Annotated in this window: 49 protein-coding genes (1 of these 49 only partly in view); 23 read left to right on the forward strand and 26 right to left on the reverse strand. The window is 72.9% G+C overall.

The annotated features are described in order from the left end of the window. Positions 1 to 238: 238 nt before the first annotated feature. Both IG78_RS0131220 and IG78_RS0131225 read right to left on the reverse strand, forming a co-directional pair. A complete protein-coding gene (locus tag IG78_RS0131220; protein WP_030569390.1) occupies positions 239 to 1,675 on the reverse strand; it encodes a zf-HC2 domain-containing protein in 1,437 nt (478 codons plus the stop codon). Beyond that, a complete protein-coding gene (locus IG78_RS0131225) occupies positions 1,672 to 2,268 on the reverse strand; it encodes a sigma-70 family RNA polymerase sigma factor (protein ID WP_030569393.1) in 597 nt (198 codons plus the stop codon). The genes IG78_RS0131220 and IG78_RS0131225 overlap by 4 nt, the downstream gene beginning before the upstream one ends. Positions 2,269 to 2,593: 325 nt before the next feature. On the opposite strand from IG78_RS0131225, the gene IG78_RS0131230 reads away from it, so the two are divergent. Together IG78_RS0131230 and IG78_RS0131235 are read left to right on the forward strand one after the other, a co-directional pair. Continuing rightward, on the forward strand, positions 2,594 to 2,968 hold the full coding sequence (locus tag IG78_RS0131230) for an STAS domain-containing protein (RefSeq protein WP_030569396.1): 375 nt from the start codon (positions 2,594 to 2,596) through the stop codon (positions 2,966 to 2,968). Between the two features lie 366 nt (positions 2,969 to 3,334). After that, positions 3,335 to 3,832 carry an EF-hand domain-containing protein gene (locus tag IG78_RS0131235; protein ID WP_030569399.1) on the forward strand — a complete coding sequence of 166 codons (498 nt, stop codon included), beginning with the start codon at positions 3,335 to 3,337 and terminating at the stop codon, positions 3,830 to 3,832. Positions 3,833 to 3,854: 22 nt separating this feature from the next. Here the strand turns inward: IG78_RS0131235 and IG78_RS0131240 are convergent, their stop codons facing one another. Beyond that, a complete protein-coding gene (locus IG78_RS0131240) occupies positions 3,855 to 5,408 on the reverse strand; it encodes a class I adenylate-forming enzyme family protein (RefSeq protein WP_030569402.1) in 1,554 nt (517 codons plus the stop codon). A gap of 182 nt (positions 5,409 to 5,590) precedes the next feature. On the opposite strand from IG78_RS0131240, the gene IG78_RS0131245 reads away from it, so the two are divergent. From IG78_RS0131245 to IG78_RS0131255, 3 genes are all read left to right on the forward strand, one after another. Next, a complete protein-coding gene (locus tag IG78_RS0131245; protein ID WP_030569405.1) occupies positions 5,591 to 6,733 on the forward strand; it encodes an acyl-CoA dehydrogenase family protein in 1,143 nt (380 codons plus the stop codon). Positions 6,734 to 6,740: 7 nt separating this feature from the next. Further along, the gene (locus IG78_RS0131250; RefSeq protein ID WP_030569408.1) at positions 6,741 to 7,664 is read left to right on the forward strand and encodes an acyl-CoA dehydrogenase family protein; all 924 of its coding nucleotides are present in this window, start codon (positions 6,741 to 6,743) and stop codon (positions 7,662 to 7,664) included. A gap of 385 nt (positions 7,665 to 8,049) precedes the next feature. Continuing rightward, positions 8,050 to 8,616 carry an ATP-binding protein gene (locus IG78_RS0131255; RefSeq protein ID WP_199813359.1) on the forward strand — a complete coding sequence of 189 codons (567 nt, stop codon included), beginning with the start codon at positions 8,050 to 8,052 and terminating at the stop codon, positions 8,614 to 8,616. Positions 8,617 to 9,035: 419 nt separating this feature from the next. Here IG78_RS0131255 and IG78_RS0131260 read toward each other — a convergent pair whose 3' ends face one another. After that, positions 9,036 to 9,956, reverse strand: a complete 921-nt coding sequence (locus tag IG78_RS0131260; RefSeq protein WP_030569414.1) for a cyclase family protein — start codon at positions 9,954 to 9,956, stop codon at positions 9,036 to 9,038. Between the two features lie 134 nt (positions 9,957 to 10,090). Here IG78_RS0131260 and IG78_RS0131265 point away from each other — a divergent pair, with 134 nt between their 5' ends. From IG78_RS0131265 to IG78_RS0131275, 3 genes are read left to right on the forward strand one after another with little or no spacing between them, the layout of a single operon-like run. Then, positions 10,091 to 11,113 carry an SDR family NAD(P)-dependent oxidoreductase gene (locus IG78_RS0131265; RefSeq protein ID WP_225882401.1) on the forward strand — a complete coding sequence of 341 codons (1,023 nt, stop codon included), beginning with the start codon at positions 10,091 to 10,093 and terminating at the stop codon, positions 11,111 to 11,113. Positions 11,114 to 11,121: 8 nt separating this feature from the next. Continuing rightward, a complete protein-coding gene (locus IG78_RS0131270; RefSeq protein WP_030569420.1) occupies positions 11,122 to 12,417 on the forward strand; it encodes an acyl-CoA dehydrogenase family protein in 1,296 nt (431 codons plus the stop codon). Beyond that, a complete protein-coding gene (locus tag IG78_RS0131275) occupies positions 12,414 to 13,463 on the forward strand; it encodes a Zn-dependent alcohol dehydrogenase (RefSeq protein WP_030569423.1) in 1,050 nt (349 codons plus the stop codon). The genes IG78_RS0131270 and IG78_RS0131275 overlap by 4 nt, the downstream gene beginning before the upstream one ends. Positions 13,464 to 13,745: 282 nt before the next feature. Here IG78_RS0131275 and IG78_RS0131280 read toward each other — a convergent pair whose 3' ends face one another. Further along, entirely contained in the window at positions 13,746 to 14,750 is a 1,005-nt protein-coding gene (locus tag IG78_RS0131280; protein ID WP_030569436.1) for a GlxA family transcriptional regulator, read from the reverse strand. Between the two features lie 60 nt (positions 14,751 to 14,810). On the opposite strand from IG78_RS0131280, the gene IG78_RS0131285 reads away from it, so the two are divergent. Continuing rightward, entirely contained in the window at positions 14,811 to 16,268 is a 1,458-nt protein-coding gene (locus IG78_RS0131285) for an MFS transporter (protein ID WP_030569439.1), read from the forward strand. 3 nt (positions 16,269 to 16,271) lie between these two features. Here IG78_RS0131285 and IG78_RS0131290 read toward each other — a convergent pair whose 3' ends face one another. The 4 genes from IG78_RS0131290 to IG78_RS0131305 form a co-directional block, all read right to left on the reverse strand. Beyond that, the gene (locus IG78_RS0131290) at positions 16,272 to 16,970 is read right to left on the reverse strand and encodes a flavin reductase family protein (protein WP_078965920.1); all 699 of its coding nucleotides are present in this window, start codon (positions 16,968 to 16,970) and stop codon (positions 16,272 to 16,274) included. 136 nt (positions 16,971 to 17,106) lie between these two features. Next, positions 17,107 to 17,913, reverse strand: a complete 807-nt coding sequence (locus IG78_RS0131295; RefSeq protein WP_030569445.1) for an enoyl-CoA hydratase/isomerase family protein — start codon at positions 17,911 to 17,913, stop codon at positions 17,107 to 17,109. A 257-nt stretch (positions 17,914 to 18,170) separates the two neighbouring features. Then, positions 18,171 to 20,396: an acetate--CoA ligase family protein gene (locus IG78_RS0131300; RefSeq protein ID WP_030569448.1), complete on the reverse strand. Its 2,226-nt coding sequence runs from the start codon at positions 20,394 to 20,396 to the stop codon at positions 18,171 to 18,173. A 435-nt stretch (positions 20,397 to 20,831) separates the two neighbouring features. Then, positions 20,832 to 22,046 (reverse strand): flavin-containing monooxygenase, encoded by a 1,215-nt coding sequence (locus tag IG78_RS0131305; protein WP_030569452.1) that lies wholly within the window; start codon positions 22,044 to 22,046, stop codon positions 20,832 to 20,834. A 584-nt stretch (positions 22,047 to 22,630) separates the two neighbouring features. Between IG78_RS0131305 and IG78_RS0131310 the strand changes: the two genes are divergently transcribed. After that, a complete protein-coding gene (locus IG78_RS0131310) occupies positions 22,631 to 23,152 on the forward strand; it encodes a Zn-ribbon domain-containing OB-fold protein (protein WP_051853082.1) in 522 nt (173 codons plus the stop codon). A gap of 25 nt (positions 23,153 to 23,177) precedes the next feature. Here the strand turns inward: IG78_RS0131310 and IG78_RS0131315 are convergent, their stop codons facing one another. Then, complete coding sequence (locus tag IG78_RS0131315; RefSeq protein WP_030569457.1) at positions 23,178 to 23,678, reverse strand: GNAT family N-acetyltransferase; 501 nt, start codon at positions 23,676 to 23,678, stop codon at positions 23,178 to 23,180. Continuing rightward, positions 23,675 to 24,382 (reverse strand): pyridoxal 5'-phosphate synthase, encoded by a 708-nt coding sequence (locus IG78_RS0131320; protein ID WP_030569459.1) that lies wholly within the window; start codon positions 24,380 to 24,382, stop codon positions 23,675 to 23,677. The genes IG78_RS0131315 and IG78_RS0131320 overlap by 4 nt, the downstream gene beginning before the upstream one ends. 210 nt (positions 24,383 to 24,592) lie before the next feature. On the opposite strand from IG78_RS0131320, the gene IG78_RS0131325 reads away from it, so the two are divergent. After that, entirely contained in the window at positions 24,593 to 25,456 is an 864-nt protein-coding gene (locus tag IG78_RS0131325; RefSeq protein ID WP_030569463.1) for a calcium-binding protein, read from the forward strand. Between the two features lie 46 nt (positions 25,457 to 25,502). On the opposite strand, the gene IG78_RS51760 is transcribed toward IG78_RS0131325, so the two are convergent. From IG78_RS51760 to IG78_RS0131350, 5 genes are all read right to left on the reverse strand, one after another. Then, positions 25,503 to 26,186: a hypothetical protein gene (locus IG78_RS51760; protein ID WP_225882364.1), complete on the reverse strand. Its 684-nt coding sequence runs from the start codon at positions 26,184 to 26,186 to the stop codon at positions 25,503 to 25,505. Positions 26,187 to 26,317: 131 nt separating this feature from the next. Continuing rightward, positions 26,318 to 27,166, reverse strand: coding sequence for a helix-turn-helix domain-containing protein (locus IG78_RS0131335; protein WP_030569469.1), 849 nt, complete (start codon positions 27,164 to 27,166; stop codon positions 26,318 to 26,320). A 12-nt stretch (positions 27,167 to 27,178) separates the two neighbouring features. After that, complete coding sequence (locus IG78_RS0131340; protein ID WP_347400160.1) at positions 27,179 to 27,697, reverse strand: DUF6879 family protein; 519 nt, start codon at positions 27,695 to 27,697, stop codon at positions 27,179 to 27,181. After that, a complete protein-coding gene (locus IG78_RS0131345; RefSeq protein WP_030569476.1) occupies positions 27,678 to 27,938 on the reverse strand; it encodes a hypothetical protein in 261 nt (86 codons plus the stop codon). Before IG78_RS0131345 ends, IG78_RS0131340 begins: the two co-directional genes overlap by 20 nt. 122 nt (positions 27,939 to 28,060) lie before the next feature. Then, complete coding sequence (locus IG78_RS0131350; protein ID WP_225882365.1) at positions 28,061 to 29,326, reverse strand: thiolase C-terminal domain-containing protein; 1,266 nt, start codon at positions 29,324 to 29,326, stop codon at positions 28,061 to 28,063. 149 nt (positions 29,327 to 29,475) lie between these two features. Between IG78_RS0131350 and IG78_RS0131355 the strand changes: the two genes are divergently transcribed. After that, on the forward strand, positions 29,476 to 30,786 hold the full coding sequence (locus IG78_RS0131355) for an acyl-CoA dehydrogenase family protein (RefSeq protein ID WP_030569483.1): 1,311 nt from the start codon (positions 29,476 to 29,478) through the stop codon (positions 30,784 to 30,786). 153 nt (positions 30,787 to 30,939) lie between these two features. On the opposite strand, the gene IG78_RS0131360 is transcribed toward IG78_RS0131355, so the two are convergent. Then, complete coding sequence (locus IG78_RS0131360; RefSeq protein WP_030569486.1) at positions 30,940 to 31,587, reverse strand: TetR family transcriptional regulator; 648 nt, start codon at positions 31,585 to 31,587, stop codon at positions 30,940 to 30,942. Between the two features lie 314 nt (positions 31,588 to 31,901). Between IG78_RS0131360 and IG78_RS0131365 the strand changes: the two genes are divergently transcribed. Continuing rightward, on the forward strand, positions 31,902 to 32,753 hold the full coding sequence (locus IG78_RS0131365; protein WP_030569489.1) for a VOC family protein: 852 nt from the start codon (positions 31,902 to 31,904) through the stop codon (positions 32,751 to 32,753). Between the two features lie 168 nt (positions 32,754 to 32,921). Further along, the gene (gene afsK, locus IG78_RS0131370) at positions 32,922 to 35,402 is read left to right on the forward strand and encodes a protein serine/threonine kinase AfsK (RefSeq protein WP_030569494.1); all 2,481 of its coding nucleotides are present in this window, start codon (positions 32,922 to 32,924) and stop codon (positions 35,400 to 35,402) included. A 397-nt stretch (positions 35,403 to 35,799) separates the two neighbouring features. Here the strand turns inward: afsK and IG78_RS0131375 are convergent, their stop codons facing one another. The 3 genes from IG78_RS0131375 to IG78_RS0131385 all read right to left on the reverse strand — a co-directional run bounded on the left by IG78_RS0131375 (position 35,800) and on the right by IG78_RS0131385 (position 38,328). Continuing rightward, positions 35,800 to 36,570 carry an enoyl-CoA hydratase/isomerase family protein gene (locus IG78_RS0131375; protein WP_030569497.1) on the reverse strand — a complete coding sequence of 257 codons (771 nt, stop codon included), beginning with the start codon at positions 36,568 to 36,570 and terminating at the stop codon, positions 35,800 to 35,802. Positions 36,571 to 36,605: 35 nt separating this feature from the next. Further along, positions 36,606 to 37,061, reverse strand: a complete 456-nt coding sequence (locus IG78_RS0131380; protein ID WP_030569499.1) for a Zn-ribbon domain-containing OB-fold protein — start codon at positions 37,059 to 37,061, stop codon at positions 36,606 to 36,608. Positions 37,062 to 37,176: 115 nt separating this feature from the next. Then, positions 37,177 to 38,328, reverse strand: a complete 1,152-nt coding sequence (locus IG78_RS0131385; protein WP_030569502.1) for a lipid-transfer protein — start codon at positions 38,326 to 38,328, stop codon at positions 37,177 to 37,179. Between the two features lie 123 nt (positions 38,329 to 38,451). Between IG78_RS0131385 and IG78_RS0131390 the strand changes: the two genes are divergently transcribed. Then, positions 38,452 to 40,068, forward strand: a complete 1,617-nt coding sequence (locus IG78_RS0131390; protein ID WP_030569505.1) for a FadD3 family acyl-CoA ligase — start codon at positions 38,452 to 38,454, stop codon at positions 40,066 to 40,068. A 10-nt stretch (positions 40,069 to 40,078) separates the two neighbouring features. Here IG78_RS0131390 and IG78_RS0131395 read toward each other — a convergent pair whose 3' ends face one another. From IG78_RS0131395 to afsR, 5 genes are all read right to left on the reverse strand, one after another. Continuing rightward, a complete protein-coding gene (locus IG78_RS0131395; protein ID WP_030569508.1) occupies positions 40,079 to 40,462 on the reverse strand; it encodes a VOC family protein in 384 nt (127 codons plus the stop codon). A gap of 88 nt (positions 40,463 to 40,550) precedes the next feature. Continuing rightward, positions 40,551 to 41,180, reverse strand: coding sequence for a hypothetical protein (locus IG78_RS0131400; protein ID WP_030569511.1), 630 nt, complete (start codon positions 41,178 to 41,180; stop codon positions 40,551 to 40,553). Positions 41,181 to 41,256: 76 nt separating this feature from the next. Beyond that, positions 41,257 to 41,445 carry a hypothetical protein gene (locus IG78_RS49545; protein ID WP_157855919.1) on the reverse strand — a complete coding sequence of 63 codons (189 nt, stop codon included), beginning with the start codon at positions 41,443 to 41,445 and terminating at the stop codon, positions 41,257 to 41,259. 183 nt (positions 41,446 to 41,628) lie between these two features. Next, positions 41,629 to 41,805, reverse strand: coding sequence for a hypothetical protein (locus tag IG78_RS49550; RefSeq protein ID WP_157855920.1), 177 nt, complete (start codon positions 41,803 to 41,805; stop codon positions 41,629 to 41,631). Between the two features lie 205 nt (positions 41,806 to 42,010). Next, positions 42,011 to 45,040 (reverse strand): SARP-family global regulator AfsR, encoded by a 3,030-nt coding sequence (afsR, locus tag IG78_RS0131410; RefSeq protein ID WP_030569514.1) that lies wholly within the window; start codon positions 45,038 to 45,040, stop codon positions 42,011 to 42,013. A gap of 248 nt (positions 45,041 to 45,288) precedes the next feature. On the opposite strand from afsR, the gene IG78_RS0131415 reads away from it, so the two are divergent. From IG78_RS0131415 to IG78_RS0131445, 7 genes are all read left to right on the forward strand, one after another. Then, complete coding sequence (locus tag IG78_RS0131415) at positions 45,289 to 46,551, forward strand: amidohydrolase family protein (RefSeq protein WP_030569517.1); 1,263 nt, start codon at positions 45,289 to 45,291, stop codon at positions 46,549 to 46,551. A gap of 92 nt (positions 46,552 to 46,643) precedes the next feature. Next, the gene (locus IG78_RS0131420; protein WP_051853083.1) at positions 46,644 to 47,228 is read left to right on the forward strand and encodes a pentapeptide repeat-containing protein; all 585 of its coding nucleotides are present in this window, start codon (positions 46,644 to 46,646) and stop codon (positions 47,226 to 47,228) included. Positions 47,229 to 47,542: 314 nt separating this feature from the next. Continuing rightward, the gene (locus tag IG78_RS0131425; protein WP_030569522.1) at positions 47,543 to 48,460 is read left to right on the forward strand and encodes an LLM class F420-dependent oxidoreductase; all 918 of its coding nucleotides are present in this window, start codon (positions 47,543 to 47,545) and stop codon (positions 48,458 to 48,460) included. A 76-nt stretch (positions 48,461 to 48,536) separates the two neighbouring features. Further along, positions 48,537 to 49,334 (forward strand): SDR family NAD(P)-dependent oxidoreductase, encoded by a 798-nt coding sequence (locus IG78_RS0131430; protein ID WP_030569525.1) that lies wholly within the window; start codon positions 48,537 to 48,539, stop codon positions 49,332 to 49,334. Positions 49,335 to 49,468: 134 nt separating this feature from the next. Further along, entirely contained in the window at positions 49,469 to 50,593 is a 1,125-nt protein-coding gene (locus IG78_RS0131435; protein WP_030569528.1) for an LLM class flavin-dependent oxidoreductase, read from the forward strand. Positions 50,594 to 50,626: 33 nt separating this feature from the next. Further along, the gene (locus IG78_RS0131440; RefSeq protein ID WP_030569531.1) at positions 50,627 to 52,360 is read left to right on the forward strand and encodes an N-acyl-D-amino-acid deacylase family protein; all 1,734 of its coding nucleotides are present in this window, start codon (positions 50,627 to 50,629) and stop codon (positions 52,358 to 52,360) included. Further along, complete coding sequence (locus IG78_RS0131445; RefSeq protein ID WP_037687334.1) at positions 52,357 to 53,859, forward strand: aldehyde dehydrogenase family protein; 1,503 nt, start codon at positions 52,357 to 52,359, stop codon at positions 53,857 to 53,859. Before IG78_RS0131440 ends, IG78_RS0131445 begins: the two co-directional genes overlap by 4 nt. 141 nt (positions 53,860 to 54,000) lie before the next feature. On the opposite strand, the gene IG78_RS0131450 is transcribed toward IG78_RS0131445, so the two are convergent. After that, entirely contained in the window at positions 54,001 to 55,518 is a 1,518-nt protein-coding gene (locus IG78_RS0131450) for a CehA/McbA family metallohydrolase (RefSeq protein WP_030569536.1), read from the reverse strand. Positions 55,519 to 55,862: 344 nt separating this feature from the next. On the opposite strand from IG78_RS0131450, the gene IG78_RS0131455 reads away from it, so the two are divergent. Next, a protein-coding gene (locus IG78_RS0131455) for a bifunctional FO biosynthesis protein CofGH (protein ID WP_030569539.1) crosses the window boundary here: on the forward strand, positions 55,863 to 56,922 show its start. 1,547 nt of this gene lie beyond the right edge of the window; only the first 1,060 of its 2,607 coding nucleotides appear in the window; the start codon lies at positions 55,863 to 55,865; the stop codon falls past the right edge of the window.

Below are 56,922 nucleotides of genomic sequence, written 5' to 3' on the forward strand. Positions count from 1 at the left end.
GTAGCCGCCTGCGGTGGGTGATCCCCGCGGGAGACGCCCACCGTGTGGCAGGCAGATGCGGGTGGGCGGGTGGGGAAGGTCCGGCCGCGGAGCGGGAGGGGCAGGGCGCGACCGGGGAACGGGTGGGCGCAGCCCCGGTGGGCGGGACCCTCCTGCGGCGGGAGGCGGCGGCGGGAGGCGGCGGCGGGAGGCGGTGGCGGGAGGCGAGGTACGGAACGGCGCCCCAACTGCGGGGCGCCTACAGGCGGCTCAGGGAAGCCGCCGCGAAGAGAACATCGCGGATGGCTTCGCGGTCGCCCACCTGGCCGGCGGCCGCCTCCTCGGGGGCGACATGCCCCGCGGCCAGGCGGCAGAACTCCACCCCGTCGAGCGCGATATGCGCGACCTCGCACTCGGCGGACCCACTGGCCCCGGGCGAGTCGAGCGGAATGAACCACTCCCCGCCACCGACCCCCTCCACCTCAAGGCGCAGGCTGCGCCCCGGCGCCCCCGCCACGACGAGCTCCCGCGACGGCGCCGCCCGCCCGGCCCGCCGCCGCTCGGCCAGCGTCGCGGGCAGCATTCGCGCGGCCAGGTCGATCATGTGGTGCAAGTGCCGGGGCGAGGGCGGCTCGTAGGGGTAGTCCACCGCCTCCGCGATGTCCTCCGCATGGATCCAGCACTCGAAGGCCCGCTCCACCATGGAGTCCCGCAGCGGCATCGCGAACGTCCGGCCGCCCTCGTCGTCCACCGCATCCGCACCGCCGGCGGTCGCCGTACCCGCCACGCCGTACTCCACGGCGAGACGACCCGAGCCGCCGCCCGCGAACGACACCGTCCTGATCAGTTCGTGCGTCTGGTCCCGCCAGGGTTCGCGCACCGCCCGCGTCGGCGGGAAGCGCGACGCGCTCCAGAACGTCTCCGTGCGCCGCGTGGGATGCGGCACCGGCGGCGCTTCGGGACCCAGCGGATCGGTGAGGCCGAGCGCGGCCCCCACCAGGCCGTCCACGGCGAGCAGATGGGCGATCACCCCGGCGACCGTCGTCTTCCGGCTCACCGGCACATCGCCCTCGAACCACCGGAGGCGGACCGGGGCGTGCCACTCGGCGTCCCCGATGTCCTGGAGCAGCGCGTCGAGCCGCGCCGTCTCGGCGTCGTACGGAGCGGCCCACTCCGGCAGCGGGATGCGCGGCGGGCGGCGGCCGAGGCAGCTCTCCAGGACGCGGGTGCGCAGCCGCGGGTCCAGGTCGAGGCTCTCCTCGGGGTGCAGCAGGCCGACCGCGTCCCGCAGCCGCAGCGCCTCCTCCGCGCACGGCCCGCACGTGCCCAGATGCTCCTCGACGGCGATCGCCTCCGGCGCCGAACAGGCGGACAGCGCCCAGGCGCCGAGCAAGGACTTCAGGACGTCGTGGTCGAGGCCGTGCCCGACCGGGGCCTCCGGCTCGACCAGGGCCTCCGGCACGACCGGGGCCTCCGGCTCGACCTTGGGCTCAGTCTCCACCGGGGGCTCCGGCTCGACCGGGGAGTGCGGGGAACCCGTGGCCGCGGGCACCTCCGGCAGCGGCAGTCCGCTGTCCTCCACCGACGACCGCGGTGCCGGTATCCGCGGTGTCCTGTGGCCGGGGTGCCGGTCGTCGTCGGAGCCTCGGCCATGGCCCTCGCCGTCGTACGGATCCGGCTGGTCGGGCCTGTTCACAGTGCTCTCCCGTAGCCATGGGCCCCCGTGTCGGTCGGTCCTTCGGTGTAGGCGGGGGTGTCGTGGGCGGTGGCGAGCAGTTGGAGGCCGAGGCGGAGCCTGCGGCGGGCCTCGTCCTCCGTGACGCCGAGGTCGGCGGCGGTCTGGCGATAGTCACGGCGCTGGAAGTAGGCCAGCTCCAGGGCGGCGCGCAGTGGGGCGGGCATGGCCGTGACGATGTAGTCGGCGCGGGCGGCCGCGGAGGCGCGGTGGACCTTGCGTTCCAGGTCCTCCGGGGTGCCGTCGCCGCCGCGGGCCAGGGCCGCGGACTCGGTGTGCCGCAGCCTGCGGACGGCCTGCTGGTGGGCGAGCGTGGCGATCCACGAACGCAGCGGGCCCTGCTTGGGGTCGTACGCCTCGGGGTTCTCCCAGATGTGTGTGAACACCTCGCGCGTGATGCGGTCGGCCGCCGCCACGTCGCCGAGCACCCGGTGCGCGAGGCCGTGCACCAGCGAGGCGAAGTGGTCGTACAGCTCGCCGAGCGCGGCTGCTTCGCCGTGCGCCAGGCGCTGCTGCATGCGGCGGTCCCAGCGGCGTGGCGCGTCCTTCGGCATGCGGCCCCCTCGTGCGCTCGCCGTCGTCACCGGCCTCGTTGCTTCGGCTGCCCCGGTTGCTCCGGTTACTTCGAATGTAGTCGGCGTCACTGACAGCGCACCGCCCTTTCCCCTCGCTTTCATGTTCTTTGCGGCAAAGCGGGGCCGTGTGCGGCCACGGATGATATTGAACGCCGCCCCCCGGGTCCGGGTGCCCGGAACCGTTGTCCCCAAAGCCCGCTTTCGGGACGCATGGGGCCCTGGTGTTTCATGGAACCGCTGTGGGGCAGCCGGGAGAGAAGAAACGAAGGAGCTGCTTCCGGATCGGTGGACGAGGGGCTGGCGCGTGTCGTTGAAGGTGGCAGTGGGTGAGCAGGGCGACTGGGTCGTGCTGCGGGTGTCGGGGGAGATGGACCTCCTGGCCTCGCCCGTGCTGCGCCAGCGCGTTCACGACGCCGTGGCCGACGGCCGCCGCAGCCTGGTGCTCGACCTGTCCGACGTGTTCTTCTGCGACTCCAGCGGTGTCGGCGTACTGATCACCACGCGCCGTCTGATGCGGTCCTGCCGCGGCCGGCTGCGCCTGATCCTGCCCGCGCAGGGCGCGGTCGACGGCTCGCACGTCAACCGCGTGCTCGCCGCGCTCGGTGTGCGGCGGCTCTTCGAGGTCTATCCGGACGCGGCGTCGGCGGTCGACGACGGCGCCGCACCGCTGACCGCCTAGGGCGGGCGGGACCATGACCGGAAGGTGGCCGCGCAAGGCATGAGCCCTGATCCGAAGGCCGACCGCGAGGCCGGGCCGCACCCGGGCGGGAGCGAAGCGGAACCCTGTCTCCCGGACAAGATCGGTTTACTGATACAACCGTCCCGGACGGCCCCGTCGTCGCTGCGCCCGCCCGGTCGCACAGATGTCCGTGACACACCTTTGTCGCGGATTTCCCGCGGTCTTGGCACAGGCGTTGCTTTTCCGCCTCCTGGCGGCCGATGGCGTCGTACGCTCCTGGACAGACACCTGTAGGACGGCTCACGCGGCGTCGGCCGCGGCGGCCGGACCCCCCAACCGCATGAGAAGTGAGGCGGCCCGAAGACCATGGACAGTGCCGAGTACGAACGCAGGATCGCGGCCCGTTTCGCCACCTTCGACCAGGACGGCAACGGCTACATCTCCCGTGAGGACTTCAGCACGGCGGCCAAGGTGCTGCTCGCCGAGTTCGGGGTGACCGCGCGGTCCGAGAAGGGCCAGGCCCTGTATGTCGGGGCCGAGGCGTTCTGGCAGGGCATGGCGGGCATCGCCGACCGGGACGGCGACCAGCGCATCACCAAGGACGAGTTCGTGGGCGGGGCCGTGAAGCGGCTGCGCGACAATCCCGCACGGTTCGCGGAGATCGCCCGGCCGTTCCTGCACGCGCTGATCGCCCTGGCGGACGGCGACGGCGACGCCTCGGTGACGCCCGAGGAGGTCCAGCGGGCCCTGCGCGTCCTCGGCGTGGACTCCTCCCTCGCCGCGCAGTCCGCCACCGCCCTGGGCCCGGTGACGGAGGACCAGGTGGTCAGGGCTTTCGCGGAGTACTTCACCGTCCCCGAGTAGCGGGCCGCCGCTCACTGACCGCTCACTGGGAGAACCGCTCCCGCAACTTGTACTTGAGAACCTTCCGCAAGCCCTCGTTGCGGGGCAGCGCCGACACAATCTCGACCTGCTCCGGCACCTTGTACGCCGCGAGGCCCCGTGCCCGCAGATACGCCGAAGCCTCCGGGAGCGTCAACCCGGGGGCGCCGGGTACCCCTTCGACGACGGCGCAGACGCGCTCCCCGCGCTCCGGGTCGGGCAGCCCGATCACCGCCACGTCGGCCACCGCCGGGTGGGTGTGCAGCAGGTCCTCGATCTCCTTGGCGGAGATGTTCTCGCCCTTGCGGATGATGATGTCCTTGGCGCGGCCGGTGAGCACCAGATGGCCGGATTCCCGTACGTGTCCGAGGTCGCCGGTGATGAGGAAGCCGTCCTCGTCGAAGGCGGCAAGCGTGGCGGCCGCGTCCAGGTAGCCCCGGCAGACGGCCTCGCCGCGCAGCCGCACCTCGCCGTCCGTGCCCGGGGGCAGTTCCCCGCCGTCGGCGCCGGTGATCCGGATCTCCATGCCCACGGGCGGGCGGCCCTCGGTGGTGGCGAGGTGTTCCGGGGTGTCGTCGGGGTCGCCCATCGTGATCATCGGTACTTCGGTCATGCCGTAGCCGTGGGTGAGGCGGCAGCCGAGCTCGCGGACCACCGCGTGGTAGATCTCGGGCGGCTTGGGGGCGCCGCCGCCCGCGAGCAGCCGCAGCGCCGGGAGCAGCTTGCGTCCTGGTTGCTTGCGCTGCTCGGCGAGGAACATCGAGTAGAACGCCGTCGAGCCGCCCGCGACCGTCACCCCGTGCCGCCGGTACCCGGCCAGCGCGTCGGGCAGCGCGAAGTGCTCGAACATGACGGCGGGGAAGCCGTACAGGAGCAGCATCACCGTGTAGTCGGGGCCCGCGATGTGCGCGAAGGGGAAGGCCATCGACCCCACGTCGTCCGGGGTGAGGCGCAGCGCGTGCGCCAGGCAGGAGCCGCCCGCGAGCAGCGAACGGTCGGTGTGCAGGACGCCCTTGGGGTCGGACGTCGTGCCGGACGTCCAGTAGATCCAGCGCACCGCACGGCCGTCGGCGGGCGGCGCGGGCAGCAGTCCGGGGTCGCCGTCGGGCAGGTCGTCGTACGCGGTGAACACGCCGCGCGCGCCGAGCCGCCGGGCCATCTCCGTGTGGTCGAAGCCCCGCCACACGCCCGGTACTGCGAAGAACTCGGCCTTGGACTCCCTGAGCGCGAAGCCGACTTCGCGGTCACGGTAGAAGGGGATCACGGGGGACTGGACGGCGCCGATCCGGGCGAGGGCGAAGGACAGGACGGCCGTCTCGATACGGGTGGGCAGTTGCCAGGCGACGACCGTGCCGGGGCGCACCCCCATGCCGTACAGGCCCGCCGCCACGCGCTCGCAGCGCTCCCGCAGGCCGCCGAACGTCAGCGTCCGGTCGCCGGCGGGGTCGGCGGCGGCCTGGATCAGGGCGGAGGCGTCCGGGGTGAGGGCGGCGCGGCGCTCGATGAGTTCCCAGAGCGTGGCGCAGGCGCTCAGGGCGTGAGCGGTGTCGTGGTGCACGGCGGCCCCCTCGTGGCTCGCGCGGGGTGAAGTGCGGTATGCGCGACGATGACTGACGGCCCGTCAGCTCGTGCCGAGAGCGTAGGGCTCCGCTCCTTGTCGGTCCAGGGGTGCGGGGCTAGCCTGCAATCCGACGCCCATAACTGACGCCGCATCAGAAATGCTCGTACGAGGGGACCTCGATGGACCTGACGTACACCGAGGAGGAGGAATCCTTCCGTGCCGGGCTGCGGGACTGGCTCGCCGACGTGCTGCCCGCGCTGCCCGCCGGGCCCGCGCCCGACGACTGGCCGGGGCGGCGGGCGTACGACACCGGGTGGCAGCGGATGCTGTACGACGCGGGGTACGGCGAGGTGCACTGGGACGCGGCCCCCACCCTGCGGTTGATCTTCCTGGAGGAGACGGAGAAGGCAGGGGCTCCCTACGTGGGTGCCAACTTCGTCGGGCTGCTGCACGCGGGCCCCACCATCGCCGCCGAGGGCACCCCCGAGCAGCGCGCACGCTGGCTGCCGCCCGTGCTGCGCGGTGACGAGGTGTGGTGCCAGGGCTTCAGCGAACCGGACGCCGGGTCCGACCTCGCGTCCTTGCGCACGCGCGCGTGGCGGGACGGCGACTGCTACGTGGTGAGCGGTTCCAAGATCTGGACCTCGCACGCCGAGGTCGCCGACTGGTGCGAACTCCTGGTGCGCACGACACCCGTGAGCGCGGAGGTGCCCAAGCACCGCGGCATCACCTGGCTCGCTCTGCCGATGGACGCCGCGGGCATCACCGTACGGCCACTGCGCACGCTCGCGGGCTCCACGGAGTTCGCCGAGGTCATCCTGGACGAGGTGCGGGTGCCGGTCGCGAACCGGGTGGGCGCCGAGGACGACGGGTGGCGTGTCTCCATGGTGACGCTGTCCTTCGAGCGCGGCACCGCCTTCGTAGGGGAGGTGGTGGCCTGTAGGCGACTGCTCGGCGAGCTCGCCGGGGAGGCGCGCGCGAACGGACGCTGGGACGACGCGGCGCTGCGCCGCCGCCTCGGGCGGCTGAGCGCGGAGTTCACCGCCCTGTGGCGGCTGACTCAGTGGAACGTCTCCGAGGCAAGGCGCACCGGCGGCGTGCCCGGCACCGGCGGCTCCGTCTTCAAGCTGCGCTACTCGCACGCCCGCCAGGAGCTGTACGACGCGGCGGCCGACGTGCTCGGGCCCGGCGCCCTCGACCTGGAACGGCCCTGGACCCTGGAGCGGCTGTCCGCGCTGTCGTACACCATCGCCGCCGGCACCTCGCAGATCCAGCGCAACATTGTCGCCGAGCGCGTCCTCGGCCTGCCGAAAGGGCGGTGAGCAGCGCGTGGACTTCCAACCGAGCGACGATCAAAGGGCGTTGCGGCGCGGCATCAGGGAGGTCATGGAGGGCCGCTTCGGGCGGGACGCGCTGCGCGCCGCGGTCGAGGCCCCCGCCCTCGACCGGGAGCTGTGGCGGGCCCTCGGCGACGCGGGGTTCTTCGCGCTGTGCGTGCCCGAGGACGCGGGCGGCGTCGGCCTGGGCCTTCCCGAGGCCGTGCTCGCCTTCGAGGAGGCGGGCCGGGTGCTCCTCCCAGGGCCCGCCGTCGCCACCTTCCTCGCGGCCGGTGACGTCGAGGGCGCCGCGGCGGGCGAGACGGTCGTCACCGCCGTCGAGGGGGAACTCGTGCCCTGGCTGGAGGAGGCCGACGTGGTGCGCGGGGACACGGACGGCGCGGTGCCCGTACGGTCCGTCGACCCGCTGACCCCCCTGCACCGCGTACCGGACGCCCCGAACACCTCGCACGACCCGCACGACCCGCACGACCCGTACACCCCGCACGACCCGCACGCCCCGCGCACTTCGGCCCACGTCGCCTCGCTCCTGCGCGCCGCCGAACAACTGGGCTCCGCCACGCGTACGTGCGAGTCAGCCGTGGAACACGCCCGCACCCGGGAACAGTTCGGCGGCCCCGTAGGACGCTTCCAGGCCGTGCAGCACCTGTGCGCCGACATGCTGGTCCGGGCGGAACTGGCCCGGGTCGCCGTGTACGCCGCCGCGGTCACCGGTGACCGTCTCGCGGCCGCCGGGGCCCGGCTGCTCGCCGACGACGCCGCCGTGCGCAACGCCCGTGACTGTCTGCAGGTGCACGGAGGCATGGGGTTCACCTGGGAGTCGGACGTTCATCTGCACCTCAAGCGGGCCTGGGTGCGGGCCGGGCTCGGCGCGGGTGCCCGACAGGCGGAGGAGGATCTCGCCGCGGCCCTCTGAGTGGTGCCCCGGCTACTGAGCGTCGATACCGGGTTGTGTCCTACGCGTGACTCGTCACGACGCGGAGTCGGTGCCCGGCTCCGGTACCTTGTGTGAGATGCGAGTGGTTCTGAGGCCGAGCCATGCCGGTGTTGCCCCTGAGGCGGCTCCGTGCCTGGTGACGCGTGCTTCTCGCCGCGCAGGACCAGGCCGAGCCCCCGCCTGTTCGACCCCCCGCGGCGCGCGTCGCACAGTATGCCGCACGCGTACTCCTTCGCGCTGGAATATGCCCGAAGCGCTTGTTGAGGTGACTCAACGTCAACCATGCTGTCTCCCAAGGGGATCACGGTCGGTGACCCCCCGGAGCCACGAGGCGATGTGTCCGCCGGTTCGGATGGTGTGAGCGGTGCAGGTGCTTCAAGTTCAGTTGGAAGTCGGGCCGGATCCCGCGGAAGTGGGCCGGGCGCGCAGATGGGCCCGTTCCCGGCTCGCCGGGTCGGGTATAGCTGCCGACGAGCAGGTGGCCGAGACGCTGATCCTGCTGATCTCGGAGCTCGTCACCAACGCCGTTGTGCACACGGGCTGTCCGGCGGTCCTGAGCATGCTGCTCCCCGGTCTGCCCACCGACGAGCCCGGCACCGTCCGCGTGGAGGTCGCCGACCGCAGCACCTGCCCGCCCCGGCCCCGGCGCGCGGAGGGTGACGACACCAACGGCCGCGGCCTGGAACTCGTCGACGGCCTCGCCGACCGCTGGGGCTGGCGGCACGAGGGCGCGGGCAAGAGCATCTGGTGCGAGGTCGACCGCTGCGAGACGGGCACACCCGCCGACACGTTCGCAGGCACCACCCACCAGGATTTCGCAGGCGCCACCCACCAGGACTTCGACGGCGCCACCCACCAGGGTTTCGGCGGCACGACCCACCAGGGTTTCGGCGGCGCGACCCACCAGGACGTCGCGTACGAAGCCGTGTGATCCCCGGCCGCCCCCACGCCCTCCTGTGCCGCGGCGCCCCACGACGCGCGCCCCGCGCCCCCGAGTCACCTGGCGTGCCGCCGTATGCGCCGTCCCGTGCCTCCGTGCGCGGCCGTGCGCGGGCGTGGGTAAATCCGGCAAACACCGTAAATCCCCAACTCGGTGTTGACGCGACGTGACCCATTGATCACGCTGGTCGCAGCGGCCCGCTGCGAGGGGACGCCGAGGGGCGCTGGCGCCTGTGGCCCGGCCCTTGGCGAGGTGCGGGTCGTGATTCGGCGTGGTGCTCCCCCAGGGCGGCAAGGGGGGCGGGGCCCGTACGCCGGAGCCGGATGGCGGTGCGCCACACAGCGCTCGGGGCGGGCGCGGACGCGCCGCCACCCGACCTCCTCGGCGTCGGCGCGGGTCCGGTGCCTGGGTCAGAGGACGGCGACCGGCGCCACCGGCGAGCCCGTCGCGCCCGCGAAGGGCTCGGGCGTCGCCGACAGCAGGAAGGCGTACCGGCCCGTCTCTCCACAGGCTGTGGACAATTCCTCCAGATTCCAGTTCTGGCCCTGCGGCATGCCCATCTCGACCAGATCCAGGGCGTGCACCGGCAGCCACAGGTTCTCGATCTCCGGCGGGAAGATCTCGAAGGTGAGCGTGTCATTGGCGACGGCCGCCACGTCCCGCGCGTGGAACCACTCCGGCGTCCGCACCGACAGGCCCGGCGACGGATACGCGTAGGCGTTCCTGTCGCCCGCGAGATACACCTGGATCTGGCCCGTCCGTACGAGAACGATGTCGCCCGCGCCGACCGCGACACCCCCGAACTCCTCGGCCCCGTCGAGATCTTCGGGGGTCACCGCGTGGTCGGCGGGCAGTTGTGACAGGGCCTTGGCGGCGGCGACGTCGAGGAGGACGCCGCGCGAGACGATGTGGGCGGCCGTGGCGATGGAGCTGAACCTGGCGCCCTCGTGCGCGGTGATCGTGTCGGCGGGGCGGCCGTTGTAGAGCAGGCCCGAGTGCGAGGCGTGCGGCAGGGCGTCCCAGTGGGTGGCCGCCTGTAGACCCATCGTCACCGTGTCGTCGCTGGTGGCGACCGTGTCCGGGCCGAAGAGCCGCTGGTTGATCTGCACCATCGTGTGCAGCGGGTTGACGCGGCCAGGGATCGTGCCGGACTGGACGCCGTCCTGGCGCAGCGGCAGCGCGAGCGGTACGCGCCGCCCCGTGCGGACCGCGGCGGCGGCCGTGCGCACCACCGCGTCGGTGATCAGGTTCAGGGTGCCGATCTCGTCGTCGGCGCCCCAGCGCCCCCAGTTGTTCACGCGCTCGGCCAGGTCGAGGTACGCCGGTGGCATGGCTCGCGTCGGCGGTACGGCGGGCGGGTCCGGTGTGGTCGGCGCTGACATGGATGCTCCCCGGGGCTTGTCTTCCGGTGTCCGGCGGGCCCTAAAATCTAACGGTCCGTCAGAAACCGCGGGAAGGGGCCGACGTGGGGAACTTCTTGGCAGGCAAGGTGGTCGCCGTGACCGGCGCCGGGCGGGGCATCGGCCGGGCGGTCGCCCTCGCCGCCGCGGCCGAGGGCGCGCGGGTCGTCGTCAACGACTACGGCGTGTCCATCGACGGCGGCGAGCCCACGAGCGAGGTCGCCGCCGCCGTCGTCAAGGAGATCGAGGCGGCCGGGGGCGCGGCGGTCGCCGTCGCCGACGACGTCTCCACGATGGCGGGCGGGCAGCGGGTCGTCGATGTGGCCCTCGCCGAGTACGGGCGTGTGGACGGTGTCGTGTGCGTGGCGGGGATCCTGCGCGAACGGATGCTGTTCAACATGTCCGAGCAGGAGTGGGACCCCGTCGTCGCCACCCACCTGAAGGGCACCTTCACCGTCTTCCGGGCCGCGTCCGCCGTCATGCGCGGGCAGGGTTCCGGCACCCTCGTCGGCTTCACCAGCGGCAACCACCAGGGCTCCGTGGCCCAGGCCAACTACAGCGCCGCCAAGGGCGGCGTCATCTCCCTGGTCCGCAGCGCGGCGCTCGGCCTGCACAAGTACGGGGTCACCGCCAACGCCGTCGCCCCCGTCGCCCGTACGCGGATGTCGGCGAACGTCCCCATGGAACTCACGGAGATCGGCGAACCCGAGGACGTGGCCGCCCTCGTCGTCTACCTCCTGAGCGAACGGGCCCGGCAGGAGAAGATCACCGGCCAGGTGTACACCGTGGCAGGACCCAAGATCGCCGTCTGGGCACAGCCGCGGGAGCTGCGCGCCGGGTACGCGGAGGGCGGCTGGACCCCGCAGAAGATCGCCGACTTCCTGCCCGGCACCGTCGGCACCGATCCGATGCCGATGCTGGGGAGGCTGGAGGAGATGGCTCGGGCCGCCGCGGCCAAGCGCCCCGGGGCGACGCCGCTCTCCGGGGGGGTGCCCGGGGGCGGGGGCTCCGGGGGTGGTGCCGCGCCGGGTGTCCCCGGGGGCCGTGACGCGGGCGGGTCCGCGCCCGCCCCCCGCCCCCACGCCTAGGCCGCGCCGTGGACTTCGCATTCGGTGACGCGGACGAGGCCTTCCGGCGGGAGGCGCGGGCCTGGCTCCAGGAGCATCTGGTCGGGGAGTTCGCGCGGGCCGCGGGGCAGGGCGGCCCGGGGAGCGAGCACGAGCGCGGGAGCGTGCGGCGGGCCTGGGAGCGGGAGCTCGGGCGGGGCGGGTGGATCGGGATCGGCTGGGGGGCCGGGGGTGCCAGTGACTCCGGGGCGGCCGGGGCCCACCCCTGCGAAACCGGGAACTCCCGGGTGGGGCGGGGTGTGTACGGGGTGCGGCGGGCCACGTTGACGCAGCAAGTGGTGTGGGCCGAGGAGTACGCGCGCGTGCGGGCGCCCGGCCGCAGCGGGCACGTGGGCGAGAACCTGCTCGCGCCCACCCTCCTCGCGTACGGCACCCAGGAGCAGCAGGACGCGTTCCTGCCGCCCATCGCGCGCGGCGAGGCCCTGTGGTGCCAGGGCTACAGCGAACCGGGCGCGGGGTCCGACCTGGCGGGCGTGCGCACCGCCGCCGTCCGGGACGGCGACGGGACCTACCACGTGACCGGCCAGAAGATCTGGACGTCCCTCGCACACGAGGCGGACTGGTGCTTCGTCCTGGCCCGCACGGAGCCGGGCTCCCACCGGCACCACGGGCTCTCCCTCCTCCTGGTGCCCATGGACCAGCCCGGCCGCGTCGAGGTCCGTCCGATCCGGCAGCTCACCGGCACCAGCGAGTTCAACGAGGTCTTCTTCGACGGCGCCCGAGCGCGCGGCGACCACGTGGTGGGCGGCGCGGGCAACGGCTGGCGGGTCGCCATGGGGCTGCTCGGCTTCGAGCGCGGGGTGTCGACGCTGGCCCAGCAGATCGGCTTCGCGCAGGAGCTGGACGCAGTCGTGCGCGAGGCGCTGCGCACCGGGAGCGCCGCCGACCCGGTACTGCGCGACCGCCTGGTGCGGCAGTGGGCGGAGCTGCGCGTCATGCGCTGGAACGCGCTCCGCACGCTCGGTGGCGGCGGCGGACCAGGGGCCGACGCCGGTGCGCCCAGCGTGGCCAAGCTGCTGTGGGGCGGCTGGCACCAGCGCCTCGGCGAGCTCGCGATGGCCGTACGCGGCACGGCGGCCGCCATCGGCCCCACGGACTGGCACGCGGAAGCCCCGTACGAACTGGACGCACTGCAACGCCTGTTCCTCTTCTCCCGCGCCGACACCGTGTACGGCGGCTCCGACGAGATCCAGCGGAACATCATCGCCGAGCGGGTGCTCGGACTGCCGAGAGAGGCCAAGGGGCCGGTGAGGGGTGCGCCATGAGAGGCGTGGTGTTCGACGGGGAACGGGTCGAAGTGGCGGACGACCTGGAGGTACGAGGGCCGGGGCCCGGCGAGGTCTTGGTGGCCGTCGCGGCGGCCGGGCTCTGCCACAGCGACCTGTCGGTCCTCGACGGGACCATCCCCTTCCCGCGGCCCGTGGTGCTCGGCCACGAGGGCGCGGGCGTCGTCGACGCCGTCGGCGCGGGTGTCACGCACGTCGCGCCCGGCGACCACGTGGCTCTGTCCACCATCGCGAACTGCGGGGCCTGCGCCGAGTGCGACCGGGGCCGCCCCACCATGTGCCGCAAGGCGATCGGCATGCCGCGACAGCCCTTCACGCGGGCCGGTCAGCCGCTCCACCAGTTCGCCGCGAACTCCGCGTTCGCCGAACGCACCGTCGTCAAGGCCGTCCAGGCCGTGAGGATCCCTGACCGGATCCCGCTGACGTCGGCGGCGCTCATCGGCTGCGGCGTGGTCACCGGCGTCGGTGCCGTCCTCAACCGCGCGCGGGTCGCGTACGGCGACTCCGTCGTGGTCATCGGCACGGGTGGCATCGGCCTGAACGTACTCCAGGGCGCCCGCATCGCGGGGGCCACGACGATCGTGGCCGTCGACAACGACCCCGCCAAGGAGGCGCCGGCCAGGCAGTTCGGCGCCACCCACTTCCTGGTGTCGGCGGCCGGTGTCCCGGAGATCCTGCCCACCGGCGCGGACCACGCCTTCGAGTGCGTGGGCCGCGTGGAGCTGATCCGGCAGGCCGTCGACGTGCTCGACCGGCACGGCCAGGCGATCCTCCTTGGCGTGCCGCCAGCGCAGGCCGAGGCGTCCTTCCTCGTCTCCTCCCTGTTCCTCGACAAGTCGATCCTCGGCTGCCGCTACGGCTCGGCCCGCCCGCAACGGGACTTCGCGCTGTACGCCGACCTGTATCTGGCGGGACGCCTGCTCCTCGACGAGTTGGTGACGCGGACGTACCCGGTGGAGGAGTTCGCGGCGGCGCGGGCGGACACGGAGGCGGGGAAGGTGGCGCGGGCGGTACTGGTGTTCTGAGGTTCTCGGCCCGTCCGGTGATGGATGGTTTCCAGCCCGTCCGGCGAGGGATGGTTTCCAACCCGCCAGGCGCTTGAGGGTTTTCAGCCCGTCCGGCGTTTGAGGACGAGCGCGCAGCGCGATGGGGTGGGCGGCGGGCGTGGAGATTTCCAGCCCGTCCGGCGTTTGAGGACGAGCGCGTAGCGCGACAGACGGCAAGGCTGGCGACCCGCTGGCGACCCGCAGGCGACCCGCGGGGGGCCTCAGCGCCCGGCGCGCGCCGAGCCGCCGCGGGTCGGATCACTACCGGCTGCCGTCGGCCATGGCCCGGAACGTCCGCCGGTAGGCGGTCGGCGTCACCCCGAGGGCCGCCTGCAAGTGCTGCCGCATCGACTGGGCGGTACCGAAGCCCGCGTCCCGCGCGACCTGGTCGACCGACAGGTCGCTGGACTCCAGGAGGTGCCTGGCCCGCTCCACGCGCTGCCGCGTGAGCCACTGCCCGGGGCTGATCCCGGCCTCCTCACGGAACCGGCGGGTGAAGGTCCGTACGGACATCGTCTCCTGCTCGGCCATGTCCCGTAGCTGGATGGGCTCGTGCAGCCGCCCGAGCGCCCACGCCCGCGCCGTGGTCGTCGTCGCGACCTGCGGCTCGGGCACGGGGCGGCGGATGTACTGGGCCTGCCCGCCGTCGCGGTGCGGCGGCACCACGGTGCGCCGGGCCACGTCGTTGGCGACCGCCGTGCCGTGGTCGCGGCACACCAGGTGCAGGCACAGGTCGAGCCCGGCCGCGACCCCAGCCGACGTCAGCACGTCGCCGTCGTCGATGAACAGCACGTCCGCGTCCACGTCGACCGCGGGGAAGAGCCGCTGGAAATGTTCGGCCGACGCCCAGTGCGTGGTCGCGGGGCGGCCGTCCAGATATCCGGCCGCCGCGAGGACGTAGCCGCCGGTGCAGATGGACACAAGGCGTGTGCCGGGCCGCAAGTTGGCGAGGGCGGCGGCGAGTTCGCCGGTGAGACGGCCCTCCTCGTACACGGGCCCCAGTTCGTAGGAGGCGGGCACGACGAGGGTGTCCGCGGCGGCGAGCGCCTCAGGCCCGTGCTCGGCGAGGATCGCGAAGTCGGCGTCCGTGCGGACCGGGCCCGGCGGGCGGACCGAGCAGGTCACCACGGAGTACAGCGCCTCGCCCGCGGCGTTCCTGGCCCGCCCGAAGATCCGCTGCGGGATGCCGAGTTCGAAGGGGATGACGCCGTCGAGGGCGAGGACGACGACCCGGTGCGGCGCGGCCCGCTTCCTGACCTGTTCCATGGCCCGATCCTAGCGAACGCTGTCCCTCGGGCCACTCGTCGAGGATGATCGGGCCCCCGGATGCTGTCTGACGTGAGCGAGACAACAAACCCGTCGGCACCACGGACACCGCAGACACCACAGCCGGAGGCGCGGGACGCGGCAGCCGGACCGCGGGACTCGACGCCCCGGCCGCGGGAAGCGGCGCCCCGGCCGCAGGACCCGACGCTCCAGCCGCAGGAAGCGGCGCCCCGGCCACCGGCCTCCGAGGGGCGGCGCCCGCCCCGCATCCACCGCGCCTGGTTCGTCGCCGCGGTCGCCTTCGTGACGATCATCGGCGGCGCCGCCTTCAACTCGCTGCCCGGCCTCCTCATCGACCCGCTGCACGACGAGTTCGGCTGGTCCCGGGGCGAGATCGGCTTCGCCGTCTCCATCGACATGGCGCTGTACGGCCTGACCGCGCCGTTCGCCGCGGCCCTCATGGACCGCTTCGGCATCCGCAAGGTCGTCGTGGTCGCGCTCGGCCTGGTGGCGTCCGGTGCCCTGCTCAGCGTATGGATGACGGCGAGCTGGCAGCTCATGCTCTACTGGGGCCTGCTGGTCGGCCTCGGCACGGGCTCGATGGCGCTCGCCTTCTCGGCGACGGTCACCAACCGCTGGTTCGTGGAGCGCCGCGGTCTGGTCACCGGCATCCTGACGGCGGCCGGCGCCTCCGGGCAACTGGTGTTCCTGCCGTTGTGCGCGTGGATCGTGGCCGAGCACGGCTGGCGGCCCGCGTCGGTGACGGTGGCGCTCGCGGCGCTCGTGGTCGTCCCGTTCGTGTGGCTGCTCCTGCGCGACCACCCGGCGGACGTGGGACTCGCCCCGTACGGAGGGGAGTTCGTACCGAAGCCGGAACCGACGCGGGGCGCCGCGCGCCGAACCGTACGCGTGCTGCTCGACGCGGCGCGCACCGGCCCCTTCTGGCTGCTCGCGGGCTCGTTCGCGATCTGCGGCGCCTCCACGAACGGCCTGATCCGCACCCACTTCGTGCCCTCCGCGCACGACCACGGCATGCAGATCACGGCCGCCGCCTCGCTGCTCGCCGTCATCGGCGTCTTCGACGTCGTGGGCACGGTCGCCTCCGGCTGGCTGACGGACCGCTTCGAGGCGCGCCGCCTCCTCGCGGTCTACTACGCCCTGCGGGGCGTCTCGCTCCTCTTCCTGCCGATGCTCCTCGCGCCGACCGTGCACGTCCCGATGATCTTCTTCATCGTCTTCTACGGCCTCGACTGGGTGGCGACGGTGCCGCCCACGCTGGCCCTGTGCCGCGAGCACTACGGCGCGGACAGCGCCATCGTGTTCGGCTGGGTCCTCGCTTCGCACCAGGTCGGCGCGGCGGTGGTCGCCTTCCTCGGCGGTGTCGCGCGGGACGTCTTCGGGTCGTACGACGTGGTCTGGTACGCGTCCGGGGCGCTGTGCGCGGCGGCGGCGCTGATGGCCCTGGTGATCCGGCGGAACGCGCCGGAGCCGAAGCCGCAGCCGGCGTCGGCGGCGTGAGCGTTACGCGCGGGGCGTGAAGTCGCCGAACGCGCCGCGGTGGAAGAGCAGCGGCGGCGCCGCCCCCGGCTCGGCGCCGAGTGCTTCCACGCGGCCCACCACGATGAGGTGGTCGCCGCCGGTGTGCACGGCGTGCACGGTGCAGTCGACCCAGGCCGGGACCCCCGCGAGCCGCGGCGACCCGGTGACAGGCGCGGCGTCGTACGCGACCCCCGCGAACTTGTCCGCCCCGCTGACCGCGAAGGCACGGCACAGCGGGCCCTGGTCCGCGCCGAGGACGTTCACGCAGAAGACCCCGGCGCGGGCGATGCGTGGCCAGGTGGTGGAGGTCCTGGCGACCATGAAGGAGACCAGGGGCGGATCGAGGGAGAGCGAGGCGAAGGACTGACAGGCGAAGCCCGCGGGGCCGGAGCCCCCGGGTTCCGGGTCCAAGGACGGAGCCGGGGCCGGGGCCGGGGCCTGGTCCGCCGTGGTGGCTGCCGCGGGCCCCGGCGCGGGCGCCGTCACCACCGTCACGCCGGTCGCGAAGTGGCCGAGGACGCGGCGGAACTCGGCCGTATCGACCGGCGCGCGCTCGTCCTCACGGACGGCCCGCAGGTGCGGGCGCGGCAGCGCGTCGACCGCCCGCTCGGCGGCGGTCGGCGCCCCCACCGACCGGAGGTACCTGACGACGGTGGCCGCCATGCCTGCGTGTCCCATCATGCGTCCATTGAACCTGACGGGGCGTCAGATCGGAAGGGCGGGAGGGGCGACTCGGAGGCGGGCCGGGGGCGCGGGGGCCCGGGGGGCCCGGGGGGCCCGGGGGGCCCGGGGGCGGCTCCGGGTATGGGCGCACGGCTCATCCGCCCCGGAAGGCGGGCTGCCTTCGCTCGATGAATGCCTGCACTCCCTCCTGCGCGTCCGCCGTCGTCATGTTGATCTCCTGGGCGGCGGCCTCCGCGGCGAGGGCCGTGGTGCGGTCCGATTCCAGGGAGGCGTTGACGAGTTGCTTGGTGAGGGCGAGGGCTCGGGTGGGGGCCGCGGCCAGGCGGTTCGCCCAGGCGCGGGTCGTCTTCTCCAGGTCGGCGTCCGGGACGACGCGGTTGACCAGGCCCAGGCGGGCCGCCTCCGTGGCGTCGAGCGCGTCGCCGAAGAACATCAGTTCCTTGGCGCGCTGGGGGCCGATCAGGCGGGGCAGCAGATAGGCGCCGCCGCCGTCCGGGACCAGGCCCCTGCGTACGAACACCTCGATGAAGCGGGCCGACTCCGCCGCCAGGATCAGGTCGCAGGCCAGGGCCAGGTGGGCGCCGAGGCCTGCCGCGGTGCCGTTCACCGCCGCGAGTACCGGTTTCTCGCAGTCCAGGACCGCGGTGATCAGGCGTTGGGCGCCCTGTTTGAGGGTGCGGGAGATATCGCCTGCGTGGCGTTCGGCGGGTGGGGTGCCTCCGGTGCCGCGGAGGTCCGCGCCGGTGCAGAAGCCCTTGCCGGTGGCTGTGAGGACGACGGCTCGTACCGCCGGGTCGGTGGTCGCTCCTTCCAGGAGGGTGATCAGGTGGTCGCGTTGGGTGGGGGTGAGGGCGTTCAGGACGTCCGGGCGGTTGAGGGTGATCCAGGAGATGCCGCCGTGGTCGCGGGTGTGGAGGAGGGTGGGGGTGGGGTCCGGCACGGGGGTCCCTTTCGGTGGGTGGGTGGTCGGGGTCCTCGCAGGGCGCCCCAGGCCCGCCCCTTCCCGTAACCAGGGGCGCTGCGCCCCCTGGACCCCAGCCTTATCGGCCGCTCCGTGCCTCGTCCTCAAACGCCGGACGGGCTGAAAGACCTTCGCCGGGCCGAGGCGGCGGTAAAGGGCGGGTGGGTGGGGAAATAGCCCCTCCGGCGTTTGAGGAGCGGGGGGCCGGGGGGCGGAGCCCCCCTGGGGGCGCGGCCTCAGTGGCAGACGGCCAGGGCGTCCAGGGCCACCGCCCCCTGCCCTCGGGGCAGCACCACCAGGGGGTTGATGTCGAGCTCCGCGAGGGAGTCCCCCAGCTCAAGGGCCATGCGCTGGACGCGCAGGGTGACCTCCACGAGGGCGTCGACGTCGGCGGCGGCGGCCCCCCGTACGCCGTCGAGGAGGGCCCGCCCCCGCAAGGAGGCGACCATCCCGCGGGCCTCCTCCTCGCCGAACGGAGGCACCCGTACCGCGACGTCCCGCAGGACTTCGACGAGTACACCGCCGAGGCCGACCGTGACCGTCGGGCCGAAGAGCGGGTCGGGGGTGACGCCGACGACCATCTCGACGCCCCGCTCGACCAACTGGCAGACCAGGACCCCGTCGAGGTCGACGCCTTCGTAGCGGGCGATGTCGGTGAGGTCCCGGTAGGCGTCGCGGACCTGGCTCGCGGAGGTGAGGCCGACCTTGACAAGGCCGAGCTCGGTCTTGTGGGCGATGTGGGCGCCGGACGCCTTCATGACGACCGGGTAGCCGACCAGGCCCGCAGCGCGTACGGCGGCCGCAGCGCTGGTGACCAACTGCTCGCGCGGCACCCGGATCCCGTACGCCCGCAGCAACTGCTTCGCCGCGTGTTCGCTGAGCTGCTGCCCGGGCCGCAGCAGCGCCTGCGCCTTGCGGAAGGACGGTGAGACGGTGCGCGGCGCCTCGTCGAAGGGGGAGCGGTAGGAGGCGGTGAAACGGTGGTGGTCGACGTACGCGCGGACGGCGCCGATGCAGTTGGCGAACGTACGGAAGGTGGCGACGCGGGACGAGCCGAGCAGCGTCTCGCGGTACGCGGCCTCGGTGCCCACCGGCGACCCCCACACCACGCACACCAGCTTGTCCGTCTCCTCGGCCGCCGCCACCAGGTCCTCGGCGAGCCTGTCGCTCATCGGCGGGAAGGGCCCCGTGATGGGGCAGATGAGGACGCCGACGTCCGGGTCGGCCAGGATCGCGTCGATGATCTTCCGGCCGCGCCAGTCGCCGACCGGGTGGCCGCCGTTGTCGACGGGGTTGGCGACGTTCAGGTAGTGCGGGATCCAGTCGTGCAGTTCGGCCTGTTTGGCGGCGGACAGCGTCGGAAGGCGCAGGCCCGCCTCGGTGGCCAGGTCGGCGAAGTGGGCGCCGGTGCCGCCGGAGATGGAGTACACGACGACACCGTCGGACCGCGGCGGGCGCGCCCGCGCAAGCAGGGCCGCGGTGTCCTGGAGTTCGTCGAGCCCGTCGACGCGTATCACCCCGTACTGCCGCATCGCCGCGTCCACGACGGCGTCGGCCCCCGTCAGCTTCCCGGTGTGCGACGCGGCCGTGCGCGCCCCGGCCTCGGTGCGGCCCACCTTGACGGCGACCACCGGCACCCCGCGCCGGGCCGCCCGGTCGGCGGCGAGCAGGAAGGCGCGGCCGTCCTTCAGCCCCTCCACATACGCGGCGATGGCGCCGACCTCGGGCTGCTCGGCGAAGTACGAGATGAAGTCGGCGGTCTCCAGGTCGGCCTCGTTGCCGGTCGGGGCCCAGTGGGAGAGGCGTACGCCGAGCTCCTGGAGCGTGAAGACCGGGCGGCCCTGGTGGCCGGACTGGGTGATCAGCGCGATGGCGGGGCCTTCGAGGTCGTCACGGAACTCCTCGAAGGCGTTGAGGTTGGTGTTCGGGCCGAGGAGGCGCAGGCCCGCGCGGGCCGCCGCGGCGGCGAGCCGCTCCTGTTCGGCCGCGCCCGCGTCACCGGCCTCCGCGAACCCGGCGGCGAAGGCGACCGCGAACTTCACCTTGGCCTCGGCCAGTTCCTCGACGACCGGCAGCGGGTCGCCGACCAGGAGGACGGCGAGGTCGACCGGTTCGGCGAGTTCCCTGACCGACCTGACGCAGGGCGTGCCGAAGACGGCGGTACGGGTCGGGTGCACGGGGTGCAGCCTGGCTCCGACCCGCTCGGCCCAGGCGAGCAGCCGGCGCGTGATGCCCGTGTTGGGCCGCCCCTCGGCGTCCGACGCGCCGATGACGGCGACGGACTCGGGGCGGAAGAACCGGTCGAGGTCGGGTACGTCGGCGTACAGCGGCCTGCCGCCGACGTCCAGGTCGCCGGCGGCCGCGGCGCGGCCGTGGACGGTGGCGGCGGGGAGGTTGCCGCAGGCCACCGCGCGGGCGCGGCGGGGGTCGGAGGTGAAGGTGCCGTATGTCGATCCAAGCATCGGTCCGCCCGCTCCTGTGTGACAGCATGACAGCAACAAAACTGACGCATAGTCAGATCACTCGGTCAGATTACTGAACTGACGCTGCGTCAGGAATGGGGCTGCGCGCATTCGACGACGGTGCGGGGAGGTCGTCGCGCCTGGTGCGGAGGAGTCGTCGTTCCGGGTACGAGGAGTTTTCGTGCCTGCCGGGTACGGAGGAACTGTTCGTGCCGGGTACGGAGGAACTGTCGTTCCGGATACGGCGAAGTTGTCGTGCCGGTTACGAGGGGGTCGTTGCGCGGGGTACGGAGGAGTCGCCCGGGGAGGGTGCGGCAGATGCGTACGCCCGGTAACACCACGGAACCGCAGAAACCGGCCGCTGCCAAGGGCGCGGTGGCGAACTGGCCGGTTACCTACGGGTCGGTAGGGCGCGGGAGCGGGCGGGCGGCACCCTCACCCACGGGCCCCCGCACGGGCCTGCGCCTTCGCCACCGCCGCCGCGATCCGCCCGGCGTCCCTGGCCAGTTCGCGCAGCATCCCGCTGATGGGGTTGGTGAAGCCGGTGAAGTACAGGTCCGGTGCGCCGGGGGCGGTGCGCGGGCCGTGCGTCAGGGGGTGGCCGCGGGCGTCGAGCACGCCGAGGTGGCCGAGCAGCGGTTCCAGGGCGCGGTGGTAGCCGGTGGCGGCGATGACGGCGTCCGGGCCGACGCGGCTGCCGTCCGCGAGGACGACCTTGTCCTGCTCGAAGGACTCCACGGCCGCCACCGGCTCCACGCGGCCCGCGCGCACGGCGTCGATCAGGCCGACGTCCTGCACCGGGATGGCGCCCTGGCGGACCCGGGAGTACAGCCCTGCCCGCGGGCGCGGCAGCCCCTGCGCGGCCAGGTCGGGCACGCTCACCCTGGCGATCACGCGCGCCAGGCGGTCGACGACGGGCACGGGGAGGCGGCGGCACAGGATGCCGGAGCGCTGGGCGGGCCACCCGGCCGTGGTCCTGCGCAGGATGTGCGGCGCCGTGCGCACCGCGAGCCGCACCCGGGCGGCGCCGCCCTCGACGAGGTCGACGGCGATCTCCGCGCCGGTGTTGCCGACGCCGACGACGAGCACGTCCTTGCCCGCGTACGGGGCGGGGTCGCGGTAGGCGCTCGCGTGCAGCAGGTCGCCGGTGTAGGCCTCGTGTCCCGGCCAGTCCGGCAGGCGCGGGGTGTGGTTGTACCCGGTGGCGATCACGACTGCGCTGCCGGTGAGCTCGCGGCCGCCGGTGGCGCGAAGGAGCCAGCCCGCGCCGTCGGGCGCCCGTTCCAGGCGGGAGACCTCCACGCCGGTGACGACCTCAAGCTCGTGGTAGTCGGCGTACTTCTCCAGATAGCGGACCACGTCGTCGCGCGCCACCCAGCGTCCGAAGGAGCGCGGCATCGCGAGTCCTGGCAGGCCGGAGAGGCGGCGGGTGGTGTGCAGCCGGAGGCGGTCGTAGTGCGCGCGCCAGGAGGCGCCGACCCGGTCGGACTTCTCCAGGACGACGGCGCGTACGCCGCGGGCGCGCAGGGCGGCCGCGGTGGCGAGCCCGCCGGGGCCGCCGCCGACGACGTAGACCGGGCGGTCGTCGGCCGGGCGCTTGGTCGCCGGGTGCTCGGCGCGGTGCGCGCGGGGGGTGGTGGAGTCGGCCATGTTCTGGAGAGTAACCACGCCGTCACTTGATGGATGACGGACAAGTCCGAAACCGGTTGCGATCCGATCACGCGAAAGTTCGCGTGCGCACCCCGTCTTGTGCTCACGCCACCCGGTACGTTGAACTGACGAACCGTCAGCAATGGGGTCGCGTGGCGGCTGCGACGTACCCGGAAGCGGGCTGTTCGGTGTGGCCGCCGAGGCGGCGCGACCAGGGAGGCGGCTACGTGAACACGATCTGGCCCGGCGACGACGAGGAGCTTCCTGCGCCGTGCGCCCGGCCCGGGGCGGGGTGGTCGGGGGGCGTGCGGGGCGGGGGTGAGAAGGGCTGGTTCGCGGGGGGTGCGGGGGTGTCGGGTGCGGGGGTTCCTGGGGCGGGGCCTTCGGATGCGGGGGTTCCCGGGACCGGGGCTTCGGTCCCGGGGGTCCCCGGGACCGGGGCTTCGGGTGCAGGGGGTTCCGGGGCCGGGGTTTCGGACGGCGGGGTTCCCGGGGCCGGGGCCTCGGGTGCGGGGGTTCCGGAGGCGGGGGCTTCGGGCGGGAGGGTTCCGGGGGCTGTGGCTTCGGGTGCGGGGGCTTCAGGGGTGGGGGCTTTGGAGGGGGGCGTCCCGGGCCGTGGCGTCCGGCGTCACGATCTTCCCGAGGCCGATGCCTTCACCCGTGTCTACTGGGACGCCGCCGCCGAGGGGCGGCTCCTGATCCGCCGCTGTCACGCCCCCGCCTGCGGTCGCGCGCACCACTACCCACGCGAGTTCTGCCCGTACTGCTGGAGCGAGGACGTCACCTGGGAGCGGGCGAGCGGCCGGGCCGTCCTCTACACCTGGTCCGTGGTCCACCGGAACGACCTGCCGCCCTTCGGGACCCGCGTCCCCTACACGGCGGCCGTCGTCGACCTGGCCGAGGGCCCGCGCATGATGACGGAACTCGTCGACACCGTGCCGCCCGACGGCCCAGACCCTGGCCCCGGCCCCGCCCAGGACCTGCGCCCGGGCCTGCCCCTGGAGGTCACCTTCCGCGCCCAGGCGGACGGCCTCGCGGTGCCGGTGTTCCGGCGGTGCGGCGCGGCGGACGGCTGCCCCGGCACCGGCCTGCGTCCCGGCGGCTGAACGCACACGCACGTGTCCGCTCCGCTCAGTCCGCCGCCGCTACCCGCTTCGCGTAGCGGTGGCACGGTACGTGGATGGGGCCGTTGTCGCTCGCCGCCAGGTACTCGAAGAGGCCCTCGTCGGTCCAGCCGTTGCGTTCGTAGAATCTGCGGGCGCGGGTGTTGCCGTTGACCACCGCGAGCCAGGCCCTGGTGTGCCCCTTCTCCGCCACCCGCTGTTCGGCGGCCGCGAGCAGGGCCTTCGCCACCCGGGTGCCCCGGTGGTCCGCCGCGACGTACACCTGCTCCACCTCGTCGTCGACCACCATCACGAAGCCCGCGACCGCGCCGCCCACCACGGCCACGACGGTGTCCGTGATCCGCTGCGGCGCCCGCAGCCCGAACGAGTGCGCGGTGCGCACCGCGAGCAGCGCCGCGGGTACGTGGCCCAGGTGGCCGTCGGCCCAGCCCTCGTGCCAGATCCGGGCGACGTCCGCCGCGTCGGCGTGCGTCGCCGGGCGCAGCGCGGGTTCCTCGTGGGTCGTCACGGCCACATCAACTCCCTCACCCAGCCCTCGTTCGGCGTCGCACGGTAACGCAGCCGCACATGGCGCCTCCGCGCGTCCCCCTGGAAGAATTCCACCTCCTGCGGCACCAGTACGTACAGCGTCCAGCCCGGCGCGTCGGCGTCGGGTTCTGTACGGGCCCGTTCCCATGCCGCGTCCGAGGCACGCGTCAATTCCGCGTACGACGTCAGAACTTCGCTCTGCCGACCGACGAGCGCCGCCGCGAGGGCCCCCGTCGACCGGGCGTGCAGGTCCGCGAGGGCCTCGCTGTGCGGTGCCGTGCGTACGGGGCCGCGCAGCCTGATCTGGCGTGCCCGCCTGGGCCAGTAGAAGTGCAGGGCCGCCTGCGGGCGAGCCGCCAACTGGCGGCCCTTCGCGCTCGTCGCATGCGTCGCGAAGTGCCAGCCCTCGGCGTCGGCGTCGTGCAGCATCACCGTCCTGACGTCCGGGGCGCCGTCCCCACCGGCCGTGGCCAGCGCCATGGTGTGCGGTTCCGGCTGGCCTGCCGCCACCGCGTCGGCGAACCAGCGGTGGAACAGGTCCACCGGGGCGGGTGGGGCTGCCGCCGGGTCGAAGTCCGGCAGGTCGACGTCCCACACCTTCTGGGCGCGCAGGAGCCGTTGGAACTCCGTGGGAGGTGTGGGGGGCGTGGGGGGTGAGGGCGCTGTGGAGTCGGATGCCGTCATGAGGTGATTGTCGTCCCATGGCCCGTTCCTGAGTCCCTCTCGCGGGCAGCGACACCGGTCACGTACCGGTCATCGCGCCGTCCGCCGCTGTTCATGAGCCGCGGGGCAACGCGGCTCCCGGCCCCCCTGTCTAACTGGATGACCGCAAGCACCACGGCACCAACAGGCACACGACACGAACCACGCACACCCTGAAGGGGTCACTTCCGCATGCGCATACACCGGACCGTCGCAGCCACCGCCACCCTCGCCCTGACCCTCGGCACGGCCGCCTTAACGGCGTCGACCGCCCAGGCGGCACCGACCGCCCCGGCCGCCGCCCGGGCCTCGGCCTCCGTCGTCCACGAGGGCGACGAGCTCTCCTACAAGGCGGCGCCCGGCCAGCAGAACAAGGTGACGGTCGACGAGACGATCGAGCACCGCGGCGAGAACGACTCGTACTACATCGTCACCTTCCACGACCGGTACGACATCACCATCTCCGCCGACGCGGCGGAGTGGGACGAGTGTGTGTACCCCGAGGCGGGTGACCGTACCGCCGTGCGGTGCGCGTTCGAGATCCCGGTGAACTCGGACGACTCCGACACCTACCGCATCGACCTCGGCGACAAGAACGACACCGCGACCCTCGCACCGGACAGCCAGGCCTGGGCGGGCGTCTACGGCGGCAAGGGCAACGACGTCATCAAGGCGTCGGTGTCCGCGCTCCTGCACGGCGGCGACGGCGACGACCGCCTCGACGGCGGTGGCGGCGTGAAGGGCTTCGGCCCGTTCGGCGACGCCGGGAACGACACCATCACGCGCTGCAGCCAGGACTGCTTCGGCGGCCCCGGCAACGACTCCCTGTCCGGCACCGGCGAGGAGAACACCCTGCACGGCGAGGACGGCAACGACGTCCTGCGCGGCAAGGGCGGCGCGGACGTCCTGAACGGCGGCAAGGGCAACGACAAGCTGTACGGCGACGCGGGCAACGACACGCTGTGGGGCAACAGCGGCGACGACGTCCTGTGGGGCGGCACCGGCACCGACAAGCTCTCCGGCGGCCCGGGCCGCGACGAACTCCACCAGAACTGAACAGTCCCCCTGCCCGGGGTCCCGGCCACCCTGCCCGGCCCGCGGGTCACCCCTCGACCTGAACTTCCGGGCCGGGGGGTGCCCCGACGGCATACCGCGCGGCCCGCACGGCCCGGCGCATCCGGGCGCCTTCGGCACAGTCGCCCTCCGTGCGGCACGGCACGCAGTTGTACAGGTGGGCGGTGTGGATCCGGTAGAGCTCGTCAGCCGGATGCACCGGCCCGGACCCGGCCACAACCTTGATCTCGTTCACGGCTGCGAGCGTCTCAGGGGGTTCGGCCGCCGACAGCAGGGCGGCCAGGTGCGCGGGGTCGCACAGTCTCCCTCGGCGCTGTGGCCGCACCGACCAGTACGTGACCGGTGAGACTTGCTCGCCGACACGCGGTACCGCCAGGTAGACGCCCCTGCCGAGCCGTTCCTCCGCTCCTTTCCACGACGCGTGGACGGCAATGAGCACGTAGTACCGGCCGCTGCCCGTCCGCACGTCCCGGACGATGGGGCCGCCCAGCCACGCGGACAGTGACTCCGTCACCGTGGCGTCCTCGTCGGTGCCGACAGCGGCGTGGATGCGCCTCGCCGGGACGCGGATCGCGTCGAAGCGTGCGCCGAGCGGCAACAGCGCGACACCGTGACTCGCCCACTCCGAGTGGGCGCGGGGTGGAACAGGATGTGCTTGCGCCAGCCACTCCGCGATGTGGCTGTCGGCAGTCGGCGGACGGGAGCTCGTCATCGTATGCCTCCGCTGAAGTGATGTGCGGGGACGCCGAGCAGTGTTCTTGGCTGAGCAGCGGACCCCTGCTACGGAACGTAACGGCGCGGTCTCGGAGGCTTCCAGGAGGTTCCACGGGATTCCACGTGGATTCACCCGAGCCCTTGCAGAACCTCTGCCATGAGGGCACGGGCCTTCACCCCGTACAGAGCGCTGTTGACGAACTGCTCGAACGTCTCCGCGTACATCGCGACCTCGGGGGGGTGCGTGATGGTCAGGTACCCGGAGACCAACTCGACGTTGACTTGTGCCGAGTCGTAGATCCAGAACCCTTCCGCGGCCCACCGGCCGCGACCCGGACTCGTCGGCGCGACGCCGACACTGACGTTCGGCAATGAACTCACCGTGATCAGGTGGCCGAGCTGGCCCACCATCACCTCCGCGTCCCCGGGACCGGATCGCAGCACTGACTCCTCGACGACGAAGGCAAAGGTGCGTCCGGGCTCGTACAGCAGCTTCTGCCGTTCCATCCGTGCTTCGGTGGCCTCGTCCACGTCGTCGGGCAGCCCGCGGCGGCGCTGGATTTCGCGCAGGGTGGCGGTGGTGTAGGCCCTGGTCTGGATCAGGCCGGGCACGAGCCAGGACGAGTACGCACGAAAGCGACGGGTGCGCTCGTACAGAGGCAGCCGGTCTTCTTGAGCGCGGCGCAGTCCGGCACGCTCCATCCGCCGCCACTCGACGAACATGCCCTCGACGGCACGCAGGGATTCGATCAGGTCCGCGGCCTGGTCGGCGGCGCCGCAGGCCCAGCACCAAGCACGGATGTCCGCGGCGGAGGGCGGGGTCGTGGCGTTCTGGAGCCGGGAGACCTTCGAGGGATAGCACCCCATGGCGGTGGCGAGATCGCGCCCTGTCAGTCCCGCGTCCCTGCGGATCTCAGCGAGCCGGTTCGCGAGATCCTTCCGCGCCTTCTGGACGCTTGACGATGCGGAGCCTGCCATGACGGGCGCGGGTCAGACGGGCCGGTACTCCGCGTGCGGAACGGCGCGTTCCCACGCGGCCTCGTAGGCACTTGCGTACTGCTCGGCGAGGGCCGGGTCGTGGAGTGTCTCCATGCCGGTGCCGGTCCACTGGCCGTCACCTCCGAAGTGGTGCAGGATCACGGTCCGTTCGTCCATGACCCATCCGTCCTGGATGGGTAGCAACAAGCCGCTTCCGTTCGAACGGGGCAGCCAGCGGACGATCTCCCCGGCGGCGACGTTGGTGAACGTGAGGTCGTACTCGTAACGGATGTAGTCGCTGATCGGCTCGGAGACCACTCGTAGGCGCCGCATGACGACACCACGCTTCGTGGCTTCCCGCACCACGTCGAGCCACGGGCGCCACCACGAGGCCGGGTCGTCGGGCTCTTCGCGGTGACCCTGCCGCCAGCGGATGAACTCGGGATCGTCGAGCATGTAGCTGTCGCGCATCTCCAGGTGCATCGCCGAGTACCGCGCCCTCGCGAGTTGCTCACGTACCGCTGTTGCCACCGTTGACCTCCGGGCGCGGGATGAACTGGAGCATGCTGGCCGGTAGCCGGATCACCGTTTCATGGCCGGGCACGTCAGTGGAGTGCCCCGGGATCGAACCAACCCTCTGTGCCTGGAGGACCGTTGTCTCGTCGGCCTTCCAGGACTGGATGATGAGATCTCCGGTGTCCTCGTCGAGCCAGATCGTAGGTGAGCCGTCGTCGGGAGTGTTGGGGTAGATCCCGAGGAATCGTAGGGCCATCGGCTTCTCCTCCGGGGAGTGCATTCCACGCCGTTGCACGCAGCCTTCTGCACAGAGTGCCGCACTGTCAACGAGTGATAACGGACTGTGACCCCTCGGGAGTGGGGGTGGGGGTCCGCGCGTTACCGCCCCAACACCAAAGTCCCCGAAGAGCAGAACCACCCCCCGGTCCCCGAAACCACCGCCACCTCCGGCAACCGCCCCCCGGGCCTGCGCACCTGGCGCCCAGGCCCCCCGGCCCGTCCCCGCAACTGCCGCACCGCCTCCACGAGGAGGAAAAGGCCCCGCATCCCGGGGTGCTGCGCCGCGAGCCCGCCGCCGTCCGTGTTCGTGGGCAGCTCGCCGTCCAGGCGCAGGCGGCCCCCGGCGACGAACGCGCCCCCCTCGCCCTTCGCGCAGAAGCCCAGGTCCTCCAGGGTCACCAGCGTCATGTACGTGAACGCGTCATAGATCTCGGCGATGTCGACGTCCGCCGGACCCACCCCGGCGCGCTCGAAGGCGAGGCGGCCACTGACCGCCGCGGGGGAGACCGTGAAGTCCTGCCACTCGGACATCGTCGTGTGGGAGACGTGCTCGCCGGACCCGAGCACCCACACCGGCGCGGACGCGCAGTCCGCCACATACTCCTCGGCGGCGAGCAGCACCGCGCAGCCTCCGTCGGAGCGCAGGCAGCAGTGCAGCTTGGTGAAGGGGTCCGCGATCATCGGGCCCGTCAGGACGTCGTCCACCGTGACCGGGGCGCGGTACATGGCCTCGGGGTTGCCCGCCGCGTTCGCCCGCGCCTGCACGGCGACCTGCGCGAGCTGCTCCAGCGTCGTGCCGTACTCGTGCATGTGACGCCGCGCCGCCATCGCGTACTTGGCGATCAGCGTGTGCCCGTACGGCACCTCGAACTGCAGCGGTCCGCCCGCCCCGAACGACAGGTTCGCCGTGCGCCGGCCCGCCCTGAGGTCCGCGCGGGCCGTGGAGCCGTAGACGAGCAGCACCGCGTTCGCGTGCCCTGCCGCGATCGCGTCGGCCGCGTGCGCCGCCATCACCTCCCAGGTCGCGCCGCCCACGGACGTCGAGTCCACCCAGCGCGGTCTGAGGCCCAGATACTCCGCGACCTCCGCGGGCGCGAGCACCCCGAGCCCCGTCGACGCGATGCCGTCGATCACCTCACGGCCGAGCCCGGAGTCCGCGAGCGCGCGCCGGGCCGCCTGCGCGTGCAGCGCGTACGCCGTCGCCTCCTCCACCCGCCCGCAGTCCGACAGCGCCACCCCTACGACGGCGACTTTTCGACGGCCGTGGTGGCGGCGGACCGAGGTGTGGGCGGGAGCCGTCGTTCCGTGGGCTTCGGGCGCGGGTCCGCGGGGCTGCCACAGGTCCGCGCGCGGCTCCGTCGTCATGGATCTGACGGTATATCAGGTCCGGCGGGTGCGGGTAGGCGTCGCGGGGCTGGGAAAGCGGCGGGACGCGTCCTAGCATGTCCGACCGTCAGTAGGAGTGACGGTCCGTCAGATCCGGGACCCGAAGGCCCCGGGGGAGGAGCCCGACGATGGACGCCGCCTGCACCGCCGAACAGGACGAGATCCGCCGCACCCTGCGCGAGGTCCTCACCGAACGCTGCGGCCCCGACGACGTCAAAGCCGCCGTGCGCACCCCCGCCGGGCACGACGGCGCACTGTGGAGCGCCCTCGCGGGACGGCTCGGGCTGCCCGGCCTCGCGCTGCCGGAGCGTCACGGCGGGGTCGGCTGCGGCCTGGTCGAACTCGCCCTGGCGGTAGAGGAGCTGGGGCGGGCCCTCGCCCCCACCCCGCTCCTGGCGACCGCCGGACTCGCCGCCCCCGTCCTGCTCGCCCACGGCACCCCGCGCCAGCACGCGGACCACCTCCCCCGCATCGCCGCCGGCGAACTCACCGCCGCCCTCGCCGTCCCCGGCACCGCCCTCGCCACCGCCCTCGGCCTCACCGGCGACAACGGGGGCGGCTGGGCAGGCGGCGGCCTCACCGGCGGCGTACAGGCGCGGGCCGCGGACGGCGGCTGGCGGCTGTACGGGCAGGTGGACCAGGTGCTCGACGGGCACACCGCGGAGCTGCTCCTCGTGGCCGCGCACACCGGCGGCTACGCCCGCTCCCGCACCCTCCTGTTCCTCGTCCGCGGCGACGCCCCCGGCCTCGTACGCGTCCGCCGGACCGCCCTCGACGAGACCCGGCCGCGCGCACGCCTCGAACTCCGGGAGGTGGCGGGTGAGTTGTTGGGGGAGGAGGGGGGCGGCAGTGGCGGGGCCGGTCACGGCGTCGGCGCCGTGCTCGCCCGGGCCGGTGACCGCGCTGCCGCGCTGCTCGCCGCCGAAGCCGTCGGCGCCGCCGACCACGCCCTCGCCCGCACCGTCACCTACGTCAAGGAGCGCGAGCAGTTCGGGCGCGCCATCGGCTCCTTCCAGGCCGTCAAGCACCGGCTCGCGGATGTGTACGTACGGGTGCAGGCGGCGCGGTCGGCCGCCTACTACGCCGCGTGGGCGGCGGAAGCGGCCGGGGCGGACAGCGGAGCTCCGGGAGGCGTGGGCGGCGGTGGTGCGGGTGAGCGCGTGGGCGGGATCGCGCTCGCCCAGGGGCTCGACGCCCTGCGCGGCGCCGCCGCCGAGGCCGTCCAACTGCACGGCGGCATCGGCTTCACCTGGGAGCACGACACCCATCTGTACGTCAAACGGGCGGCCGGTGACGAGCTGCTCTTCGGTCCCGTGCACCAACTGCGGGCGTACGCGGCCGAACGCGCCGGGTTGTTCGCGGGCACGGGCGCCCGCGGGGGCGCGGAGCCGCGGGAGCGGGGCGAGCCCGCCGTCCGGGTGGCCGGGGCGGGCGTCTGACGGCCACCGGAGCAGCGGCCCGCGAAGAACACGGCGGCGGATCACTCGGAGTGATCCGCCGCCGTGGTGACAGGAGCCATGAGGACAGGAGCCGTGGTGACAGGGGTTATGGGGACAGGGGCCGTGGTGACAGGACTTGGGTGCCGCGCGTGCCTACTTCGTCGGCTTCTTGCCCGTGACACCCATATGCACCAACATCGCCAGGTTCGGCTTCAGTTCGGCCTGTTTGACGCCCCAGGTCTGGAAACCGCGCTGGTGCGAGGCGACCGCGGCGAGCATGGCGACGAGCGAACCGGCGAGGGCGGCCGGGCTCACGTCCTTGTCGACCTTGCCCTTGGCCTTGAGGTCCTTGACGGTGTCCGTAAGGGAGTTGTTCACGGAGTTGAGGATCTTCATCCGGATCTTGTAGAACCGTTTGTCGCCCTCCGCGGCGCCGAGGTCGACGACCCGCAGGATCGCGTCGTTCTTCCGCCAGAAGTCGAGGAACCCCTCCACCAGGTCCTGTGCGGTCTGCCAGCCGGCCTTGCCGACCCAGGAGCGGCCCTCCAGGAGGTGCGTCAACTGGGCGCCCTCGGCGGCCATTTGCTCGGCGACCTCCAGGACGGCACCCTCGACGTCCGGGAAGTACTGGTAGAACGTCGCCGGTGAAGTGCCCGCCTTCCGGGCGACGTCGATGACTTTGACGTCCCGGTAGGGCGATGAGCTGAGCATCTCGCTCAGGCACTCAAGGAGTTTCTGACGTGTCGCCTGACCGCGTCGGCCGGCCACGCGGCCGTCGACGGTACGTACCTGTCCTGTCATGCCGTCAGCTTACCGAGGGGTGATCGGAGCGCGATTCGGCCGAGTGCAAATGGGGTTGAAGGGGCGCCAGAGGGGTGCCGGAGGGGTGTCACGGGGGTGCGGAGGGTGACGCTCGGGAGGGGCGCGCGCCGTCCGGAAACCGCTGCCGCGGGTGGGTCGTGCCGCCCGGGCCCGCGCGGGTGGGTGCCGTCGGCGCCTGTCGCGATAGGCCACTTGTTCGAATCGATGTGCTGCGAGTGCCGGGACGTGCGGCTAGCTTGGCTGTGACGGAGGCCACAGGAGGGCCCTCCGCGGCGAACCGAGGGAACGGGCTCATGGATTTCGCGGAAGGCGTCCCGTGCTGGGTGGACGCGATGCTCCCGGACGTCGAGGGCGGCAAGCGCTTCTACGGCGAGCTCTTCGGCTGGACCTTCGAGGACACCGCGGACGGGCGGGGCGGGCAGTCCGGGCAGTTCGGGCAGTTCGGGCAGTCCGTGCCGTCCGGGCTGTCCAGGCAGTACACCCTGGCGCTCCTCGACGGTGAGCCCGTCGCCGCCCTCGCCCCCAAGTCGGACGGCCGCATGCCCACCTCCTGGACCGTCTATCTCGCGACCCCGGACGCCACCGCGCTCGCCGCCCGTATCAAAGGGGCGGGCGGCCAGATGATCACGGATCCGACGCCGGTCGGCCCGTACGGGACGGTGGGCCTCGCCGCCGACCCCGAGGGCGCGGTCTTCGGGCTCTGGCAGTCGGGCACGCACGCGGGCTTCAGCAGACAGCGCGAGCCCGGCAGCTTCTGCTGGACCGAGGTGTACGCCCGCTCGGCGGAGGTGGACCTCTTCTACGAGAGCGTCTTCGGCTACGGGAGCCTGGACCTGGCGGACGAGCCGGGAGGCGAGGGCGAGGACTTCCGCGTCTGGTCGCCCGCGGGGACCGAGGCGGGGTCCGACACCGCCATCGGCGGCAGGGCCGTCATGTCGGACGCCTTCCCGGCCGAGATGCCCCCGCACTTCCTCAACTACTTCGTCGTCACCGACTGCGACGCGGCGCTCGCCACGGCGCGACGGCTCGGCGGGCGCGTGCGCGACGAGCCGATGGACACGCCGTACGGGCGCATCGGCGTCCTCGTGGACAACCAGGGAGCCGCCTTCGCGGTCCTTCAGGAGCCGGACCGACGTTCCGGCTGATGTCCCCATACGTCACCTTTGCCCGGAAACAGCCCGATGTTGCCCCGGGTTCGCAACCGGGGGCCGGGCCAGGAAGAATCAGGGTGCGTGCCGCCGTAGCGGCTCGGTGGTGAGACGCTGCACGGGGCTGCTCCAAGCGGCGGCCGCGTACGGGGAGGTGGCAGGCAAGTGGTGGACCAACTGACGCAGCACGATCCGCGGCGGATCGGCCCGTTCGAGGTCCTCGGACGGCTCGGTGCCGGTGGCATGGGGCTCGTCTATCTCGCGCGTTCCGCGTCCGGGCGGCGCGTGGCGATCAAGACGGTGCGGACCGAGCTCGCCGAGGACCAGCTCTTCCGGGTCCGCTTCACGCGCGAGGTCGAGGCGGCGCGGGCCGTGTCCGGCTTCTACACGGCGGCCGTGGTCGACGCCGACCCGCGCGCCGCGGTGCCCTGGCTCGCCACGGCGTACGTGCCCGCGCCCTCCCTCGAGGAAATAGTGAACGAGCACGGGCCGCTGCCCACGCAGGCCGTGCGGTGGCTGGCCGCGGGCGTCGCTGAGGCCCTGGAGTCCATCCACGGCGCGGGACTCGTCCACCGCGACCTGAAGCCGTCCAATGTGCTCGTGGTCGAGGACGGCCCCCGCGTGATCGACTTCGGCATCGCGTCCGGCGTCTCCAACACCCGGCTGACCATGACCAACGTCGCCGTCGGCACGCCCGCCTACATGTCGCCCGAACAGGCCAAGGACTCGCGCAGCGTCACCGGCGCGAGCGATGTCTTCTCGCTCGGCTCCACCCTCGTCTTCGCCGCCACGGGGCACGCGCCCTTCCACGGCGCCAACCCCGTCGAGACCGTCTTCATGCTGCTGCGCGAGGGCCCCGACCTGGAGGGCCTGCCCGACGAGCTGCGGCCCCTGATCGAGTCCTGCATGCAGATGGAGGCCGTGCGCAGACCGACGCCCAACGACCTCCAGTCCCAGCTCGCCCCGCACCTCTTCGCCTCCGAGGGCAACGGCGACGACAGCGGCACCGCGTCCGCCTGGCTGCCCGAGCGGGCCGTCGCCCTCATCGAGGCCCGCCGGGGCGGGCGGCCGCCGGCGCGGGTCGCGTCCGGGTCCGGTGGTGGTTCCGGGGGCCGCGGCGGCCGCGCCGCGGGCCCGGTGTCCGCCGTGCCGCCGCCGCCCCGCCAGGCCCCGGTCCACGCCCCGCCCGCTCCCGCGCCCGCCATGCCCTCGCACGCCGCGGCCCCGCCCGGGGTGCCCGCCCAGGCGCCGTCCTTCGCGGCGTCCCAGCCGTTCCACGCACCCCTAGGCGCGCCCGACGCCGGGCCCGTGCAGCTCGCCGGGGCCCAGGTGCCGATCGGTCCCGGGCCGCGGGTCGCCGAGGCGCGGGCCGCCCTGCCGCCGGTGGACTCCGGGCTCGTCGGGTCGTGGTCCCGGTCGGCGCCCGCGCCCGCCCCGGCCCCCGCCCCCGACCGGCAGGGACACGCCGCGCCCACCGGCCGGGCGGCGGGCGGCACCGACCCGGCCGCCGCCGGGGCCCCGGCCTCCTGGCGGCCCTGGCGGTTCCGCATGTCCAACGACGTGTGGGGCACGCCCGCCGTCGCCGGGAACCTCGTGTACGTCACGTCCTTCGAGGTGCACGCCCTGGACGTCAGCACGGGCCGGCGCAGCTTCAAGACCCGTGACGTCGCCTGGTCCATGGCGGTCGCGGACGGCCGTGTCCACGCCTCCGACGGCCCCACCCTGTACGCCCTCGACGGCGCCGACGGCACCGACCTGTGGCGTGTCCAGACCGACGCCTGGGTGTACGCGCTACAGGCCGACCGGGGCACCGTCGTCACCGCGACGCGCGGCGGCGGCGTCCAGGGCTGGGAGGCCGCCAACGGCGAGAAGCTCTGGGAGATCACGAACGCCCAGACCGACTTCGAGACGGCCGAGGCCGCGCCCGTCATCGTCGACGGCACCGTGTACGTGTGGAAGGACGCCCGGCTGCGCGCCGTCGACGCCCGCACCGGCATCGAGCGCTGGTCCTATCCCGTCGGCGACGCCGCGTCCTGCGGTGGTGTGCCCGTCCGGGTCACCCAGGCGGCGGACGGGTACGTGTATGTGGCCGCCGGTACCCGGGTCCTCGCCGTGGACGTCGCCGCCGGGCACGTCCGCTGGCACTTCGAGGCGCCCGCGGCGTTCCTCTCGCCGCCCACCTTCGCGCCCGGGCCCGCCGTGACCGGTGGCGGGGTCTACCTAGCGGACTATCTCGGCACCGTGTACGCCCTCGACGCCACCGACGGCCGCGACCGCTGGCGCATCGCCACCGAGTCCCGGTCCTCCGTCGACCCCGTCCTCGTCGCGGACGGGCACGTCCACGTCGGCAGCGGCAAGGGGCTCTACACCCTGGACGCGGTCACCGGCACCCCGAAGTGGCGCTTCCAGGCCGGGGGCGAGGTCGTCGGTTCGCCCGTCGTCGCCGACCGCCGCATCCACTTCGGCGCCACCGACCACCTCCTCTACACCCTCAAGGCCGACGACGGCCGCCTCCGCTGGAAGCTCGCCACCGGTGGCGAGATCACCGGGGCGCCGGTCGTCCGGGACGGGGTGGTGTACGCGTGCAGCAAGGACCGCTGTGTGTACGCCCTCGACGCGGAACGGGGCACGGCCACGGCCCGCTAGGGCCTGTCTGACAATTCCCGTCTGCCACGCGACGCCATGCACGTTCCCCCAAGCTCTCGGCTTCGCTCGAGCAGGGAGGTACCCCCTCCGCCGCACCGGACGCAGACCCAAGTACGTCCAGTACGAGGGCCAGCGCCCGGCACGCCGAGAGCACGCACCTGACGCCGCGTGGCCGCCCTCTGGGCGACGACGGGAATTGTCAGACAGGCCCTAGCCCCGGGCTCCGGGCGGGGCCGTGCCGTCCGGGCGGGGCCGTGCCGCCCTGGCGGGGCCGTGCCGTCCTGGCGCGCGTGCGGGACGGCCGTCGTGCCCGGCACGGAAGGGGCTCGGGACGGCGGCCGTCAACTTGACGCTACGCCGGATGCGTGCCTCCCGCGAGGCGAGGCCCCCCGGGGCCCTACCGGGTCCGGAACCCCCCGCCCCGCACCCGCGCGGCGAACAGCTCCGCCTGCCGGGACCCCGCCGCGTTGCCGAGCGCGACGAGAGCCCCCGCCTGCGCCATGGCCTGCGAACGCGCCGCCTCCTTGGCGGACCACACCGCCCGCACAGTGCCCTGCACCCCCTCCGTGGGGAAGGAGGCGATCGTCGCGGCGGCCCGCACGGCGGCGTCCCGCGCCCCGCCGCCCGCCACCACCTCCGACACGAGCCCGACCTCGTACGCCCGCCGCGCGGACACCCGCTCCGCCGTCCCCATGAGCGCCATCCGGGCCACCTCCCCGAACGGCATCCGCTGTGCCATGGCGATGGCCTCGTACGCGCTGACCATCCCGTACGTCGTATGCGGGTCGAAGAACGTGGCGTGCTCAGCGGCGAGCACGAACTCGCACTCGCCGATCAGGTAGAAGGCCCCGCCGCACGCCATGCCGTTGACGGCGGCGAGCACCGGCTTCCACAGGTCGTTGGCCTTGGGGCCGACGCTCAGGAGCGGATCGTCGATCGAGTACGGGGACGACGGCTGCGGGACGTCGGCGTCGCGGTCGATGCCGGTGCAGAAAGCTTGTTCCCCGGCGCCGGTGACGACGATCGCCCGTACGGTGTCGTCGTACCGGAACCCCCGCCAGCAGGCGGCGAGTTCGGCCGCCGTCGCCAGGTCGAGCGCGTTGTGCCGCTCCGGGCGGTCCAGCGTGACCACGGCGACCCCGGCCGCCGCGTCCCGCTCGACGCGCAGCCCGGCCGCCGCGGGCGTCCCCGCCGGTGTCGCCGTCACGGCCGCTCCAGGATCCACTGCGGCACCACGACCCCGCCCTGCTCCGCGAACACCGCCTGCACCCGCGCCCCGATCCGCACCCGCTCCCGCGGCACCGAGTCGAAGGCCGCGCCCGCCCGCGTGACGAGGTTGCCCACCAGGCGGACGCGGGGGGCGTCGGTGAGTTCGACGAGGATCACGGGGTACGGGGCGCGGGCCGCGTAGGCGGGGAGGAGTGGGGGGTGGGGGACGACGTAGGACCAGATGCGGCCGCGGCCGCTGGTCCTTCGCCATTCGGCGCTGAAGCTTGCGCAGTGCGGGCAGCAGGGGCGTGGGGGGAACCTGGGTTCGCCGCAGGCTGCGCAGGCTTGTACGCGGAGTTCGCCCCGTGCGGCGTGTTCCCAGTACGGGGCGCCGTCGTCGTCCACGGCCGGGGCCAGGAGGGGGTCCGGTTTCGCGGGTGCGTCTGCCATGTCGCTCGCCCTTCGCGGGTGCGGGTTCGTTGTGGTTGCTCGCGCAGTTCCCCGCGCCCCTTACGGGGCTCGCCTGCGGGGAGACGGTTCCGTGCGCCCCGGCAGGGGCGCGGGCTCACGGGGCCCGGAGCAGCAGTGCCGAGGTCGGGACGCCCTCGCCCGCCGTCACCAGGCACGTCGCCGCGTCCGGCACCTGTGCCGTCGACGTGCCCCGCAGTTGCTTCACGCCCTCGTTGATCAGGTTGAAGCCGTGGACGTAGGCCTCGCTGAGGCCACCGCCGGAGGTGTTGAGGGGGAGGCGGCCGCCGATCTCCAGGGCGCCGCCCTCGGTGAAGGCGCCGCCCTCGCCGCGGCCGCAGAAGCCGTAGCCCTCCAGGGACAGCGGGACGAGGGAGGTGAACGCGTCGTAGATCTGGGCGACGTCGACGTCCTCGGGGGTGACGTCGGACTGTTTCCAGAGCTGGCGCGCGGCGGTCCAGGCGGGCCCGGACAGCGGGTCCTCGTTCCAGTAGTTGACCATCCCGTGGTGCTGCGCGGGCAGGCCCTGGGCGACCGAGTGCACGTACACCGGCTTGTGACGGCAGTCGCGGGCCCGCTCGGCGGAGACGACGACGCAGGCGAGGGCGCCGTCCGTCTCCAGACAGTTGTCGAACAGGCACAGCGGCTCGCTGATCCAGCGAGAGGTCATATACATGTCCCGGGTCAGCGGGCGTTCGTACATCATCGCGGCGGGGTTCTGGTTGGCGCGGTTGCGGCAGGCGAGGGCGACGTTGAAGAGGTGGTCGCGGGTGGCGCCGTACTCGTGCAGATAGCGGCGGGTCAGCATCGCGATCTCGTCGGCCGGGCGCAGCAGCCCGAAGGGCCGGGTCCACTGCGCGGGCGTGGGGAGTTGGGCGGAGGTGTTGCGCCAGGGGCGGGGGCCGCTGCCCCGCTTGCGTGAGCGCCAGGCGACGCCGACGCTCGCCTGGCCGGTGGCGACGGCGGCGGCGAGGTGCCCGACGGTGGCGCAGGAACCCCCGCCTCCGTACCCGACCTTGCTGAAGAAGGTGACGTCCCCCGCACCGATGGCCTTGGCCACCTCGACCTCGTCGGTCTCCTCCATCGTGTACGAGGCGAACGCGTCCACCTCGGAGGGCGCGATGCCCGCGTCGTGGAGCGCGGACAGGATCGCCCGGCACGCCAACGCCTTCTCGCTCTCCAGGAGTTGCTTGGCGAAAGGTGTCTGCCCGATGCCGGCTATCGCTGTGGCGTCCTTGAGTGAAGCCATGGCCGCACCTCCGCGCGCGTCGTTTGCGGTCCTCGCCGTACCCGTTCCTCGCTGCTGACAGTGCGGCAGGCTACCGCTAATCTGACGGTTAGTCAGCTAGTGGGCGGTGGCGGGAGGTCAGCGATGCGCGGCGACCGGGAGTGGGGCAGCGTGCCGGGCCTGGTGCGGGCGGCGGCCGAGCGGTACGGGGGCAGGGAGGCGGTCGTCGAGGGCCGCACCCGGCTCTCGTACCGGGACCTCGGCGCCCGCGTCGACCGGGCCACCGCCGCCTGTGTGGCGAGCGGCGTCGAGCCGGGCGACCGGGTCGCCGTCTGGGCCCCCAACACCCTCGACTGGATCGTCTCCGCCCTCGGCGCGGTCGGCGCGGGCGCGGTCCTCGTACCGCTCAACACCCGTTTCAAGGGCGCCGAGGCCGCCTACGTCCTCGCGCGTTCGCGGGCCAGGCTGCTCTTCGTCACCGGTACGTTCCTCGGTACGTCGTACGTCGCCTCGCTGCGCAGGGCCGCGGGGGACGGCCGGGGACACGGGCCGCTGCCGGGTCTGCCGGACCTTCAGGAGGTGGTGGTCCTCGCCGACGACGCCCCGGAGGACTTCCGCACCTGGAAGGACTTCCTCGCGGGCGGCGACGCCGTACCGGAGGAGCGGGTGCGGGCGCGGGCGGCAGCCGTACGCGGCGACGACCCCTCCGACATCATCTACACCTCCGGCACCACCGGCCGCCCCAAGGGCGCCGTCATCACCCACGCCCAGACCCTGCGCTGCTACGCGGTCTGGAGCGACCTCGCGGGCCTGCGCGAGGGCGACCGCTATCTGATCGTGAACCCGTTCTTCCACACCTTCGGCTACAAGGCCGGGATCGTCGCATGCCTCATGCGCGGCGCCACGATGATCCCGCAGCCCGTCTTCAACGTGGACACCGTCCTCGCCAACATCGCCGCCGAGCATGTCTCCGTCCTTCCCGGGCCGCCCACCCTGCACCAGTCGCTCCTCGACCACCCGGCCCGCGACAGCCACGACCTGTCGGCGCTGCGGCTCGTGGTGACCGGCGCCGCCGTCGTGCCGCTGCGCCTCGTCGAACGCCTCCGCGCCGAACTGCGCATCGCCACGGTCCTCACCGCGTACGGGCTCTCCGAGGCGAGCGGCATCGTCACGATGTGCCGCCGCGGCGACCCCGCGGAGGTCATCGCCGCCACCTCCGGGCGCGCGATCCCCGACACGGAGGTGAAGGTGGTGTCGGCGGCGGGGGCGGACCTGCCCCCGGGCTCGCCCGGAGAGATCCTCGTCCGCGGCCATCACGTCATGCGCGGCTACCACGAGGACCCCGCCGGGACCGCGCAGGTCATCACGGCGGACGGCTGGCTGCGCACCGGCGACGTCGGCGTCCTGGACGGTGCGGGCAATCTGCGCGTCACCGACCGCATCAAGGACATGTACATCGTCGGCGGCTTCAACGCCTACCCCGCCGAGATAGAGCAGCTCATCGGCCTGCACCCGGAAGTGGCCGACGTCGCCGTCATCGGCGTCCCCGACGCCCGGCTCGGCGAGGTCGGCAAGGCGTACGTAGTGCGCCGTGCCCCCACCGGTCCCGCCGGTACGGCCCTCACCGCGGACGACCTGATCGCCTGGGCGCGCCGCGAGATGGCCAACTACAAGGTGCCGCGGCAGGTGGAGTTCGTGGCGGAGCTGCCCCGGAACGCGAGCGGCAAGGTGGTCAAGGGGGAGCTGCGGGGCCGGGGCTGACGGCGGCCGCTCAGGCCGAGGCGGCGCGTTCGCCCGCGCTGCGCTCCACGCAGAACTCGTTGCCCTCGGGGTCGGCGAGGGTCACCCAGCCGCGGCCGTCCGGCACCCGGTGGTCGCCGACGAGGGTCGCGCCGAGGGCGAGGACCCGCTCGACCTCCTCGTCCCGCGTACGGTCCTGCGGCTGGAGGTCGAAGTGCACCCGGTTCTTCACCGTCTTCTTGTCCGGCACGGTCACGAACAGCAGCGTCGGCCCGTCGGGCGTGCTCACCAGGGCCTCGGGGTCCCCGGGAGCGTCGTCGTCCGCCAGCGTGCCCTCCAGGACCCGCACCCAGAAGGACGCCAGCTCATAGGCGTCGGAACAGTCGAATGTGATGTGGCGCACCAGAGTAGTCATGGCCGCACTATCGGGTAGCGGCACCGCCCCGGTCCACCGGATTTCAGTCCGCCGGGTTCTGGTCCGCCGGGTTCCGGTCCGCCGGATTTCAGTGGCCTGTCTGCGGTTCGATACAGCCCGTCTCCGGGAACGGCCCGTTCGTCGTCGCCCCGTAGTTGGTCTTCTGCACGAACGCCGTGACACAGGCGTCGTCCCGCACGCGCAGCCCGACCATCGCACCCTCGGGGGTGACGTTGCCGTCGCCCTCCCAGCGGGCGTACATGCTCTGTACGACGAGCTTCTTCCCACCGTCGGCTCCCAGCTCCGCGCGGAGCGCCGCGCGCACGGAGTCCGGGTCCCACGTCCCCTTGCCCCACAGCCGCTTGAGCACCCGCTCGACGCGCTCGGCCTGCACGTCGGCGGCCTTCTCGCTCGCCGCCGACATCTCGCCGGGCAGGCGGTAGGCGTTGTTCTCGCGGTAGTGCGGGGCGCCGTCGCCCGCGCCCGGCTCTACGTAGGGGCCGCTTTCGGGCGGGGTGTCCGGGCCGTCCGGCGCCGGGGTGCCCTGCTCGGTCGGCCGGGCGCCGCCCGGTGCCGACGCGGTGTGCGTTCCGGCGGCGGTGTCGGCCTCCCGGCGCTCCTCGCCGCAGGCGGTCAGGAGGACGGTGCCGAGGAGGGCGGCGGTTGCGGCGGACGCGCGGCGGCGGGGCGCGTGGTTCCGGGTCCGTGCGGTGGGCATGGGGTGACTCTTCCACAGGGGACGGCGGCCATGGCACCGGGGCCGAGCGGAGGCTCGGCCCCGGGCGTTCGGGCGGTCAGTCCTGAGGCGGGTTCGGCACCTGGCCGTCCCCGGGCGGGGCCGGGAGGTGGCTGTCGCCCAGCGGGCCTGCGGGCGCCTGGCCGATTCCGGCCGGGGCGCTGCTGGCCAGCGCCGGTGTTGCCGCTGCCGCTGAGGCCGCCGCTAGCACGGCCAGAGTGACGAGCATCTTCCTGGTACGAGTCATGGCAACTCCTAGGAGGGGGCAGACTTTCAACAAACGACTCTAGCCGCATATTCCGGTTATTGTTCGAACAATTCCCGCTATATGTGGCCGAGTTGGCGAGCCGGGTGAGCTCTCTTGACACGCCTCGGCCGCGGCGGCTCCCCCTCCGCGCCGCCGCGGCCGATCCCCGTCGGGATGTTGGTCTCAGGCGTCCTTGGCCGGTGGGGCCGGGACGTGTCCGTCGCCCTTGGTGGTGATGCCGTCCTCCGGCGGCGCCGGGACGTGCCCGTCGCCCTGAGGCGTGGCGGGACCGCCTTGTGGCGGGGCCGGGACGTGGCCGTCACCCATGGGCTTGAGGATCTTCTTCTTGGGCTTACTCATGTTCGGCAACTCCAGTTACTCTGCGGGGCTCCGGGACTAGACCGCCCGCTCGGCAACTCCCCCGAGGGTCGCCGAACGGGCGCTCCAGGGCCGCTCACCATAGCTGTGGGGCCCACGCGACCCGCCTGCCCCCCGACGCGACGGGTCGATACATAGAGAGTGACAGTCGCCCATAAACGTTCGATGAACGCCCCGGGTGCCTGGGTCAGGCGGCGACGGGGTGCAGGAGAGACCGTGCCTCGGCGATCTCCGCGGCGCCGGTCTGCTCGTGGATGACGAGAGCCTCGCGCCAGCAAGCCCGGGCACGGTCCAGTTGCCCGAGGCTGTCGAGGGAGCGCCCCAGCAGGATAAGCACATTGGCGCGCATCCAGTCGCCGCCGACGCAGCCAGTGGCCAGCGCCTGCTCCGCGTGCTGCGCGGCCATGGCCGGGTGCCGGGCGGAGAAATGCACCTCGGCGAGGCGGAAGTGGGTCGTACCCTCCCACAGCCGCTGGCGATTCTCCACGAACACCTTCAGCGAGGCGTTGAGCTGGCCTATGGCGTCCGCGTGGTGGCCTGCCCGGCTCAGTCCCATCCCGAGGGCATACCTGGCGTTTGCCAGGCGGAAGGTGAGCCCGAGTTCGTCATAGATGGCTATCCCCTTGCGAGCCAGGTCAATGGCCTGACTCACCCGGCCGAGGGCGAGGAGCGCCCGTGACAGATTGCACAGCGCGCTGGCCTCGCCGCCGCGGTTGCTGTCGGCTCGGAACGCGTCGACGGCGGTGCGGAAGAGCGCCTCCGCGGCGCTGTACTGGTTCATGCAGTGAGCGGTGATGCCTCGCTCGTTCGGACCGTTCCCGGTCGCCCACGGGTCCCGCGACTCGGCCGCCAGCTCTGCGGCCCTGGACAGTTCCGCGTCGGCCTCCTCGAAGCGTCCCACCTTGCTGAGCACCTGGGCCAGGCTGACGCGCGCGCGACCCTCGGCACGGGCGTCGTCTGCGTCGGCGGCCGCGTCCCGAGCCGCGCGGGTCGCAGCCTCGTAGCGCAGCGAACTGGCGCCGGACTCCGCCAGGTCCTTGGACGCGAGCAGCAGGTCCACCGCCCGCCGCAGGGTGGAGGGGCCGAGCGACTGCTGCACGCACGCCAGGATGCAGGCGGCTTCGGAGTGCAGCCAGTCGAGGGCCTTGGCGTCATCACTGAAGTCCAGCCCTGGCCACACGGTGCTTTCGAGGTGATCCACCGTCCTGTCCCCAGGACGCTCGATCGCGTACACCCGAACGGCCGACGCCAGATAGAAGTCAAGAAGCCGCGAAAGCGAAGCCTCCCGCTCGCTCGGCGGCAGTTCGTCGCGTTCGGCGCACGCACGCGCGTAGAGGCGCAGGAGGTCGTGGTAGCGGTAGCGGCCGGGGGCCGCGGACTCCAGGAGGGAGGTGTCGACCAGGGACTCCAGGAGGTCCTCGGCGTCCTCCACGGACTGGCCGAGCATCGCGGCGGCGGCCGCCAGGGAGATGTCGGGGCCGTCCGCGAGGCCGAGGAGGCGGAAGGCGCGGGCCTGGGCCGGCTCCAACTGGCCGTAGCCGAGCTCGAAGGTGGCCGCGACCGCGAGGTCACCCGCCTGGAGCTCGTCGAGGCGGCGCCGCTCGTCGGCGAGCTTGGCGGCGAGCGTGGACACGGTCCAGGTGCGGCGCGCCGACAGACGGGACGCGGCGATGCGGATGGCGAGCGGCAGGAACCCGCAGGCGGCCACGACGTCGAGCGCGGCCTCGCGCTCGGACGCCACCCGCTCCTGGCCGACGATCTTCGTGAAGAGCTGGAGCGCCTCGTCGGGCGACATCACGTCGAGGTCGACGAGGTGCGCGCCAGCCAGGTCCACCATCCGCATCCGGGAGGTGACCAGGGCGGCGCAGCCCTCCATGCCGGGAAGGAGCGGCCGCACCTGCGCGGCGTCCCGGGCGTTGTCGAGCAGGACGAGGACCCGGCGGCCGTCCAGGACGGAGCGGAACAGGGCGGCCCGCTCCTCCAGGGAATCCGGAATCGCGGAGTCCGCCGTGCCGAGGGCCCGCAGGAACGCGCCGAGCACCGTCTCCGGCTCGGCGGCGCGCGGCCCGGCACCCTGGAGGTCGACGTAGAGCTGTCCGTCGGGGAAGTGCGTGCGGGCCGCGTGGGCGACGTGCACCGCGAGGGTGGTCTTGCCCACGCCGCCGATGCCCGCGAGGGCGGAGACGGCCATGACGCGGCCCTCGGCGGTGGAGAGGATGTCGCTGAGCTCCTTGACGAAGGCGGCGCGGCCGGTGAAGTCCTGCACGGTGGCGGGCAGTTGCGCGGGCCTCACGACGCCCCCCGCGTGCTCGGCCGCGGGCGCGGACGGCTCGGCGAGGGCGGGATCGGCCTGGAGGATGCGCTGCTGGAGCTCCTGGAGGCCGGGGCGTGGGTCGACGCCCAGTTCGTCGGCGAGCAGTCGGCGGGTGTCGGCGTACACGGCGAGGGCCTCCGCCTGGCGTCCGGAGCGGTAGAGGGCCAGCATCAGGAGTTCGCGAAGGCGCTCGCGCAGTGGGTGGGCGGCGGTGAGGGCGGTCAGCTCGGAGACGGACTCGGCGTGGCAGCCCTGCTCCAGGTCCATGTCGAGGCGGGATTCGAGGAGTTGCAGGCGCCACTCCTCCAGGCGGGTGCGCTGGGCGTCCGCGTAGGGTCCGGGGACGTTGGCGAGGGGTTCGCCGTCCCAGAGCGACAGGGCCCTGTTGACCAGGGAGCGCGCCTGGTGCAGATCGCCGAGCCCGCGGGCGCGCTCGGCCGCCGACCACAGGGACTCCGCCTCCGCCAGGTCGAGGGCGCCGTCGGCGGCCCGTACGGCGTAGCCGCCGGACTCGCTGACCAGGGCGCCGGGCGGTAGCACCTTGCGCAGCCGGGACGCGTAGGTCCGGATGGCGGCGAGCGCCTGGGACGGCGGCTCCTCGCCCCAGATGGCGTCGATCAGCTCGGACGCGGTGGCGGTGCGGCCGTCGCGCAGCAGGAGGGCGGCGAGCAGGGCGCGCTGCTGCGGGGAACCGGTGGGCAGTTGGTCCGCGCCGAGCCATGCGCGTACGGGGCCGAGGACGCTGAAGCGGGCAGGCCGCGCCGCCTCCTGCTGTTCCTGGCCCGTGTCCCGGCCCGGGTCCCGGCCCGTCGCGGTCGACTCCGGCACCGTTGTCTCAGGTGTCCCAGGGTCGCTTTCCGCCGTCGAACGCCGCTGCTCCGGCACTCGCGGTAGTCCGTCCATCGCTCCCCCTGCTGCCCCGCCGCACGCAGTTGCTGAAGACTGTTCGCATACGCCCGACTGTGCCCGGCTGTGCCTGGTTTGTGCTCGTCCTCGGGCCTGCCCTGCCCGTGGGACTTGCTGCCGGAGCACAGTTTGCCTTGTCCGGAGCGGATGCGTCAGCCGTGGGAGACGGCTCTCACAGGGTTCGCGCGGCAGTGACCGAATCCGGACAACTGACGGATCGTCAGATAGGCGCTACCGTGAACCGCATGGAGACCATGGAGAGCACTCAGGACGTCGCCACCGCCGCGCCGCCGTTCCCGAGGATCATCTCGGTGGACGACCACACGGTGGAGCCCCCGCGCGTCTGGCAGGACCGCCTCCCGGCGAAGTACCTGGACCGGGGGCCGCGCGTCGTCCGGGCTCCGCTCAAGGAAATGACCTTTATGGGTGGAAAGTTCGCGCCTGTGATGGGGGAGAAAGGGGACGACGGGCCCATAGGGGACTGGTGGGTGTACGAGGATCTGCACCGCCCGCTCACCCGGCTCGACACGGCTGTCGGCTACGACCGCGACGAGATCAAGCTGGAGGTGATCACGTACGAGCAGATGCGCCGCGGCTCCTTCAGCGTCCCCGACCGGCTCGCCGACATGGACGTCAATCACGTCCAGTCCGCCCTGTGCTTCCCCACCTTCCCGCGCTTCTGCGGCCAGACCTTCACCGAGGCGGGCGATCGCGACCTGGGCCTTCTCTCGGTACGGGCGTACAACGACTGGATGGTCCAGGAGTGGTGCGGCGCCGATGCGCAAGGTCGGCTGATACCGCTCACCCTCATCCCGCTGTGGGACGCGGAACTGGCCGCCGCGGAGGTGCGGCGCAATGCCGCCCGCGGCGTCCGGGCCGTCGCGTTCTCGGAGATACCCCCCTATCTCGGACTGCCCTCCATTCACACCGACTACTGGGACCCGTTCCTCGCCGCTTGCGACGAGACCCGCACGGTCGTCGCCATGCACATCGGCTCCTCCAGCCGGATGCCGTCCACGTCCGCGGACGCCCCGCCCGCCGTGGGCTCCACCGTCACCTTCGCCAACTGCTGCTTCTCCATGGTCGACTGGCTGATGAGCGGCAAGTTCGAGCGCTTCCCCGACCTCAAGGTCATGTACGCGGAGGGCCAGATCGGCTGGATCCCCTACATCCTGGAGCGGGCCGACGTCGTCTGGGCGGACAACCGCGGCTGGGGCGGCGTCGCCGACAAGGTCCACCGCCCGCCGTCCGAACTCTTCGCCGACCATGTCTTCGGCTGTTTCTTCGACGACGCCTTCGGCCTGCGCAACCTCGACGCCATCGGCGTACCCAACGTCCTGTACGAGACCGACTACCCGCACTCCGACTCCACCTGGCCGAAGTCCCGCCAGGTCGGCGAGGAACAGATGGCTCACCTGGCCCCGGACGTGGTGAACCGCATCGTCCGCGGCAACGCGATCGACCTCCTGGGCCTGACGGAGGACGGCCTGTGGCCGGGGCCCGAGTGAGCCCCCGCCCCGAGTGAGCCCCCGCCCCGAGTGAGCCCCTGGTCCCGCGTGACGCCGGGCGATTGTCAGTGCCTGCCTGTTCAATCGGAGGCATGGTGAGTGCGGAGGTGTTCCGGGGTGAGGACTGGTACGGGCGGGATCTGTCGGGGGAGGCGTTCGAGGAGTGCACGTTCTTCGACGTCGATCTGACGGAGGCCGAGGGGGAGGGCGCCGAGTTCGCGGGCTGTACGTTCGCCGGGGTCAAGTTCAACGCCGCGCGCTTCTCCTCGTCGGCGTTCACCAACTGCACCTTCAAGCGGTGCACGTTCTTCGACACCCGCTTCGAGCAGTGCAAGGCGGTGGGCAGCGTCTTCCAGGGGTGCACGTTCACGGTCTTCGAGGTGCGCGGCGGCGACTGGTCGTTCGCCGCGCTGACCGGCGCCGATCTGCGCAAGGCCGTGTGGGACGGGGTGCGGATGCGGGAGGCGGACCTCGCGGGCGCCCGCCTGGACGAGGCGGAGGTCACGGGATGTGATCTCTCGGGCGCGCAGTGGCGCGGTGCCGAGCTGACCGGCGCCGATCTGCGCGGCAGCGATCTGTCGGGCCTCGATCCGCTGACCGTGCGGGGCGCCGGGGCGAAGATCGACCCGGCGCAGGCGGGGGTGATCGCCGCCGCCCTCGGCTATGAGGTGGGGTAGGTGAGCGCCCCGTCAGGGGCGCGGGGAACTGCGCGCTCAGCGCGCGACAAGGCGCAGACGCGTCTGCCGAGTAACTGTGCAGACGCGTCCGCGGCTTTTTTGTGGCTGGTCGCGCAGTTCCCCGCGCCCCTGACGGGGCTCGCCTGACGGGGCCCGGGCTGCCCCTTGCTCAATGGGGCGTCGGCTACGACGATGTGGACCGTCGAGCCGAGCTGACGGGCCGTCAGTAGCAGCCAAGGGGTGGAGGAGCCATGGTGAACCCGGCGGATCCGGCAGGGGCGGCAGGCCCGGCGGGCTGCGTGCCGCCCGGGCGGATGGCGTACGGGATGCAGCTTCCGGTGCAGTCGCAGAGCGCCCTCTTCGCCGAGGCGTGGGAGGCGGACGCGGGCCCGCGGGACCTGGTCGAGATCGCCCGCACCGCCGACCGCGCGGGCTTCGCGTACCTCGCGAGCTGCGACCACGTCGCCATCCCGCGCCGGCTCGCCGACGCCATGGGCACCACCTGGTACGACCCCGTCGCCACCCTCTCCTATCTGGCGGGCGTCACCGAACGCGTCCGCCTCCTGAGCCACGTCGCCATCGTCGGCCTGCGCCACCCGCTGCTGAGCGCCAAGAGCTACGCGACCCTCGACCACCTCAGCGGCGGCCGTCTCATCCTCGGTGTCGGCGCCGGGCACGTGGCGGAGGAGTTCGAGGCGCTCGGCGTCGACTTCGCCCGGCGCGGCCCGCTCCTCGACGAGACCGTGGACGCCCTGCGCGCCGCGCTCGGACCCGAGGAGTACCCCGAGCACCACGGCACCCAGTTCACCTTCGACGGACTCGGTCAGCGCCCCCGCCCCGCACAGGAGCGAGTGCCCGTCTGGGTCGGCGGCTCGTCGCCCGCCGCCGTCCGCAGGGCCGCCGTGCGCGGTGACGGCTGGCTGCCGCAGGGCGACCCGCGGGACCGGCTCCCGGAGCGGATCGCCTCGCTGCGGCAACTGCGCGCAGAGGCGGGCGTCGAGTCCCCCCTCACCATCGGCGCGATCACCGAGCCGCTGTACGTGGGGGAGCCCTCCTGGCCGGTGGGGCGGCGCACCCTCAGCGGGAAGCCCGAAGCCCTCGCGGAGTCGCTGCGCGCGTACGCGGCGATGGGCGTGCACCAGATCCAGGTGCGGTTCCGCAGCCGCGGCCGGGAGGAACTCCGCGACCAGATGGCGGCGTTCGGCGCGGAGGTCGCGCCGCTCTTCGGGTAGCACGCTCGTTCCACTGAACTGAACTGAACTGGACTGAACCGGACTGAACCGGACTGAATTGAACAGGGAGGCCGGCATGGGCAGGCTGGACGGGCGCGTCGTCATCATCACCGGTGGCGCGCGCGGGCAGGGCGAGCAGGAGGCGCGGCTCTTCGTCACGGAGGGCGCGCGGGTCGTCGTCGGCGACGTGCTCGACGAGCAGGGGGAGGAGCTGGCGAAGGAGCTCGGGCACGACAGCGCCAGGTACGTCCACCTCGACGTGAGCCGGGAGGCGGACTGGGCGGCCGCCGTCACCGCCACGAAGACCGCCTTCGGAGAGGTGAACGGCCTGGTCAACAACGCGGGAATCCTGCGCTTCCACGAGCTTGTGCACACCCCCCTCGACGAGTTCCAGCAGATCGTGCAGGTCAACCAGGTCGGGGTGTTTCTCGGCATCAAGGCGGCCGCGCCCGAGATCGCCGCGGCCGGGGGCGGCTCGATAGTGAACACCGCCTCGTACGCGGGGATGACGGGCATGGCGTACATCGGGGCGTACAGCGCCACCAAGCACGCCGTCATCGGCCTCACCCGCGTCGCCGCCCTGGAGCTCGCCAAGCAGCGCGTCCGCGTCAACGCGATCTGCCCGGGCGCCATCGACACCGCCATGAGCAATCCCGCGCAGCTCGACCCCGGGGCCGCCGAGGCCGACGTGGCGAAGGGCACCCGGGGCCTGGACTCCCTCTACCGCAAGCTCGTGCCGCTCGGCCGGGTCGGCAGGCCGGAGGAGGTGGCCAGGCTCGCGCTGTTCCTGACCGCGGAGGAGGACTCCTCGTACATCACCGGGCAGCCGTTCGTGATCGACGGCGGCTGGCTCGCCGGGGTCAGCGTGCTCTGACGGTCCGGTGTGCTCCCGCGGTCCGGCGTGCTCTGACGGTATTGACGCTCCACGGCGCCGGTGGAACAGTCGGACCAGCAATCTGACGGTGCGTCAGAAACTGCGTCAGAAACTGACGAGGACGGTGAACCTCCGTGGAATTCGGGCTCTTCGTACAGGGATACGTGGGCAAGCGGGCCGAGACGGACCCCTCGGCCGAGCACAAGGTGCTGATGGAGGAGACCGAGTACGTCATCCAGGCGGACAAGTCCGGCTTCAAGTACGCCTGGGCGTCCGAGCACCACTTCCTGGAGGAGTACTCGCACCTCTCCGCCAACGACGTCTTCCTCGGCTACCTCGCGCACGCGACGGAGCGGATCCATCTGGGTTCGGGGATCTTCAACCCCCTCGCCCAGGTCAACCACCCGGTGAAGGTCGCCGAGAAGGTGGCCATGCTCGACCATCTGTCGCAGGGCCGGTTCGAGTTCGGCAGCGGGCGCGGGGCCGGGTCCCACGAGATCCTCGGCTTCCTGCCCGGCATCACCGACATGAACCACACCAAGGAGATCTGGGAGGAGACCATCGCGGAGTTCCCCAAGATGTGGCTCCAGGAGGAGTACGAGGGGTTCCAGGGCAAGCACTGGCAGTTGCCGCCGCGCAAGATCTTCCCCAAGCCGTACGGCGCCTCGCACCCCGCGATGTGGTACGCGGCCGGGTCCCCGTCCTCGTACGCCATGGCCGCGAAGAAAGGCCTAGGGGTGCTCGGTTTCAGCGTGCAGAAGGTCTCCGACATGGAGTGGGTCCTCGAGCAGTACAAGACCGCGATCCGCGACGCCGAGCCCATCGGTGACTTCGTCAACGACAACGTCATGGTGACGTCCACGGCGATCTGCGCGGAGACGCACGAGAAGGCCGTCGAGATCGCCGTGAACGGCGGGCTCAACTACCTCCAGTCCCTGGTCTTCCGCTACCACGACACCTTTCCGCGGCCCGACGGCATCCCCGAGTGGCCCGAGGTCCTGCCGGACTACACCGAGGAGATCATCGAGCTGCTCATCGCGGAGGAGCTGATGATCTGCGGGGATCCGGACGAGGTGACGCGGCAGTGCGAGCGCTGGGAGCGCGCCGGGGCCGATCAGCTCTCCTTCGGGCTGCCGATCGGGATCTCGTACGCGGACACCTTGAACACGATCAGGCTGATCGGGGAGCACGTCATCCCGAAGATCGACACCGATCCCGTGCACCGGACGAGTCGATTCCGGGGTGCCGCGTCCGCGTAGTGCCACCACGAGTTGAAGGGGAGAACCCTCGGCATGCTTGACCACCTCATCGCAGGCGTGACCGTCGTCGACGGGACAGGGGCGCCCGCCCGGGTCGCCGACGTCGGGATAAGGGACGGCCGGGTGGCCGTCGTCGCGTCCTCCGTCACGGAGGAGGCCCGTACCCGTGAAGAGGCCCGCGGCCTGATCCTCGCGCCCGGGTTCGTGGATCCGCACACGCACTACGACGCGCAGTTGTTCTGGGACCCCTACGCCACCCCGTCCCTGAACCACGGGGTGACCACGGTCGCGGGCGGGAACTGCGGTTTCACGCTCGCCCCGCTGAACCCGGAGCGGCCCGAGGACGCCGACTACACGCGGCGGATGATGTCCAAGGTCGAGGGCATGTCCCTGGTGGCGTTGGAGGAGGGCGCGCCCTGGTCGTGGCACTCGTTCGGGGAGTACCTGGACGCCCTGGAGGGGCGGATCGCCGTCAACGCGGGGTTCATGGTGGGGCACTGCGCGCTCAGGCGGTACGTGATGGGGCCCGACGCGGTCGGCGGGCAACCGTCGCCGGAGCAGTTGGAGGGGATGCTCGCGCTGTTCCACGAGGCGATGGCGGCGGGCGCCTGGGGGCTCTCCACCACGCAGTCGTCCACGCACTCCGACGGCGACGGCGCGCCCGTGGCGTCCCGGCACGCGGGCCCCGCGGAACTGCTCGCGCTGTCCAGGGCGGTCGCCGAGCACGAGGGCACCCAACTGGAGGCGATCGTCGCCGGATGTCTGGACCGGTTCAGCGACGCCGAGATCGATCTGTTCGTGGAGATGAGCGCGGTCGCGGGGCGCCCGCTGAACTGGAACGTGCTCACCATCGACGCCGCCGTGCCCGAGCGGGTGCCGCGGCAGTTGGTGCCGAGCGAACGCGCCCGCGAGGCGGGCGGCCGGGTCGTCGCGCTCACGATGCCGATCCTCACGCCCATGAACATGTCGCTCGGTACGTTCTGCGCGCTCAACCTCATCCCAGGCTGGGGCGACGTCCTCGGCCTGCCGGTGCCCGAGCGGATCGCGCGGCTCCGGGACCCCGGCGTGCGGGCGGAGATGCTGCGGCGGGCCACGAGCGAGGAGGCCGGGGTGTTCCGGCGTCTCGCCCACTTCGACCGGTACGTCATCGGGGACACGTACTCCGCGGCGAACGAGGGCCTGACCGGCCGGGTGGCCGGGGACATCGCGGCCGAGCGCGGCCAGGAGCCCTTCGCGTGCCTGGCCGAGATCTGCGCCGAGGACGAACTCCGTACGGTCCTTTGGCCCATGCCGTCCGACAACGACCCGGACTCCTGGGCACTGCGCGCCGAGACCTGGAACCACGAGGACGTCCTGCTCGGCGGCTCGGACGCGGGCGCGCACCTGGACCGCATGTGCGGCGCACCGTACACGACGCGGTTCCTCGGGGACTGTCTGCGCGGCCGGAAGCTGGTGGGCCTTGAGCAGGCGGTGAAGATGCTCACCGACGACCCGGCGCGGCTCTTCGGCCTGCGTGAGCGGGGCCGGATCGCCGAGGGGTACCACGCGGACCTCGTCCTCTTCGACCCCGAGCGCATCGACGCCGGCAAGGCCACCCTCGTACACGACCTGCCCGGCGAAAGCCCCCGCCTGGACTCCAAGGCGATCGGCGTGCACGCCGTGTGGGTCAACGGCGTCGAGGTGATCCGCCACGACGTGGTCACCGGGGCGGTGCCGGGGACGGTACTGCGGTCGGGCCGGGACACCAGGACGGTGAGCACGAGGTGAGCGCGGGCGCGGCGCGGGAGCCGGGCGGTCCGCAGCGGCTGTTCGTCGACGGGGAGTGGGCCGACCCCGACGGCGGGCACTACGAGGTGATCGACCCGGCGACGGAAGGCGTGGTGGGCCTCGCCCCCGAGGCGAGCCGGGACCAGGTGTGGCAGGCGGCAGCGGCGGCGCGCGCGGCCTTCGGGCCGTGGTCGCGCACCTCGCCGCGGGAGCGGGCGGCCGTCCTCGACCGGGCGGCCGACGTGATCCAGCGTGACCTCGCCGCGCACGTCGACCTGGCACGGGCCGAGACCGGCGCGACCACCGCGACGGCCCGCGGGATGCAGGTGGCGGTCGCGGTGGCACGGCTGCGCCGGTACGCCCGCGGGGCCCTTGAGCCCGTGGAGACGGCCCTCGTGCCGCAGGTCAGCGAGGCGGGCCCGATGGGCGGGGCCGCCGTGCTCGGCGCCGTCGCCGTCCGCCGCCCCGTCGGCGTCGTCACCTGCGTCACCGCCTACAACAACCCGTGGGCCAACCCCGCGGGCAAGATCGCCCCCGCCCTTGCCATGGGCAACACCGTCGTCGTGAAGCCCGCTCCGCAGGACCCGCTGTCGGTGTACCGGATGGCGGCGGCCCTCGCGGAGGCGGGCGCGCCGCCCGGTGTCGTCAACGTCGTGTCGGGCCGCCGCGCCGACGTGGGCGCTGCGGCCGTCGACTCGCCCGACGTCGACATGGTGAGCTTCACCGGTTCGACGGCGGTCGGGCGGCGCATCGGCGAGGTCTGCGGGCGCGGCATGAAACGCCAGCTCATGGAGTTGGGCGGCAAGGGCGCGGCGATCGTCTTCGAGGACGCGGACCTGGACGCGGCGGTGGCGGGCATCGGCACCACGTTCTCCTTCTACAGCGGCCAGATCTGCACCGCGCCGACGCGCGTGCTCGTCCAACGAACGGTGTACGAGCGCCTCCTTGAGAAGCTGGCGCGCTATGCCTCACACCTGAAGGTGGGCGACCCGAGGGCACGGGACACCGTCGTCGGCCCGGTGATCTCCGCGGCGCACCGCGAGCGCGTGGAGTCGTACGTGGAGCTCGGCCGCAAGGAAGGGGCGCGGCTGGTCACGGGCGGCGAGCGGCCCCCGGTGGCCACCGGCAAGGGGTTCTACGTCGCCCCCACCCTCCTGGCCGACTGCGCCCCCGGGATGCGGGTGGTCCGCGAGGAGATCTTCGGCCCGGTCGTGTTGGTCGTCCCCTTCGACGGCACCGGCGAAGCCGCCGAGGACACGGCCGTCGCGCTGGCCGACGACAGCGAGTACGGCCTGCTCAGTTACGTCTGGTCGGGCGATGTGGCGCGCGCCTTCCGGGTCGCGGGCAGGCTCCGCGCGGGCGGCGTCGGCGTGAACACCATCGGCCGCAACATGGAGGCCCCCTTCGGGGGGTTCAAGCAGAGCGGGGTGGGGCGCGACTGCGGGTCGTACGCGCTGAGCGCTTACAGCGAGGTGCAGGCGTTGGTGTGGCCGGGCTGAGCCCCCCCCGGCCCCGTAAGGGGCGCGGGGAACTGCGCGAGCAATCGACGAAAAGCCGCAGACGCGTCTGCCGAGGACCGTGCAGACGCGTCTGCGGTCTTTTCGTGGCTGGCCGCGCAGTTCCCCGCGCCCCTTAGGGGGTCAACGCCCCAGGAAGATGGGGTTCGTGAGGGCCTTCATCGGCCCGGGCACGCCCGGTGTCGTCGAGGGCGCGCGCACCTCGGCGCGTACGTACGCCGCGTACGAGGCCGTCGTACGCCACTCCGCGGTCGCCGTGCCCGACTCCGGCACCACCGGACTCGTGAACAGGACCCCCTGGTCGGTGATGAAGCGGATGGAGGCGCCGGGCACACCCCTGGCGTCCAGGCGGACCGTCACCGGGTCGGCGGGGGCGACGCGCAGACGTTCACCGATGCCGGCGTGCCGACCCTTGCCGCCGGTCGCGGTGAAAGTCAGCTCGATCGACTTCGTCTCGGTGAGGTAGGAGCGGCCCGACCGGATGCCGTCAAGGATGGCCTCGCGGGTCAGATCGTCGGCGAGGACGACGGTCTGCGGGCGGCCGACGGGGTCGGGGTCGCGGTGGGCGTCGCTGTTGCCCATCGCGGGCGTCCAGCGACGGCCCCCGCGGGCGGCGGCGACCAGCGCGTTGTCCCACTCGGAGATCGCCACCTCGTCCTCGGGCGAGAACGCGCCGTTCCACACCTCCACCGCGTCCGCCGCGCCGAACCCGAACTTCCAGTTGCAGCCCACGCAGGTGGCGTGCGGGTGGGCGGGCACGACCAGGCCGCCGGCGCGGTGGATGTGCCGGGCGTAGTGCCCGAAGCGGTTGTCGCGGGCACGGTAGCGCCAGTCGACGAACGTACCGGGCTCGGTGCCGATCGCGAGGACGTGGCCGTTGCGGGTGGTGACCTCCTCGCCGAGCAGCACGAGGAGGTCGTCACCGGCCACGTCCGACCAGTGGGCGTGCGCGGAGTGCGTGTTGTGCTCGGAGGAGTTGATGAAGTCCAGGCCCGCGGCACGGGCGAGGGCGGCGAGCTCCGCGGGGGTGCGGCGGCCGTCCGAGTACCAACTGTGCAGATGGCAGTCGCCCCGGTACCAGGCACGCCCCCGCCCCCTGGCCCGCTCCGGCGGATACACCGGCTCCCGCGTGGCACCCGGCGCGCCATAGGTCAGGGTGATCGTCACCTCGTACGGCAGACCCTGCGGGGCCACGGTGTAGGGGCCGAGCGCGATGTTCCAGGTCCCGGCGCGCACCGGGCCCGGGATGTACCCGGGTGTCGCCTCGTCGGCCCGGATGAAGAACTCCGTGCGCGCACCGCCCGACCAGCCGCGGAAACCCCTGCCGCCGAGGGCCGTGCCGCGCTCGTCGAAGATGCCGATGTCCAGCGCGTTGCCCACGGTCCCGGCCGGCACGGGCGGCTTCTCGTAGGTGTACGCGACGTGCAGCTCCCGCACCCCGCGCGGGATCTCGACGGGCAGGTACACGAAGTCCGGCGCCCCGGTGGGCAGTGTCCCCCTGACCGTCCTCGTCTCCTTGCCGGTGCGCCGCTCCTCGGCCCCGGCACCACTGGCGAAGCTCACACTGCCCAACGTAAGGGCGGTCGCCGCCCCCGTCACGAGCAGCGCGCGTCTGTTCAGGTGGCGTTCGTCCTCGCACATGCTGCGGCTCCCCAGGAGGTCGGCGGGCCGTGACCCGGGGCTCCCGGGGCACGGGTGGTGCGGGCAACTCTGGTATTGAGCCGTGAACTCCCCTGCAAGGGAAGGGTGTCGACGGGTATCCCCCAAGTGGCCGGACGCCCCGCGCCTGGGCAAGGCCCCGTAAGGGGCGCGGGGAACTGCGCGACCGGCCACGAAACAGCCGCGGACGCGTCTGCGTGGTCGCTCGGCAGACGCGACCGCGGCTTGTCGTGCGCTGAGCGCGCAGTTCCCCGCGCCCCTTACGGGGCTGCCTTCCGGCCACCGGGTCGGTCGGGCCCAAGGCGGGCGCTCGTATGCTCGGTGCCATGACCACTAGCGAGCCTCAGGACCCCGACCAGGCACAGGACCGGCCCACCGCCAACGCCATGCGGCGGGCGTTGAAACGGGCCAGGGACGGGGTCGCGCTCGATGTGGCGGAGGCCGCGGTGCTGCTCCAGGCGCGCGGCGACGACCTGGAGGACCTCGCGGCTTCGGCCGGGCGGGTGCGGGACGCGGGGCTCGCGGCCGAGGGACGCGGTGGCGTCATCACGTACTCGAAGAGCGTCTTCATCCCGCTCACCCGCCTGTGCAGGGACAAGTGCCACTACTGCACCTTCGTGACCGTCCCCGGCAAGCTGCGCCGCGCCGGGCACGGCATGTTCATGTCCCCGGACGAGGTCCTGGACATCGCCCGCCGCGGCGCCGAGCTCAACTGCAAGGAAGCCCTCATCACCCTCGGCGACAAGCCGGAGGACCGCTGGCCGGAGGCCCGCGAGTGGCTGGACGCGCACGGGTACGACGACACGATCGCCTACGTGCGGGCCATAGCCATCCGGATCCTGGAGGAGACCGGGCTGCTGCCGCACCTCAACCCGGGCGTCCTGTCCTGGACCGACTTCCAGCGGCTCAAGCCGGTCGCGCCGAGCATGGGCATGATGCTGGAGACCACCGCCGAACGGCTGTGGAGCGAGCCCGGCGGCCCCCACCACGGCTCGCCCGACAAGGAGCCCGCCGTCCGGCTGCGCGTCCTTGAGGACGCCGGGCGCTCCTCCGTGCCCTTCACCAGCGGGCTGCTCATCGGCATCGGCGAGACCTACGAGGAGCGGGCCGACTCGCTGTTCGCGCTGCGCCGCGTCTCGCGCTCCTACCACGGCATCCAGGAGCTGATCATCCAGAACTTCCGGGCCAAGCCGGACACGGCCATGCGCGGGATGCCGGACGCCGAGATCGACGACCTGGTGGCGACGGTCGCGGTCGCCCGGCTCATCATGGGCCCCGCGGGCTGCATCCAGGCACCGCCGAACCTCGTCGACGGCGAGTACGGGCGCCTGATCCGTGCCGGCATCGACGACTGGGGCGGCGTCTCGCCCGTCACCATCGACCATG

Source organism: Streptomyces aureocirculatus, from assembly GCF_000720475.1.
Lineage (GTDB): Bacteria > Actinomycetota > Actinomycetes > Streptomycetales > Streptomycetaceae > Streptomyces > Streptomyces aureocirculatus.

Coding starts and splice junctions, on each gene's coding strand:
- IG78_RS0131225 (WP_030569393.1), bottom strand. CDS start 2,268: ATGCCGAAGGACGCGCCACGCCGCTGGGACCGCCGCATGCAGCAGCGC.
- IG78_RS0131235 (WP_030569399.1), top strand. CDS start 3,335: ATGGACAGTGCCGAGTACGAACGCAGGATCGCGGCCCGTTTCGCCACC.
- IG78_RS0131245 (WP_030569405.1), top strand. CDS start 5,591: ATGGACCTGACGTACACCGAGGAGGAGGAATCCTTCCGTGCCGGGCTG.
- IG78_RS0131260 (WP_030569414.1), bottom strand. CDS start 9,956: ATGCCACCGGCGTACCTCGACCTGGCCGAGCGCGTGAACAACTGGGGG.
- IG78_RS0131275 (WP_030569423.1), top strand. CDS start 12,414: ATGAGAGGCGTGGTGTTCGACGGGGAACGGGTCGAAGTGGCGGACGAC.
- IG78_RS0131280 (WP_030569436.1), bottom strand. CDS start 14,750: ATGGAACAGGTCAGGAAGCGGGCCGCGCCGCACCGGGTCGTCGTCCTC.
- IG78_RS0131285 (WP_030569439.1), top strand. CDS start 14,811: ATGCTGTCTGACGTGAGCGAGACAACAAACCCGTCGGCACCACGGACA.
- IG78_RS0131290 (WP_078965920.1), bottom strand. CDS start 16,970: ATGATGGGACACGCAGGCATGGCGGCCACCGTCGTCAGGTACCTCCGG.
- IG78_RS0131300 (WP_030569448.1), bottom strand. CDS start 20,396: ATGCTTGGATCGACATACGGCACCTTCACCTCCGACCCCCGCCGCGCC.
- IG78_RS0131305 (WP_030569452.1), bottom strand. CDS start 22,046: ATGGCCGACTCCACCACCCCCCGCGCGCACCGCGCCGAGCACCCGGCG.
- IG78_RS0131320 (WP_030569459.1), bottom strand. CDS start 24,382: ATGACGGCATCCGACTCCACAGCGCCCTCACCCCCCACGCCCCCCACA.
- IG78_RS0131325 (WP_030569463.1), top strand. CDS start 24,593: ATGCGCATACACCGGACCGTCGCAGCCACCGCCACCCTCGCCCTGACC.
- IG78_RS51760 (WP_225882364.1), bottom strand. CDS start 26,186: ATGACGAGCTCCCGTCCGCCGACTGCCGACAGCCACATCGCGGAGTGG.
- IG78_RS0131335 (WP_030569469.1), bottom strand. CDS start 27,166: ATGGCAGGCTCCGCATCGTCAAGCGTCCAGAAGGCGCGGAAGGATCTC.
- IG78_RS0131345 (WP_030569476.1), bottom strand. CDS start 27,938: ATGGCCCTACGATTCCTCGGGATCTACCCCAACACTCCCGACGACGGC.
- IG78_RS0131350 (WP_225882365.1), bottom strand. CDS start 29,326: ATGACGACGGAGCCGCGCGCGGACCTGTGGCAGCCCCGCGGACCCGCG.
- IG78_RS0131355 (WP_030569483.1), top strand. CDS start 29,476: ATGGACGCCGCCTGCACCGCCGAACAGGACGAGATCCGCCGCACCCTG.
- IG78_RS0131360 (WP_030569486.1), bottom strand. CDS start 31,587: ATGACAGGACAGGTACGTACCGTCGACGGCCGCGTGGCCGGCCGACGC.
- IG78_RS0131365 (WP_030569489.1), top strand. CDS start 31,902: ATGGATTTCGCGGAAGGCGTCCCGTGCTGGGTGGACGCGATGCTCCCG.
- IG78_RS0131380 (WP_030569499.1), bottom strand. CDS start 37,061: ATGGCAGACGCACCCGCGAAACCGGACCCCCTCCTGGCCCCGGCCGTG.
- IG78_RS0131385 (WP_030569502.1), bottom strand. CDS start 38,328: ATGGCTTCACTCAAGGACGCCACAGCGATAGCCGGCATCGGGCAGACA.
- IG78_RS0131390 (WP_030569505.1), top strand. CDS start 38,452: ATGCGCGGCGACCGGGAGTGGGGCAGCGTGCCGGGCCTGGTGCGGGCG.
- IG78_RS0131395 (WP_030569508.1), bottom strand. CDS start 40,462: ATGACTACTCTGGTGCGCCACATCACATTCGACTGTTCCGACGCCTAT.
- IG78_RS0131400 (WP_030569511.1), bottom strand. CDS start 41,180: ATGCCCACCGCACGGACCCGGAACCACGCGCCCCGCCGCCGCGCGTCC.
- IG78_RS49545 (WP_157855919.1), bottom strand. CDS start 41,445: ATGACTCGTACCAGGAAGATGCTCGTCACTCTGGCCGTGCTAGCGGCG.
- IG78_RS49550 (WP_157855920.1), bottom strand. CDS start 41,805: ATGAGTAAGCCCAAGAAGAAGATCCTCAAGCCCATGGGTGACGGCCAC.
- afsR (WP_030569514.1), bottom strand. CDS start 45,040: ATGGACGGACTACCGCGAGTGCCGGAGCAGCGGCGTTCGACGGCGGAA.
- IG78_RS0131415 (WP_030569517.1), top strand. CDS start 45,289: ATGGAGACCATGGAGAGCACTCAGGACGTCGCCACCGCCGCGCCGCCG.
- IG78_RS0131420 (WP_051853083.1), top strand. CDS start 46,644: ATGGTGAGTGCGGAGGTGTTCCGGGGTGAGGACTGGTACGGGCGGGAT.
- IG78_RS0131425 (WP_030569522.1), top strand. CDS start 47,543: ATGGCGTACGGGATGCAGCTTCCGGTGCAGTCGCAGAGCGCCCTCTTC.
- IG78_RS0131430 (WP_030569525.1), top strand. CDS start 48,537: ATGGGCAGGCTGGACGGGCGCGTCGTCATCATCACCGGTGGCGCGCGC.
- IG78_RS0131440 (WP_030569531.1), top strand. CDS start 50,627: ATGCTTGACCACCTCATCGCAGGCGTGACCGTCGTCGACGGGACAGGG.
- IG78_RS0131450 (WP_030569536.1), bottom strand. CDS start 55,518: ATGTGCGAGGACGAACGCCACCTGAACAGACGCGCGCTGCTCGTGACG.